Origin of the sequence: Thermalbibacter longus (assembly GCF_023806485.1) — a bacterium.
In the GTDB taxonomy this organism is placed as follows: Bacteria; Chloroflexota; Chloroflexia; order Thermomicrobiales; family Thermomicrobiaceae; genus Thermalbibacter; species Thermalbibacter longus.
In genome coordinates, this window is sequence record NZ_JAMSLR010000001.1 from 114,947 (window position 1) to 171,705 (window position 56,759).

55 protein-coding genes and 1 pseudogene (2 of these 56 running past the window's edge) are annotated in these 56,759 nt (G+C 67.8%); 24 read left to right on the forward strand and 32 right to left on the reverse strand.

Annotated elements, in window-relative coordinates; genetic code table 11:
* The 3 genes from NET02_RS00505 to queF form a co-directional block, all read right to left on the reverse strand.
* Positions 1–327: the 5' portion of a hypothetical protein gene (locus NET02_RS00505; RefSeq protein WP_284055404.1), read on the reverse strand. It extends 57 nt beyond the left edge of the window; 327 of the gene's 384 nt are visible here — the first part of the coding sequence; it begins with the start codon at positions 325–327; its stop codon lies beyond the left edge, outside the window.
* A gap of 37 nt (positions 328–364) precedes the next feature.
* Entirely contained in the window at positions 365–1,462 is a 1,098-nt protein-coding gene (locus tag NET02_RS00510; RefSeq protein WP_284055405.1) for a DSD1 family PLP-dependent enzyme, read from the reverse strand.
* Positions 1,463–1,554: 92 nt separating this feature from the next.
* Entirely contained in the window at positions 1,555–1,974 is a 420-nt protein-coding gene (queF, locus tag NET02_RS00515) for a preQ(1) synthase (protein ID WP_284055406.1), read from the reverse strand.
* Positions 1,975–2,132: 158 nt separating this feature from the next.
* Between queF and NET02_RS00520 the strand changes: the two genes are divergently transcribed.
* A complete protein-coding gene (locus tag NET02_RS00520) occupies positions 2,133–2,309 on the forward strand; it encodes a hypothetical protein (protein WP_284055407.1) in 177 nt (58 codons plus the stop codon).
* A 326-nt stretch (positions 2,310–2,635) separates the two neighbouring features.
* Complete coding sequence (locus NET02_RS00525) at positions 2,636–3,376, forward strand: hypothetical protein (RefSeq protein ID WP_284055408.1); 741 nt, start codon at positions 2,636–2,638, stop codon at positions 3,374–3,376.
* A 48-nt stretch (positions 3,377–3,424) separates the two neighbouring features.
* Here the strand turns inward: NET02_RS00525 and NET02_RS00530 are convergent, their stop codons facing one another.
* The 3 genes from NET02_RS00530 to NET02_RS00540 all read right to left on the reverse strand — a co-directional run bounded on the left by NET02_RS00530 (position 3,425) and on the right by NET02_RS00540 (position 6,853).
* The gene (locus tag NET02_RS00530; protein ID WP_284055409.1) at positions 3,425–4,312 is read right to left on the reverse strand and encodes a hypothetical protein; all 888 of its coding nucleotides are present in this window, start codon (positions 4,310–4,312) and stop codon (positions 3,425–3,427) included.
* Entirely contained in the window at positions 4,305–4,892 is a 588-nt protein-coding gene (locus NET02_RS00535; protein WP_284055410.1) for an RNA polymerase sigma factor, read from the reverse strand. Before NET02_RS00535 ends, NET02_RS00530 begins: the two co-directional genes overlap by 8 nt.
* A 299-nt stretch (positions 4,893–5,191) precedes the next feature.
* Positions 5,192–6,853 carry a TolB-like translocation protein gene (locus NET02_RS00540; protein WP_284055411.1) on the reverse strand — a complete coding sequence of 554 codons (1,662 nt, stop codon included), beginning with the start codon at positions 6,851–6,853 and terminating at the stop codon, positions 5,192–5,194.
* A 477-nt stretch (positions 6,854–7,330) separates the two neighbouring features.
* Between NET02_RS00540 and NET02_RS00545 the strand changes: the two genes are divergently transcribed.
* The 8 genes from NET02_RS00545 to hpaD all read left to right on the forward strand — a co-directional run bounded on the left by NET02_RS00545 (position 7,331) and on the right by hpaD (position 15,557).
* A complete protein-coding gene (locus tag NET02_RS00545) occupies positions 7,331–8,038 on the forward strand; it encodes a GntR family transcriptional regulator (RefSeq protein WP_284055412.1) in 708 nt (235 codons plus the stop codon).
* A gap of 34 nt (positions 8,039–8,072) precedes the next feature.
* Positions 8,073–9,053: an amidohydrolase family protein gene (locus tag NET02_RS00550; RefSeq protein WP_284055413.1), complete on the forward strand. Its 981-nt coding sequence runs from the start codon at positions 8,073–8,075 to the stop codon at positions 9,051–9,053.
* Positions 9,054–9,069: 16 nt separating this feature from the next.
* Positions 9,070–9,993, forward strand: coding sequence for a 2,4-dihydroxyhept-2-ene-1,7-dioic acid aldolase (gene hpaI, locus NET02_RS00555; protein WP_284055414.1), 924 nt, complete (start codon positions 9,070–9,072; stop codon positions 9,991–9,993).
* Entirely contained in the window at positions 9,993–10,754 is a 762-nt protein-coding gene (locus NET02_RS00560) for a fumarylacetoacetate hydrolase family protein (RefSeq protein ID WP_284055415.1), read from the forward strand. Before hpaI ends, NET02_RS00560 begins: the two co-directional genes overlap by 1 nt.
* Positions 10,754–12,292 carry a 5-carboxymethyl-2-hydroxymuconate semialdehyde dehydrogenase gene (gene hpaE / locus NET02_RS00565; RefSeq protein WP_284055416.1) on the forward strand — a complete coding sequence of 513 codons (1,539 nt, stop codon included), beginning with the start codon at positions 10,754–10,756 and terminating at the stop codon, positions 12,290–12,292. Before NET02_RS00560 ends, hpaE begins: the two co-directional genes overlap by 1 nt.
* A gap of 66 nt (positions 12,293–12,358) precedes the next feature.
* Entirely contained in the window at positions 12,359–13,852 is a 1,494-nt protein-coding gene (gene hpaB, locus NET02_RS00570; RefSeq protein ID WP_284055417.1) for a 4-hydroxyphenylacetate 3-monooxygenase, oxygenase component, read from the forward strand.
* A 14-nt stretch (positions 13,853–13,866) separates the two neighbouring features.
* Entirely contained in the window at positions 13,867–14,466 is a 600-nt protein-coding gene (locus NET02_RS00575; protein ID WP_284055418.1) for a flavin reductase family protein, read from the forward strand.
* An 86-nt stretch (positions 14,467–14,552) separates the two neighbouring features.
* A complete protein-coding gene (hpaD, locus tag NET02_RS00580) occupies positions 14,553–15,557 on the forward strand; it encodes a 3,4-dihydroxyphenylacetate 2,3-dioxygenase (protein ID WP_284055419.1) in 1,005 nt (334 codons plus the stop codon).
* 9 nt (positions 15,558–15,566) lie between these two features.
* On the opposite strand, the gene NET02_RS00585 is transcribed toward hpaD, so the two are convergent.
* The 3 genes from NET02_RS00585 to NET02_RS00595 form a co-directional block, all read right to left on the reverse strand.
* Complete coding sequence (locus tag NET02_RS00585) at positions 15,567–16,175, reverse strand: DedA family protein (RefSeq protein WP_284055420.1); 609 nt, start codon at positions 16,173–16,175, stop codon at positions 15,567–15,569.
* Positions 16,176–16,505: 330 nt separating this feature from the next.
* The gene (locus NET02_RS00590) at positions 16,506–17,561 is read right to left on the reverse strand and encodes a tartrate dehydrogenase (protein WP_347710989.1); all 1,056 of its coding nucleotides are present in this window, start codon (positions 17,559–17,561) and stop codon (positions 16,506–16,508) included.
* Positions 17,562–17,600: 39 nt separating this feature from the next.
* Positions 17,601–18,449 carry a M55 family metallopeptidase gene (locus NET02_RS00595; protein WP_284055422.1) on the reverse strand — a complete coding sequence of 283 codons (849 nt, stop codon included), beginning with the start codon at positions 18,447–18,449 and terminating at the stop codon, positions 17,601–17,603.
* Between the two features lie 161 nt (positions 18,450–18,610).
* On the opposite strand from NET02_RS00595, the pseudogene NET02_RS16540 reads away from it, so the two are divergent.
* Positions 18,611–18,844 (forward strand): annotated as a pseudogene (locus tag NET02_RS16540) (muconolactone Delta-isomerase family protein); the annotation flags it as partial.
* Between the two features lie 214 nt (positions 18,845–19,058).
* On the opposite strand, the gene smpB reads toward NET02_RS16540, so the two are convergent.
* Positions 19,059–19,544: an SsrA-binding protein SmpB gene (gene smpB, locus NET02_RS00600; RefSeq protein WP_284055423.1), complete on the reverse strand. Its 486-nt coding sequence runs from the start codon at positions 19,542–19,544 to the stop codon at positions 19,059–19,061.
* Positions 19,545–19,626: 82 nt separating this feature from the next.
* Here smpB and NET02_RS00605 point away from each other — a divergent pair, with 82 nt between their 5' ends.
* The 3 genes from NET02_RS00605 to aroA all read left to right on the forward strand — a co-directional run bounded on the left by NET02_RS00605 (position 19,627) and on the right by aroA (position 22,255).
* Positions 19,627–20,400: a class I SAM-dependent methyltransferase gene (locus NET02_RS00605; protein ID WP_284055424.1), complete on the forward strand. Its 774-nt coding sequence runs from the start codon at positions 19,627–19,629 to the stop codon at positions 20,398–20,400.
* Positions 20,401–20,486: 86 nt separating this feature from the next.
* On the forward strand, positions 20,487–20,942 hold the full coding sequence (locus NET02_RS00610; protein ID WP_284055425.1) for a dTDP-4-dehydrorhamnose 3,5-epimerase family protein: 456 nt from the start codon (positions 20,487–20,489) through the stop codon (positions 20,940–20,942).
* An 8-nt stretch (positions 20,943–20,950) separates the two neighbouring features.
* The gene (aroA, locus tag NET02_RS00615; RefSeq protein WP_284055426.1) at positions 20,951–22,255 is read left to right on the forward strand and encodes a 3-phosphoshikimate 1-carboxyvinyltransferase; all 1,305 of its coding nucleotides are present in this window, start codon (positions 20,951–20,953) and stop codon (positions 22,253–22,255) included.
* A 47-nt stretch (positions 22,256–22,302) separates the two neighbouring features.
* Here the strand turns inward: aroA and aroC are convergent, their stop codons facing one another.
* The 3 genes from aroC to NET02_RS00630 form a co-directional block, all read right to left on the reverse strand.
* On the reverse strand, positions 22,303–23,370 hold the full coding sequence (aroC, locus tag NET02_RS00620; protein ID WP_284055427.1) for a chorismate synthase: 1,068 nt from the start codon (positions 23,368–23,370) through the stop codon (positions 22,303–22,305).
* Positions 23,371–23,511: 141 nt separating this feature from the next.
* A complete protein-coding gene (locus tag NET02_RS00625) occupies positions 23,512–24,363 on the reverse strand; it encodes a GNAT family N-acetyltransferase (protein WP_284055428.1) in 852 nt (283 codons plus the stop codon).
* A 135-nt stretch (positions 24,364–24,498) separates the two neighbouring features.
* A complete protein-coding gene (locus NET02_RS00630) occupies positions 24,499–26,229 on the reverse strand; it encodes a peptide ABC transporter substrate-binding protein (protein ID WP_284055429.1) in 1,731 nt (576 codons plus the stop codon).
* Between the two features lie 214 nt (positions 26,230–26,443).
* Between NET02_RS00630 and ggt (NET02_RS00635) the strand changes: the two genes are divergently transcribed.
* Complete coding sequence (ggt, locus tag NET02_RS00635; protein ID WP_284055430.1) at positions 26,444–28,045, forward strand: gamma-glutamyltransferase; 1,602 nt, start codon at positions 26,444–26,446, stop codon at positions 28,043–28,045.
* Positions 28,046–28,283: 238 nt separating this feature from the next.
* The gene (locus NET02_RS00640; RefSeq protein ID WP_284055431.1) at positions 28,284–29,459 is read left to right on the forward strand and encodes a molybdopterin-binding protein; all 1,176 of its coding nucleotides are present in this window, start codon (positions 28,284–28,286) and stop codon (positions 29,457–29,459) included.
* On the opposite strand, the gene NET02_RS00645 is transcribed toward NET02_RS00640, so the two are convergent.
* From NET02_RS00645 to NET02_RS00660, 4 genes are all read right to left on the reverse strand, one after another.
* Positions 29,460–29,813: an AAA family ATPase gene (locus tag NET02_RS00645; RefSeq protein WP_284055432.1), complete on the reverse strand. Its 354-nt coding sequence runs from the start codon at positions 29,811–29,813 to the stop codon at positions 29,460–29,462.
* A gap of 84 nt (positions 29,814–29,897) precedes the next feature.
* Entirely contained in the window at positions 29,898–30,839 is a 942-nt protein-coding gene (locus NET02_RS00650) for a hypothetical protein (RefSeq protein WP_284055433.1), read from the reverse strand.
* A 48-nt stretch (positions 30,840–30,887) separates the two neighbouring features.
* A complete protein-coding gene (locus NET02_RS00655; protein ID WP_284055434.1) occupies positions 30,888–31,715 on the reverse strand; it encodes a hypothetical protein in 828 nt (275 codons plus the stop codon).
* Positions 31,716–31,936: 221 nt separating this feature from the next.
* A complete protein-coding gene (locus tag NET02_RS00660; RefSeq protein WP_284055435.1) occupies positions 31,937–32,740 on the reverse strand; it encodes a class I SAM-dependent methyltransferase in 804 nt (267 codons plus the stop codon).
* A gap of 190 nt (positions 32,741–32,930) precedes the next feature.
* Here NET02_RS00660 and NET02_RS00665 point away from each other — a divergent pair, with 190 nt between their 5' ends.
* From NET02_RS00665 to NET02_RS00680, 4 genes are all read left to right on the forward strand, one after another.
* Positions 32,931–35,138, forward strand: coding sequence for an MMPL family transporter (locus NET02_RS00665; protein WP_284055436.1), 2,208 nt, complete (start codon positions 32,931–32,933; stop codon positions 35,136–35,138).
* Between the two features lies 1 nt (position 35,139).
* Positions 35,140–36,234, forward strand: a complete 1,095-nt coding sequence (locus NET02_RS00670; RefSeq protein WP_284055437.1) for a lipocalin-like domain-containing protein — start codon at positions 35,140–35,142, stop codon at positions 36,232–36,234.
* Positions 36,235–36,567: 333 nt separating this feature from the next.
* On the forward strand, positions 36,568–36,972 hold the full coding sequence (locus NET02_RS00675) for a RidA family protein (RefSeq protein ID WP_347710990.1): 405 nt from the start codon (positions 36,568–36,570) through the stop codon (positions 36,970–36,972).
* The gene (locus NET02_RS00680; RefSeq protein WP_284055439.1) at positions 36,969–37,946 is read left to right on the forward strand and encodes an LLM class flavin-dependent oxidoreductase; all 978 of its coding nucleotides are present in this window, start codon (positions 36,969–36,971) and stop codon (positions 37,944–37,946) included. The genes NET02_RS00675 and NET02_RS00680 overlap by 4 nt, the downstream gene beginning before the upstream one ends.
* On the opposite strand, the gene ggt (NET02_RS00685) is transcribed toward NET02_RS00680, so the two are convergent.
* The 7 genes from ggt (NET02_RS00685) to NET02_RS00715 form a co-directional block, all read right to left on the reverse strand.
* A complete protein-coding gene (ggt, locus tag NET02_RS00685) occupies positions 37,943–39,640 on the reverse strand; it encodes a gamma-glutamyltransferase (protein WP_284055440.1) in 1,698 nt (565 codons plus the stop codon). The genes NET02_RS00680 and ggt (NET02_RS00685) overlap by 4 nt on opposite strands.
* A gap of 24 nt (positions 39,641–39,664) precedes the next feature.
* Positions 39,665–40,657 carry an amidohydrolase family protein gene (locus tag NET02_RS00690; RefSeq protein WP_284055441.1) on the reverse strand — a complete coding sequence of 331 codons (993 nt, stop codon included), beginning with the start codon at positions 40,655–40,657 and terminating at the stop codon, positions 39,665–39,667.
* Between the two features lie 105 nt (positions 40,658–40,762).
* A complete protein-coding gene (locus tag NET02_RS00695) occupies positions 40,763–41,368 on the reverse strand; it encodes a GNAT family N-acetyltransferase (protein WP_284055442.1) in 606 nt (201 codons plus the stop codon).
* Positions 41,365–42,147, reverse strand: a complete 783-nt coding sequence (locus NET02_RS00700; RefSeq protein WP_284055443.1) for a lysophospholipid acyltransferase family protein — start codon at positions 42,145–42,147, stop codon at positions 41,365–41,367. The genes NET02_RS00695 and NET02_RS00700 overlap by 4 nt, the downstream gene beginning before the upstream one ends.
* On the reverse strand, positions 42,131–42,850 hold the full coding sequence (gene cmk / locus NET02_RS00705) for a (d)CMP kinase (protein WP_284055444.1): 720 nt from the start codon (positions 42,848–42,850) through the stop codon (positions 42,131–42,133). Before cmk ends, NET02_RS00700 begins: the two co-directional genes overlap by 17 nt.
* Entirely contained in the window at positions 42,765–43,682 is a 918-nt protein-coding gene (locus tag NET02_RS00710) for a pseudouridine synthase (RefSeq protein ID WP_284055445.1), read from the reverse strand. Before NET02_RS00710 ends, cmk begins: the two co-directional genes overlap by 86 nt.
* A gap of 33 nt (positions 43,683–43,715) precedes the next feature.
* A complete protein-coding gene (locus NET02_RS00715; RefSeq protein ID WP_284055446.1) occupies positions 43,716–44,792 on the reverse strand; it encodes a D-alanyl-D-alanine carboxypeptidase family protein in 1,077 nt (358 codons plus the stop codon).
* 355 nt (positions 44,793–45,147) lie between these two features.
* Here NET02_RS00715 and hisC point away from each other — a divergent pair, with 355 nt between their 5' ends.
* On the forward strand, positions 45,148–46,254 hold the full coding sequence (gene hisC / locus NET02_RS00720) for a histidinol-phosphate transaminase (protein ID WP_284055447.1): 1,107 nt from the start codon (positions 45,148–45,150) through the stop codon (positions 46,252–46,254).
* Positions 46,254–46,859 (forward strand): imidazoleglycerol-phosphate dehydratase HisB, encoded by a 606-nt coding sequence (gene hisB / locus NET02_RS00725; protein ID WP_284055448.1) that lies wholly within the window; start codon positions 46,254–46,256, stop codon positions 46,857–46,859. Before hisC ends, hisB begins: the two co-directional genes overlap by 1 nt.
* Before the next feature lie 85 nt (positions 46,860–46,944).
* On the opposite strand, the gene rph is transcribed toward hisB, so the two are convergent.
* Genes rph through NET02_RS00745 form a run of 4 tightly spaced genes read right to left on the reverse strand, consistent with a single transcriptional unit; the run spans position 46,945 to position 50,042 of the window.
* The gene (rph, locus tag NET02_RS00730; RefSeq protein ID WP_284055449.1) at positions 46,945–47,679 is read right to left on the reverse strand and encodes a ribonuclease PH; all 735 of its coding nucleotides are present in this window, start codon (positions 47,677–47,679) and stop codon (positions 46,945–46,947) included.
* A complete protein-coding gene (locus NET02_RS00735) occupies positions 47,630–49,006 on the reverse strand; it encodes a replication-associated recombination protein A (RefSeq protein WP_284055450.1) in 1,377 nt (458 codons plus the stop codon). Before NET02_RS00735 ends, rph begins: the two co-directional genes overlap by 50 nt.
* Entirely contained in the window at positions 48,993–49,178 is a 186-nt protein-coding gene (locus NET02_RS00740; RefSeq protein WP_284055451.1) for a hypothetical protein, read from the reverse strand. Before NET02_RS00740 ends, NET02_RS00735 begins: the two co-directional genes overlap by 14 nt.
* A gap of 12 nt (positions 49,179–49,190) precedes the next feature.
* Positions 49,191–50,042 carry a DUF5656 family protein gene (locus NET02_RS00745; protein WP_284055452.1) on the reverse strand — a complete coding sequence of 284 codons (852 nt, stop codon included), beginning with the start codon at positions 50,040–50,042 and terminating at the stop codon, positions 49,191–49,193.
* A gap of 330 nt (positions 50,043–50,372) precedes the next feature.
* Here NET02_RS00745 and NET02_RS00750 point away from each other — a divergent pair, with 330 nt between their 5' ends.
* A complete protein-coding gene (locus NET02_RS00750; RefSeq protein ID WP_284055453.1) occupies positions 50,373–51,368 on the forward strand; it encodes a DUF6789 family protein in 996 nt (331 codons plus the stop codon).
* A 93-nt stretch (positions 51,369–51,461) separates the two neighbouring features.
* On the opposite strand, the gene NET02_RS00755 is transcribed toward NET02_RS00750, so the two are convergent.
* From NET02_RS00755 to NET02_RS00770, 4 genes are all read right to left on the reverse strand, one after another.
* Complete coding sequence (locus NET02_RS00755) at positions 51,462–52,754, reverse strand: MGDG synthase family glycosyltransferase (protein ID WP_284055454.1); 1,293 nt, start codon at positions 52,752–52,754, stop codon at positions 51,462–51,464.
* A gap of 266 nt (positions 52,755–53,020) precedes the next feature.
* A complete protein-coding gene (locus NET02_RS00760; RefSeq protein ID WP_284055455.1) occupies positions 53,021–53,665 on the reverse strand; it encodes an L-threonylcarbamoyladenylate synthase in 645 nt (214 codons plus the stop codon).
* Positions 53,662–55,497, reverse strand: coding sequence for an excinuclease ABC subunit UvrC (gene uvrC / locus NET02_RS00765; RefSeq protein WP_284055456.1), 1,836 nt, complete (start codon positions 55,495–55,497; stop codon positions 53,662–53,664). Before uvrC ends, NET02_RS00760 begins: the two co-directional genes overlap by 4 nt.
* A gap of 51 nt (positions 55,498–55,548) precedes the next feature.
* Positions 55,549–55,812 carry a TFIIB-type zinc ribbon-containing protein gene (locus tag NET02_RS00770; protein ID WP_284055457.1) on the reverse strand — a complete coding sequence of 88 codons (264 nt, stop codon included), beginning with the start codon at positions 55,810–55,812 and terminating at the stop codon, positions 55,549–55,551.
* Between the two features lie 471 nt (positions 55,813–56,283).
* On the opposite strand from NET02_RS00770, the gene ligM reads away from it, so the two are divergent.
* Positions 56,284–56,759: the 5' end (the start) of a vanillate/3-O-methylgallate O-demethylase gene (ligM, locus tag NET02_RS00775; RefSeq protein ID WP_284055458.1), read on the forward strand. It continues 928 nt past the right edge of the window; 476 of the gene's 1,404 nt are visible here — the first part of the coding sequence; it begins with the start codon at positions 56,284–56,286; its stop codon lies off the right edge, out of view.

Sequence of the window (56,759 nt, forward strand, 5' to 3'; positions counted from 1 at the left end):
GGAGAGCTCGGCAGGCAGGCCGACCTGCTGCAACCAGGCCCTCAGATCGTCCAGGCTCGTAAACTCCTCCTCGCCCCAGCGCATGCGCTGCCGCTCGGCCGGATCGTGCACGACCCAGATGCGGTGTCGAACCCGGACTATGCGGCGCGGGCCGGTCTCGAGATGCAGTCTCGCCTCGATCGGCTCACCGATACCGGCCTGACGGCGATTCCGTCGCGCGCAGGCGACTTCGAGGGCGGGGCGCGCGGGGTCGGGGATCCACGTGCACGACCACCCTGCTAGTTCCTCGGGTGTCATCGGTTGCTCGCCCGCCTCTAGGCTAGCCATCCTTCCTCCTCCCATAGGTGCCAGTGGGGCGGCGCGCTCACTGCGAGCGGCCGCGCGCGGCTACCGGCCAGATCGCTTCCACCATCCCGTCGCGCACGACGATGTAGCGGTCGTGCAGGTTGACCGTGGTGCACACGTGCCCTGGCAAGAAGCGCAATCTGTCGCCGGGGCGCAGGCTGCGCGCCTCTCCCTCCAGCCGAAGCTTCGCGTGCTCTTCCGAGAGCCCCAGCACGGTGACACCAGCGATGCCGTCGGCCACAGGCAGGCCGAGCTCCGGAGTGGCGGTCTTCAGCCCGATGTCGGCCACTGCCCGGTCGGGTGCCGGGCGGCTGACGATCGTCGACCAGAGGAAGATCGCCGGCTCGAAAACGTTGCCCGGCCCCTCGACTGCGCGGTAGGTCGCATCCATGAAGACGTAGCTACCGGCTTGGATCTCGTCGAACCCCTCGATCTGGCTGGTAATATCGTATGTGCCGGTGCCCCCACCGCTCACGAGCTCCACCGGGATGCCAGCGCTCTCGATCAGCCGCCGCGTCTCGATCAGTGGCGCCAGCGCCTCGCGCACGCGCCGCTCGCGCTCAGCGCGCTCCTTCACCGTCACCAGGTGACCCTCGTACCCCTGGAGTCCCCGGAACACCAGGCCAGGCAGCTCGACGACGCGCCGAGCGAGCGCCAGCGCCGGCTCGCCCGGCTCGACGCCGCAACGTCGCATGCCGATGTCTACCTCGACCAGAATCCCGAGACTCGTACCGGCTGCCTGCGCCGCCGCCGAGATCTGCTCGGTGTTGGTTGCGTCGTCTACGCACACGGTGACCCGCGCGTAGCGAGCCAGCCGCACCAGCCGGGCAATCTTCTGCTCTCCTACCACCTGGTTGGCGACCAGCAGGTCGCGGATCCCCGCCTGGGCCAGGATCTCCGCTTCGCCGAGCTTGGCGCAGGTGATGCCGACCGCCCCGGCTTCGAGCTGCATGTGAGCGATCTGGGGAGACTTGTGCGTTTTGGCATGAGGACGGAGCACCGCTCGGCTGCCGCGGAAGTAGGAGGCCATGCGGGCGATGTTGCGCTCCAAGGCGCCGGCATCGATGACCAGCGCCGGAGTGTCCACTGCCTCCAGCGGCTTACCGATCAGCGACATCGCACCGCCCTCCTCCACAGCCACGAGCCTTCCCGCTCGATCCTAACCGCAGACCGGGACAACCGCCAGAACGGGCCCATCGAGACCGATCTTTAAGGCTGAACGTGCCTCGCGCCTGCCCCTCTGTCCGCTGCCGCTACCTGCTCGCGCGCTTCCGGCGCACCCTCATAGCTGGCGGTCACCACCGTGTGCAGCCCGCCCCGGATGTTGAAGTCGGCGATCACGGTCATCCGGCGCGGCTGGAGGGCCGCCACAAGGTCGTCGAGAATCTGGTTGGTGACCGCCTCGTGGAAGTGCCCCTCGTTTCGGTACGACCAGAGATAGAGCTTGAGCGACTTCAGCTCGACACAGAGCTGGTCAGGCACGTAGCGAATCGTGATCGTGGCGAAGTCGGGTTGTCCGGTCTTCGGGCACACGCAGGTAAACTCGTCGGTCGAGATCTCGATCTCGTAGTCTCGCTCGGGCTTGGGGTTGGGGATCGTCTCTAGCGTCTTGCTCGGCTGTGTCGGCATCGTGACCTCCGGATTCGTTCTCGGTCTTCGCTGCGTCGTTATGCCGATAAGTATACCGGGCGGCCAGCCCGCTCCTGCTCGGCGCGCTCGTCGCGCTGCAGACCGGTCCTGCGGCGTGTCCCTGCGGTACAATGCCGCCGGAAGCGAAGGAGGTTGGCGTGGGCTTCATCGGTCTGGAACCGGAACCGCTGACACCGCGAGGACGACGAATCGTCCTGACGACGCTGGTGCTGGCGCTCCTCGGGCTGGCGATCTGGGTGGCCGCCATCGTCTGGATGCTCCACAACCCTGGGCAGGGCTCGCTGCCAGTGGAGGTGAGCCCCTGGTTCCGTTAAGGCGGATGGAGGTACCGCAGCGCAGGCCATGGCGCTTCGCCGGGCGTCCTGGATCTGTCCCTAGCGCGCTCCTCCGCATGGTGCCCGCTCGATGCCTAGGGCCAGTACGCCGCGGAGGACGTGGTCGATGCTGTCGCTCCAGCGGGCCCGGGTGTCGATCGGTGCAGCCCCGATCCGGTGCTAGCGTGGCGATCCGATAGGGGCTAGGTGGCGACCCGTCCCCACTTAGCGGCTTCCCAGCCCACGGGAGGGGGATGGTCGAGAGCTGGGGGGATCTGGGGGAATACACTTGATGCGCCGATCACAGGGCCGAAGGACAGCCGGCGATGCTCTACCGGTTCCTCAGTAGCGACTACCCGATCACGCTCGTGCTACTGCTCGTCCTCGCCGCGTGGGGGCACTGGCAGCGTGCCGTGGTGCTGGACCTGGTCCGGCTGCCTTCGCGCCGCTGGTCGCTGGTCGGCCGCGCCGCCGTCGCGGCCACCCTGCTGCTCCTGCTCTGGGTGGCAGCGTTCGATAACTGGCGGCAACTGCTCGGTCTTTTCCTGCCGGCGGACGAGCGCTGGATGAGCGACCCCTACGAGAGCGCGCCGACGCCGTGGCCCTTCCGCCTCATCACGCTGGTGCTGCTCGCGATCTCGGCCGGCGGGTCGGCGCTCGTCTACGCGTACAACCGCGGCGGCCTGCTCCTCCCTCTGGCGCTGCTGCTCCCCGCGCGGGCCTACCTGTACTTCCTCGATCCCATCCGCCAGCGCATCGATGTGCTCCTGCGGATGGCCGAGGGGAGACTGGAAGGCGCGCGGCTCATCGATATCGCCGGAACGCTCTACTGGGCCGTGGGGCTGTACGCGCTGATCGGCTCGCTCGTCCTCGCGGCGTGGCTGTTCGTCTGGGCGCTCGCCGTGCCGGTAGCGAGGATCGTTGTCTGGCTGATCATGCGCCGGCAAGATACGAGCCCCTCGGAACGGTTCTCCCTCTACCGCCAGCGGGCCGAGGCCATGCGCCAGGCGGCGGTGCCGCCCCCTACCGCGTCGCCGGAGACTGTGCCACCGAAGAACGCCGAGTGAGCCCGAGGCTGGGTGCATCGGAAAAGCGTGCATCAGCGCCCACTCGCCTCACTCCATCGATTCGGCGATCAGGAGCGCGGTCTCCTTCGAGATATCTCCCTCCAGGCGCAATGTCAGGTCGCGATGCACCCAGAGCAAGGTGTTGCCGGCTAGCCTGGGCTGATCCTGCCACTCGCCACCCGGCGTTCGCACGATCAGCATGTGCGGCCCGCCAGTGATCCAGTAGCCCGGCCCATTGCGCACGGTGACCGGCTCGATGACGCTCTCCGGTCCCATCCCTTTCGCGAAGACCGGCTCGTTCGGCGAGCCCTGGAACTGCATGATCAGTAGCCCGACGCCGGTCACCTCGCTGGCCGGGATTTCGGGTGGGCGCGGCCGGTAGACTAGCGTCACTACCGGAGCTGGACGGCCCTCGTCGAGGTAGACCGCGTCCGGCGTGCCGAGCGCGGCAGGAAGCAGGATGCGGAAGGGGACGCGCTGTTGCGCCTCATCGAGTGACATCTCGGTGCCGAGCGAGAGGGACGACCTGGGCTCGGCTGTCACCGCCGTGGCCGGAACCGTGGCGGTCGCGACCAGAGCTGGCGGCGTCCCCTGCCCTTGGGCCGGGCTCGTAGCGGTAGCGGGCGTCGGCGAGGCAACGAAGCGGATCTCGATCCCCGGCAGGCCGAACCACTCAGCGACAGCCGAGCGTGCTGCCGGCCAGAGACCGATTACCAGCGCAGCGAGCAGCGCGCAGGCCAGAAGCGCAGCAGCAAGCCGGCTTCTCGGGGTCAGCAGGGTGCTCCACCGGGAGCGGGACGGCTGCTGGCCTGTGAGCAGGCGCTGCCGCACCGGCCCGCTGAGGTCAGGTGCCGGTGGGAGGTCGAGTTCCTCTCGCAGGCGGGCGAGCGCGGCTTCCAGGTCCTCGTCGCGCACGGGCCATCGTCCCTCAGTCATCGTCGCTGCTCCTCAGCTCGCCGCGCGGTTCGGGCCGCGCCTCGGGTGCAAGCCGGTCCCGTAGCCGGCCAAGCGCTCGCGACAGGCGGGACTTCACCGTGCCACGGGCACAGCCGAGCGCTTCGGCGATCTCAGCCTCCGACAACTCCAGGAAATACCGGTAGATGATCACCAGGCGGTCTTCCTCGCGCAGGGTCTCGAGCGCTTCGAGGAGAGCCTGTCGTTGATCGCGTCCCAGTGCCACGGCCTCCGGCGAGGGGAGAATCGTGCCAGCTTCCTGGTTGCTGGCCGCGACCCGTAGCTGTAGGGAGACTTGCCGGCTCATCCGCATGCGCCGGTTGCGTGCCTCGTTGGCGACGATCCGGAGCAGCCAGGGCCGGAATGGCGCGCCAGTTCGAAAGCGGTCGAGAGCGTAGTACGCCTTCACGAAGGCCTCCTGCGCCGCGTCCTCTGCCTCGGGAGCATCGCGCGTGATCAGATAGGCGGTGCGGAAGGCGATCTCCGAATAGCGCCGTACCAGTTCAGCATACGCATCAACATCACCCTGCCTCGCCTTGAGGACGAGGTCGCGATCGTCCACGGGCCGGCCCTCTTGCAGGGACAAACGGCGATTCGCCGCTGCCGTCTGTACTACAACGTCCAGAGCCGCGCGGTTCCCGTGGCCTGTCCCACGAGACATGGCGGCTCGCCTGCACCGCTGATTGTCCATCACACGCGGGGAGCGATCCAAACGGTGGGGGCATGTCGCAACGTGCGCGTATCGATGGACTATGGACCCAGCTCGGCACTGAGGCAGTGATCGAGAGAGGCTGGAGATCCATGCGCTGAACTGCGATCGCGGGAGCAGCAGCGCTTTTGTGTCAGCTCGAGTGCCGGCGCCTAGGGTGCTGGCTGAGCCTGGCCTCGCCAGCCGTGCTCCGCGAGCAGCGTCACGCCGATGCGGCCGAGCAGCACCCGGTATTGGTCTTTATCGTCCGGGTGCCACTCGAAGCGCGCGCGCTCGAAGTACTGCACCGTGAGCCCGGAGGCTGGATCGGTGAACACCTCGCTGATCGGGTAACCGAAGAGGGCGAGCGACTCGCGCTTCGAGACGCCCGGATCGCCGAGATCCAGCCCGTGGTTTTGCCAAAACGCCAGGAAGATCCCGCACACATGGTGGCCAGTCTCCGGGAAGAACACGCACGATGGGTCATCCCGCGAGTCGGCCAGGAACGCTTGGAATGCCCTGCTTTCGAGGAAGCCCCAGGTGGCTGCCTCTTCGACGCCGATTCGCCCGAGCTGCACCTCCAGCGTGGTACCGGCGTGCTCGGGGTAGTAAGCCAGCCGGGCTCGCTCGAAGTACTGCACGGTGCGGAGCTTCCCGCTGTCGGGATCCCACTCGCTGAACTCTTCGGTCAGCGGGTATCCGAAGAGTTCCAGCCCGCCGTGTCGCTTCCAAAACGCGAAGAACCCGTTTGCTAGGTAGTGGCCGGTCTGGGGGAAGTACACCCACTCCTCGCTACTGGTTCCTGGATCGGGGCGCGGAGCCGAGGGCAACACGTCGGCGATCCTGGCGACGTGGATCTCGACGACCTCCCCGACCGCGCGCTGCCAGGCCAGCGTGCCTTCTTTGGCGATCGGAACGCGATTCGTCCCGGTGTTGATCGTGACGTTGAACAGGCTGATCGCGGCGAGGTCGAATCCCAAGATATCGACCTGGTCGGGCTGATCGGGCGAGACTCGTCCCCAGAAGACGTACTGGCCATCGGTGGTCGGTGGGAATTCGTCGGTTACCGAGCTGGCGAGCGCCCGGGCCTGGCCCGTCTTGATATCGACGGCGTGTAACTCCTGGCCTGCGGTGTAGACGACCGTCTCGCCGCCCACAGCGTATTCCGGAAGATACGGAGTCGATTCGCCCTCGGCGACCACCATCGGCTCTTCGTCGGCTGCCACGCGGCGCGCGAGCAGACGCCAGTCCCACGCCTCTTCGCCGCTCGCCGACTCTGAAGTCGCCTCCAACCACACAACCAGCCCGCTCTGGACGCGCGGCGGTCCGATCACCTGGTTCCCGGCAGCGTCGGCTTGAGCCAGCGTCTCCGGCGCCAGATTGGTGTTCAGGTCTCGCAGCATTAGCCGCTGGCGCTGCCCATCGTCGCTCAACCAGGCGACCCAGCGGCCCCAGATGGCCGGCGCCGTCTCGTCAGCTCCAGTGGTGGCGATGGCGAGGTGCTCGCCGGTCTCGATCCGGATGCCGACAATGTCGGAGGGGCAGGACTCGCAGAGCTCGCCCTCGCTCCAGACGGCAACGCCGTCGCTGAGGTCCAGTCCGGCCCGCTTGGCCGGCCCGGTCGAAAGGGGCCGGGGCTGGCGGTCGGCGAGGGACGCCGCGTACACGTCGCGGTGGAGCGGGTCGTTCTCTCCCGCGACGAGCCAGGCGACGAAGCGCCCGTCGGTCACCGGCGCGGCGTCCTGACCAGGAACGGTCAGGAAGAGCGTTGGCTCCTGCCCGGCCGTGGCGTGGTCGATCGCGCTGGTAGCCAGGCTGAGAGCAAGCACGAGCACCAGGCCGATCGAGCTGAGGTGGCCTCGCAGGGTGAACCAGCCGAGCCAGAGTGGACGCTGGCTACGTGGTCTGTCATTTGCAACGGGTGTGCCGACGGCCAGTTGCGCCGGCGCAGGCGAGGGCCGGGTGGCCCCGGTCCGGTATTGCGAGCGATGGCGCTTCCGAGGATCGCCGGAGGCAGGCAGGCGCGATCTCGGTGACGACGCGGGACGGAGCTGCTTGAGCGGCGGGTAGGAAGCCATCCTCGTCCCCTCCCCCGAATGCCTCTCCAAGCCTAGTCCATCTTCCCGGAGAGTGGTAGGGACGAAAGTCCTCAAGCGCGGTTCCCGGTAGGCCTGCCGCCTGGTAGGAACGCTGGTATCTGGCGGGTATATCTGGGCGCTGGCTCAGCTCGGTGGTGCTGCAAAGCTTGTAATCATATGCGATTTCCTATATGCTGTGCCTGTATCCGTCGTGACCTGAGCTAGGCGGAGTAGATGAGCAAGCAGGAGCTGGCCTACCAGACGATCCGCCAGCGGATCCTCGAAGGGGTATACGGCCCTGGCTACCGGATCGTCATCGACGAGCTGGCTCGCGAGCTCGGCTGCAGTGCCATCCCCGTCCGGGAGGCTATCCGGCGACTCGAAGCCGAGGGCCTGATCGCGTACACCAGGAACGCTGGGGCACGGGTCGTCACGATCGATGAGCGGCAGTACGTCGATGTCCTGTCCACGCTAGCTGTGCTGGAAGGGCATGCCACCGCGCTGGCTGCGCCGCGCATGAGCCCGCGCGATCTCGCTCCCCTGCGAGCATTCGAGGAGGAGATGCAGCGCGCGGTCGAGGCTGGCGACATGCTGCGGTACAGCGCGCTGAACCGGGCCTATCACGAGGCGATCTACGCCCACTGTCCCAACCGGTACCTGGTCGCTCAGATCGAGAACGCCTGGGCGCGGCTCGACTCGATGCGCCACTCCATCTTCGTGCTCCTCCCTGGTCGCGCCCGGACCTCCCTCGAAGATCACCGGCGGATCACCGACTTGATCGAGCGGCGCGCCCCAGCTGAGGAGATCGAGCGGGTCGTCCGAGAGCACAAGCTGGCGACGGCCCGAGCCTTCCAAGCCTGGGTGAGCCATAGGGAGGAGCTGGTGAAGATGAGTGCAGGAGGGGGAGCCCCTGCTTCCCTGGAGATCGAGTTGACCGGGTGAGCCGGAGATCGTGACAGGGGAAAGGACTCGTTGGATGCGCATCGACGTGCACACGCACGTGCAGCCGCCGGAGTTCCTGGAAGCGCTCGTCGCCTCCGGCCGGTACGAGTGTTACCAGGACGATGCCGGGCACATCGTCGTCCGTGAAAAGGGCGCTCGCTTCCTGACGACCACGCCGCAGATGCACGATCCGGCCCAGCGCGTCGAGGAGATGGACGCCTCGGGGATCGATGTGCAGATCGTCTCGGTGACGACGCCGCAGGTCTACTTCCTCCAGGGACAGCCCTGCATCGATCTGGCTCGGCGGTGCAACGACTACCTGGCGGGGGTCGTCCAGCAATATCCAGACCGCTTCCGAGCGCTGGCGAGCGTTCCGTTGACGGCTGGAGCCGATGCGGCTGCTCGGGAACTCGAGCGCTGCCTGGACGAGCTGGGCATGATCGGCGTGCTGGTGGGCGCCAATATCGACGGCCGGCCGATCGACGCGCCGGAGTTCGCACCCTTCTACGAGGAGGTGAATCGACGGGGCACCGTCATGTTCATCCATCCGATGGTGCCGGCCGGCGTCGAGGTCATGGCCGACTACGCGCTGGCGCCGCTGGTCGGCTTCATGATGGACACCACGCTGGCGGTGGCGCGCCTGATCTTCTCCGGCTTCTTCGAGCGCTTCCCGAGGGTTCGGGTGCTCGTGGGGCACCTGGGGGCGACGATCCCCTACCTCGCCGGCCGGCTGGACATCGGCTACCGCAGTTACCCGGACTGCCAGGGCATTCCCCGTCCGCCGAGCGAGTACATCCGGCGGCTCTACCTCGACACGGTCTCGTTCCACGAGCCGGCCCTCCGCTGCGCGCTGGAGACGGTAGGGCCGGATCGCATCGTCTTCGGCTCCGATTACCCGCACGTCATCGGCGACGTGGGGAGCGCCGTTCGGAGCGTCGAGGCGACCGTGCCGGCCCAGTCGCGCGAGCGGATTCTCGGCGGGACGGCCGCCGAGCTGTTCGGTCTGACAGCATAGGGTAAGGAGAGGTGGTATGGCGAGGAGAGAACTGCGCGGGTCGCTGGTTCCGCTGGTGACGCCGTTCAAAGACGGCCAGTTCGACGAGCCGGCGTTCCGCGACCTGATCGAGTGGCAGATCGAGAGCGGCAGCCACGGGATCTCGGTGACCGGCTCTACCGGTGAACCCTCGGCGCTCTCTCTGGAGGAGCGAGAGTACATCATCGAGACGGCGGTCAGGGCCGCGCGCGGGCGCGTGCCAGTGATCGCCGGCACCGGCACCAACAACTTCGACGAGACGCTGCGTCTCACCCGCTTCGCTGAGCGCGCCGGCGCTGATGCGGCGCTGGTGATCGTGCCCTACTACAACCGGCCCACGCAGGAGGGGCTCTACCGGTACTTCACCGCGCTGGCCGACCAGGTCTCGATCCCGATCATCATCTACAACATCCCCGGGCGCACCGCCGTCAACATGGAGCCGGAGACGGTGGCCCTCGTGGCGCGCGAGCGGCGCAACGTGATCGGCGTCAAGGAGGCGAACAAGGACTTCGAGCAGGTCAGCCGGCTGTTCGACCGCTGCGGGCGCGACTTCCTGGTCTACTCCGGCATCGAGGCGCTCTGCTTCCCGCTGCTGGCGCTCGGCGGCGCCGGCTATATCAGCGCGACCGGCAACGTGCTGCCGCGCCAGTCTGCCGAGCTCTACAACCTCGTCGTCGCCGGCAAGTGGCTGGAGGCCCGTGATCTCCACTACGAGATGCTGGCGATGAACGAGGCCCTGTTCCTGGAGACGAATCCCGGACCGGTCAAGTACGTGTTGAGCCTGATGGGGAAGATCCAGCCCGAGCTGCGCCTGCCGCTGGTGCTACCCTCGGAGGAAAACCAGCGGAAGCTGCGGGCCGTCGCCGAGCGCTACGGCCTGATCCCGGCCGCGGCGCCGGCCGCCGGGAACGGAGCCGGCTGATGCGCACGGCACGCTTCATCGCCGACGGGCGACTGCACACCGGCCAGGTCGTCGAAGACCGGCTGGTCGACGAGAGCGGGCGGGTCCACCGCTTCGACGCGGTGATTTGGCTCCCACCGGTCGAGCCGACCAAGGTGCTCGGCCTGGTGCTGAACTACGCCGACCATGCCCGGGAGCTCGGGCTGGAGGTTCCGCCAGACCCGGTACTGTTCTTCAAGCCGCTGACCTCGTTGATCGGCCACCGCGCGCCCATCGTATACCCGACTGGGGTCGAGCGGCTGCACTACGAGGTCGAGCTGGCTGTCGTGATCGGCCGGCGCTGCCGCAAGGTGCGCGCGGCCGACGCCTTCAGCGTCGTCCGTGGCTATACGGTCGCCAACGACGTAACCGCGCGCGACTTCATCACCAACTACTTCCGCCCGCCGGTCAAGGCCAAGGGGTTCGACACCTTCGGCCCGCTCGGGCCCTGGCTGGTCGAGAGGGAAGACCTCGATCCGGACAACCTGGAGCTGCGCGCCTACGTCAACGGCGAGCTGCGCCAGCGTGGCCACACCTCGCACCTGATCCACAAGGTAGCGGAGATCATCGAGTACGTCAGCTCGTTCATGACCCTGGAGCCGGACGACGTGATCATGACCGGCACCCCGGAGGGGATCTCCTTCGTCCGGCCGGGCGACGTGCTGCGGGTGGAGGTCGAGGGCGTCGGCGCGCTCGAGAACCCCATCGTCGCCGAGAACGAGCTGGAAGGAGGCGGAACCTGATGACGACGGCCAGCTCTGTCCAGTACGCCGAACTGCGCGAGCAATCCCTGGCGGCGGTCCGCACGGTCAGGAACTTCATCGACGGTGCCTTCACCGAGGGGCCGAGCGGCCAGACCTTCGAGTCGCTCGACCCGGCGACCAACGACCCGATCGCAGCGGTGTACAGCGCCGGGCCGGAAGGCGTGGAGCTGGCGGTCGCCGCCGCCCGCCGCGCCTTCGACGAGGGGCCCTGGCCTCGCCTGCCGGCGGCCGAGCGGGCTCGGGCGCTGCGCCGGATCGCCGACCTGATCCGCGCGCGGGCTGACGAGATCGCGGTTCTGGAGAGCACCGACACCGGTATCCCGATCAAGCAGATCCGCGAGGCCCAAGTCCTGCGCGCCGCCGACAACTTCGACTTCTTCGCCGAGATGGCCACCCGGATCACCGGCGAGACGTACCCAGTGGACGACCTGTTCCTCAACTACACCGTGCGCCGGCCGGTCGGCGTGGCCGCGCTGATCACGCCGTGGAACACGCCCTTTATGCTGGAGACCTGGAAGGTGGCACCGTGCCTCGCTGCCGGCAACACCTGCGTGCTCAAGCCGGCGAGCTGGTCGCCGCTCTCGGCCTACAAGCTGGCCGAGATCATCCAGGAGGCCGACCTGCCGCCCGGCGTCTTCAACCTGGTCTACGGCTCCGGCGAGACGGTCGGCGAGGCACTGGCGGCGCACCCGGGCGTCAATCTGGTCTCCTTCACCGGCGAGACCACGACCGGCAAGCGGCTGATGCGCGTCGGCGCCGATACTCTCAAGCGCTTCTCGATGGAGCTGGGCGGGAAGTCGCCGGTGATCGTCTTCGCCGACGCCGACCTCGAGCGGGCGCTCGACGCGACCGTCTTCGGGGTCTTCTCGCTCAACGGCGAGCGCTGCACCGCCGGCTCGCGGTTGCTCCTCGAGCGCTCGATCTACGACGGCTTCGTGGCCCGGCTGATCGAGCGCGTGCACGCGATCCGGGTCGGTGACCCGCTCGACCCGGCGACCGAGGTCGGCCCGCTGATCCACAAGCGGCACCTCGAGCGGGTGATGGGCTATCTGGATGTCGGGCAACGCGAGGGCGCCCGGCTGGCGGCCGGCGGGCGCCGGCCCGATGGCCCGGCGCTGGCCCGCGGCAACTACCTGCTGCCGACGCTCTTCGTCGATGCCCGGCCAGAGATGCGCATCGCCCAGGAGGAGATCTTCGGCCCTGTGCTCACCGTCATCCCGTTCGCCGACGAGGAGGAAGCGCTGCGGATCGCCAACGGCGTGCGTTACGGGCTGGCCGCCTACCTCTGGACGTCCGACGTCACCCGGGCGGCTCGCCTGGCGCCGGCCATCGAATCCGGCATGGTCTGGGTCAACTCCCAGAACGTGCGCGACCTGCGTACCCCCTTCGGCGGGATGAAGGAGAGCGGCATCGGGCGCGAGGGCGGTCACTACTCGTTCGAGTTCTATACGGAGGTGAAGACGATCCACGTCGCGCTCGGCCGGCACCGGATCCCGAAGATGGGCGCCGGCTCGTAGCCGGAGCGTAGCGGCTAGGACATACAATTGGAATCGCGATCCGGCTCGCAGCGATTGGAGGAGGCTATGGGCGCTCGCACCGGAGCGGAGTACCTCCGGGGGCTCAGGGAACGCCCGCGGGAGGTGTGGATCCACGGCGAGCGGGTACTCGGCGACATTACCGAGCATCCGGCCTTCAAGAACATCACGCGCAGCGTCGCCGCACTCTACGACATGCAACATGACCCGTCGCTGCGCGACGCCATGACCTTCGTATCGCCGTCGAGCGGGGAGCGAGTGGGACTCTCGTTTATCCAGCCGCGCTCGCAGGACGACCTCCGGCGGCGGAGCGGCATGATGAAGCGCTGGGCCGACTATTCCGGCGGCTTCATCGGGCGCTCGCCGGACTATCTCAACGCTGGCTTGGCGGCCATGGCCGCCGCCAGCGACTACTTCGCCCGCAACGACCCGCGCTTCGGCGACAACATCAAGCGGTACTACGAGTACGTGCGAGAGCACGACCTCTGCCTAACGCACACCTTGATCACGCCGCAGGTCAACCGCTCGGCTGGCCCGGCGAGGCAGGCCGATCCGTATATCGTCGCGCGCGTGGTGAAGGAGACCGATGCCGGCATCGTCGTCCGCGGCGCGCGGATGCTCGCGACGCTCGGGCCGATCGCTGACGAGATCGAGGTGTTCCCGTCGACCGTGCTCAAGGGCACGGAGGAGGACGCGCCCTACTCGTTTGCGTTCGCGATCCCCTGCGACACCCCAGGGCTGAAGTTCCTCTGTCGGGAGAGCTTCGACTACGGGCGTTCCCACTTCGACCACCCGCTCGGCTCGCGCTTCGAGGAGATGGACGCGGTGGTCGTCTTCGACGACGTGCTGGTTCCCTGGGAGCGGGTCTTCCTCTACCAGGACGTCCAGCTCTGTAACGGCGTCTTCGCCGAGACCAACGCGGTCGTCCACATGGCGCACCAGGTGGTGGTCAAGAACGTGGCCAAGACGGAGTTCATCTTCGGCATCGCCACCTCGATCGCCGATCGGATCGGTATCGACGGGTTCCAGCACGTCCAGGAGAAGCTGGCCGAGCTGATCATGACCCTGGAGACGATGCGCGCCTTCCTGCGGGCTGCCGAGGCTGACGCGGCCGTCGACCGCTGGGGAGTGATGACGCCGGCGTGGGCCCCGCTCAACGCGGCGCGCAACCTCTTCCCGCGGCTCTACCCGCGGATGATCGAGATCATCCAGCAACTCGGGGCCAGCGGGCTGATGGCGTTGCCGACCGAGGCCGACATCCACGGGCCGATCGGCCCGCTCATCGATCGCTACCTGCAGGGGCGGAACGTGGATGCCTACAATCGCGTCAAGCTCTTCCGTTTGGCCTGGGATGCCTCGCTGAGCGCCTTCGGCGCGCGTCAAGTGCTCTACGAGCGCTTCTTCTTCGGAGACCCGGTGCGGATGGCAGGCGCGCTCTACACGAGCTACCCGAAGGAGCCGTACAAGGAGCGTATCCAAGCGTTCCTCGACCAGGTGGAGCAGCAGGAGACGGCGACCTCGCCGGTCGCCGACGGCGAGTGAGGACGGGGTACGGCGTGGGCTTCGCTGAACTGAGCCTGGACGCGACGAGCTTCCGGCGGGTCATGGGCCTCTTCGCCACGGGCGTGGGGCTGGTCACGGCGCAGGCTGGGACCCGCATGCACGGGATGACGGCGAACGCGATCACCTCGGTCTCGCTCGATCCCCTGCTGGTGCTCGTCTGCGTGGGCAAGCAGGCTCGCCTGGTGCCGCTCCTGCGCGAGGCCGGGAGTTTCGCGCTCAACTTCCTGACACGCGAGCAGGAGCGAGTCGCTCGTCACTTCGCCGGGCAGGCGTACGACGGTCCACCGCCGGAGATCCACTTCGAGCCGTGGCAGGGCGGCCCGCGACTGCGCGGGAGCCTGGCGGCGGTCGGCTGCCGGGTGGAGCAGATCGTCGATGCCGGCGACCATTGGGTGGTGATCGGGCGCGTGGTGGCGCTGGCCGAGGGCGCAAGCGAGGCCGAGCCGCTGCTCTACTACCGCGGGCGCTACCGGCGACTGGCCGCGCTCGAGGAGACGCCGCCGCGGGAGGCGCCCGACCTGCTCACCAGCGTCGGCGCGGCGCTCTACTACGACGAGGCTGGCGAGCCGGAGCCGCCGCTCGACTGGGGGTGATGCCCCTCGGGTGGCAGTCGCTCGCGGCAGGCTACTTGAGCAGGTGAGGCATCGCCATGAGCGAGCGGGAGGAGAGGAGATACCCAGTGCCTCGCCAGCAGCTTCCCTTCAACGTGCTGAAGACCGGGCACGTCGAGCTGCGGGTGACGGATCTGGAGCGGGCGCGCGCCTTCTACGTGGACCTGCTCGGCTTCGTCGAGACCGAGCGCGACGGGAGCTGCGTCTACCTGCGCGGGCTGGAAGAGTGGGAGCATCACAGCCTGGTCTTGCGCCAGGCGCCCTCTCCAGGCCTGGGGCACATCGCGTATCGGGTAGCCGGAGAGGAAGACCTGGAGGAGCTGGCGAGGCTGGCGCGCGACCGTGGCCTGCCAGCCCGCTGGCTGGGGCCGGGCGAGGAACGGGGCCAGGGGCGGGCGCTGCGCATACAAGACCCCCTAGGCTTTCCGGTCGAGTTCTATCATCAGGTGGAGCGAGTCGAGCGGTGGCTCCAACGCTTCCATCTTTACCGCGGCGCGCAGGTCATGCGGATCGACCATGTCAACCTCCACACGCCTGACGTCAAGGCCGGGCAGGACTGGTATGTGGGCACGCTCGGGTTCATGGTCTCGGAGTACACCGAGACCGAGGACGAGCCGCCACGGCTCTGGGCCACTTGGCTCCACCGGAAGCAGAACGTGCACGACGTGGCACTCATGACTGGGGTAGGGCCGCGGCTGCACCATGTGGGCTTCTGGCTACCGGAGCCGGGTTGTGTCCTGCGCGCCGCCGATATCCTGTCCGCGGCCGGTTTCGAAGGGACGATCGAGCGCGGGCCGGGTCGGCACGGCATCTCCAACGCGATGTTCCTCTACCTGCGCGATCCTGACGGCAACCGCATCGAGCTGTATACCTGCGACTACCTGATCCCGGATCCCGACTTCGAGCCGATCCGCTGGGCGCTGAACGACCCCAAGCGCCAGACGTACTGGGGGCACGCGGCGCCGAAGAGTTGGTTCGACGAGGCGTCGCTCGTCGAGACCTTCGACGGCGTGGGCCTCATGGAAGTTCGGCAGCCGGAGCTCGCCGACCGGCCGGCTCACGTCGGTCATTGAGGGTGAGCCTCACAGCTCGCACTGGCGCTCCCGGCGACGACGCGCGAGCAGGTAGAGCCCAAAGCCGAGGGCTGCCAGGAGGAGCAGGACGGCCAGGTCGGAGTAGGTCTCGATCCAGCGGCTGACCCGTTCCCAGTTCTCTCCGAGCAGCCATCCTGCTCCGATCAGCATGGTGTTCCACACGCCGCTGCCGGCCGCAGTAAGGACGGTAAAGCGGATAGGTGACATGCGCATTGTGCCGGCCGGGACGGACACGACGCTGCGAGCTATTGGGACTACTCGCGCGCCCAGCACGACCCAATCGCCCCAGCGGGCGAACCACCCCTCGGCGCGGGCCAGCAATGACGCGTCGATGCGCAGGATGTGACCGTAGCGGAGCACCAGCGTGCGGCCGCCCCACCGGCCGAGCGAGTAGAGGATCAAGGCTCCAGCACAGGAGCCAATCGTGGCTGCGATGATCGCTCCCCAGAGGCTCATATAGCCCCGGCTCGCTAGAAAGCCGGCTAGCGGGAGCACTGCTTCAGACGGGATCGGCGGAAAGACGTTCTCGATGACGAGGAGGATGGCGAGACCGAGGTAACCCAGCGCGACCAGAATTTCTAGTACCCAATCGCTCACCGTGCTTCGCCTTCTCCCACGTCCAAACGCTGCCTCCAGCGACGACCGGGCAGTCGGATACCGGAGTGCGCCGCGGCGGCTGAAGCCGCGGCTGCCGTCTCGCCCTCCGGGCAGGCGGATCAGGCCGCGCGAAGGATACCCGTTTCCCTTCGAGGAGGGTCGATCGATCCGAGGGCAGCTCGCTGGAGTCTGAGCAGGTCAGGGTCACCGGGCCCGGAGGAAGCACGCCCGGACGGGGCGGACTCGCGCCTGCAGGCCGAGCCAGGGGGTGCGCGCCCGCGAGGACGCGCTTCCTTTGCCCGCAGCCTCCCAGCCGCCTGGGCGGAGCCGTCAGAGCAGCTCGATGATGCGCCCGGCGACCTGGTCGGTGGTCGCGGTGCCTCCCAGATCTGGGGTGAGCACGTTGCCCTCGGCCGTGAGCGCCTCGATGGCCGTCATGATCCGGTTGGCGGCTTCGGTCTCCCCCAGGTGGTCGAGCATCATCGCGCCGGCCCAGACGGTGGCGATCGGGTTGGCGAGCCCGCGCCCAGCGATGTCCGGTGCTGAGCCGTGTACCGGCTCGAACAGGGAGGGGAGGCGCGGGTTATAGGCCAGGTTGGCGCTGGGCGGCAGACCCAAGCTGCCCATGAGCGCGCCGCCGAGGTCGGTGAGGATGTCGGCGAACAGGTTGCTGCCCACGGCGACGTCGAACCGCTCGGGCGCGCGCACCATCAAGGCGGCCGCAGCATCGACCAGGAGCGAGGTGACCTCCACATCCGGGTAATCCCGGGCCACCTCGGCTACCACGGCGTCCCAGAAGACCATGGCGTGCTGCTGCGCGTTGGACTTCGTGATGCTGGTCAGGCGCTTGCGCCGGGTGCGGGCCAGCTCGAAGGTGTAGCGTACTACCCGCTCCACGTTGAAGCGGGAGAAGACCGCGGTCTCCAGCGCTACCTCGTGCGGCGTGCCGACGTGGACACGCCCGCCGGCTCCGGCGTACTCCCCCTCGGTGTTCTCGCGCACGAACACCATATCGATGTGCTCTGGCCCCTTGTTGCGCAGCGGGCCTTGGAGGCCGGGCAGCAGCTTGATCGGACGGACGTTGACGTAGAGATCGAAGGCTTTGCGGATGGGCAGGAGCAAGCCCCAGAGCGTGACGTGGTCGGGCACGTGCGGCGGATCGCCGACCGCCCCGAGATAGATGGCGTCGAAGCCCCGGAGGATCTCCAGACCATCGGGCGGCATCATGGCGCCCGTCTGCCGGTAGTAATCCGAGCCCCAAGGCAGGACTGTCCACGCAAGCTCGGCGTGGCCGGCGACAGCGGCTTCCAGCACTCTCTGGCCCGCTGGGATGACCTCTTTGCCCACGCCGTCGCCAGGGATCACCGCGATCCGGTATCGCTTCACGGCATCCATCCCTTTCGCTCCCGCGCCGATTCGCCGGCGCTAGCCTAGCCAGCTCGCCGGCTCGTAGAGCGCGGCGCGGATGGCAGCCCACAGCACCCGGTACTGCTGCCACGGGTCGTCGCCAGGGATCGCGATCGTCACCGGGCCGGTGCGCTCGACTCCTGTTATACGGGCGGCGCGGTCGCACTGCTGCATGGTCAGGAAGTCGACCTCCAGCCGCCAGGGACGCTCTGGGCGATAGGGCTGGATGTCCGCGGCGCGGCGGAGTGCCCGCGCGGCGGCCTCGGTGATCTCCGGTCGAGTGGCCGACGGTGGGCGGCAGATGGCCGCGTTACGGCCACAGGCCTCCTTGACCGCAACGGTCTCGATCTGGTCGCCCAGGAAGGCGCGGGCCTCGGCGCAGGTGGCGCTGTCGCCGGTAACCAGCACCACCGGGATGCCGAACGACCCGAGCACGGCGGCGTTGAGGCCGGTCTCGCCGTGGGGACGGCCATTGAGCCGCAGCTCGGCGACCGCCGCGCCAGCGATGGTGTGCGGGTGGATCGCGCCGGGCGTGCGCGCCATGGCGTGGTATCCGATGAAGACCGCGGCGTCGAACGGCCGGCTGTCCGCCCCTTCGAGCTGGCAGTACTCCTTGGCGTCACCGCTGCCGGAGATCAGGTGGGCCGCGGGGTGGAGGTCTTCGATCAGCAGGTTGCGCATCGGGCCGTGCGAGTCGTTGACCAGGACGAAGCTGGCGCCGGCCTTCACCAGTCCTTCGACCGCCGCGTTGGCGTCGCTGGTCATCAGCCGGCGACCGCGGTCGTACTCGCGCTCGCCCGGCATCATCATCTCGCCGTGGACGATGCCGCTGATCCCCTCCATATCGACCGAGACATACACGTTCACGCTGCGCCTCCCTTCATCCCTGCGCGCCACCTCCATTCTCGCGCCTCAGTCGCGGTCGAGCCAGTGGCGCGTGTTCGAGCGTCAACCGAACTCCGGCACGACGAGCCAGTCGCTACGTGCTGGATGAGGCTCGTCGCGAACCAGCGAACCAAGCGGCTGCCATGGCGCTCTTCTTCGCCCGTGCAACTGTGACCCCTCTGGCCGACATGCCGGGCAGGACGCTCTACGAGATCTGGGATCGCGAGGCCCGGGCTTCCCTCGAGGCGATGGAGACCGGCGTCATCAAAGGGCTCTGCAAGGTCGCCGGGCAGCGCGTCGTGGTCGGAATCCTCGACCTGCCCGGCGGCGACGCGATCGACCAGGCCATCGCGAGCCTGCCCATCATGCGGGAGATGGGCCCGTCGGTGTCCTGGGAGGTACTGCAGGTTCGCCCATACGAGCATTTTGCGGCCGGCCAGCGCAAGGCGGTGAGCGGCTCATCGCCTGGTAAGCTGACGGGTCAGCCGATCGACCCGCTCGGCCGCCGGAGAGGTGACGCGAAACGAGGACACCTCAGCCGAGGAAGTAGCCCGCTCCACTTAGGAGCGAGCGTGGACGAAGGCCGGGCGGCTAGGATCGCGTCCGCAGGGCGCGCTCGATCTCGCGCCGCGCGTCGCGCTCGGCGATCGCCTCGCGCTTGTCGTACAGCTTCTTGCCGCGGGCAATCCCGAGATCGACTTTGGCCAGGCCGTGGCGGATGGCTAGGCGGAGCGGGACGAGGGTGTAGCCTTTGGCTTCAGTCTTGCTCCGCAGGTAGTCGAGTTCCTTCTTGTGCACGAGGAGCTTGCGGGGCCGAGTCGGGTCGTGCTGTGCCCGGCCGCTCGCCTGCTGGTACGGCGAGATATGCGCCCCGACCAGCCAGAGCTCGCCGTCCTCGATGCGGGCGTACGCGTCGCGCAGGTTGACGCGGCCCGCCCGGATGGACTTGATCTCCGAGCCGGTGAGCTGGATACCGGCTTCCAGCTCTTCTTCGATATGGTAATCGTGGTACGCCTTGCGGTTGACCGTGATGACCTTCTCATCGCCGGCCCGCGGCGCGTGCTGCGTCCTGCTCATAGCACAAGCGTACCCCGGGACAGATCCCGGCAGCAACGGTCACCGCCTGCATCAGCGCTCGCGGCCAGTTACAATCCTCGGCATGGGGCAGGTGCGCGACCCGTACGACGTGATCGCCGAATACTACGACCTCGAGTTCGACGCCTTCACTGAGGACGTCGACCTGTACCTCGCCTTCGCCCAGCGCGCGGGCACGCCGGTGCTCGAGCTCGGCTGCGGCACCGGACGCCTGCTGCTGCCGCTGGCGCGGGCGGGCTTCGAGGTCGAAGGCGTCGATCGCTCGGCGGCCATGCTGGCTCGGGCGGCCGAGCGGCTGAACCGGCATGGCCTCAGCCATGTCCGGCTGCGCCAGGCTGATGTCACCGATCTCTCTGAGCTCCCGGAGCGCCACTACAGCCTGGTCGTTCTGGCTGTCAACGGGTTCCTGCACCTGCTGGATCGCGCGGCCCAGGTGACGGCGCTCGAGCAGATCCACCGGGTGCTCCGGCCCGGCGGGCTGCTGCTGCTCGACGTGCTCCATCCCACCCCGGCTCAGCTCGAGGGCTGGGAGGGGCACCTGCTCCACGACGCTTCGTGGGCGCTTCCCGACGGTAGCCTGCTCGACCGCTTCTCGGCGCGCCGCGTCTCGCCGGCCGAGCAGACGATCGAGACCTGGCTCTTCTACGACCGCCGCCGTCCCGACGGCACGCTCACCCGCGACGCAGTCACTTACGTGCTGCGCTACGTCCACCGCTTCGAGCTGGAGCTGCTGCTCGAGGGGGCCGGCTTCCGGATCGAGGCGATCTACGGCTCGTACCAGCTCGACCCGCTCGAGGACGAGAGCCCGCTGATGCTCGTGGTGGCTGTGCGAGCTTGAGCGAGCCAGGATGCTATACTGGCACATCGTTGCCGGAACGCGGCTGTCGGGTTCAACGGCGGAAGGGAAGGCTGCGGAGGGCTGCCGTGATCCACGGCGTCGAGATCAAGCGGCTGGTCACCCACGTGGACGAGCGCGGGTCGCTGACCGAGCTGATCCGCTGCGATGACCCGTTCTTCGAGAAGTTCGGACAGTGCTATGTGTCGGTCTCCTACCCCGGCGTGATCCGGGCCTGGCACTGGCATCGCAAGCAGACTGACTATTTCACCTGCGTGCGTGGGATGATCAAGGTGCCGCTGTTCGACATGCGCCCCGAGTCGCCCACCTACCGCGAGCTCAACGAGTTCTTCATCGGCGACGATAACCGGATCGTGCTCAAGATCCCGCCGGGGGTGGCCCACGGGTTCAAGAACATCGGCACCGAGCCCTGCTATCTCCTGAACTTCCCGACCGAGCCGTACAACCCAGACGATCCCGACGAGTACCGCCTGCCCTACGATACGCCGGAAATACCCTACTCCTGGGAGATTCGCTACCGCTAGGAGCCGCGATGTCGATGGCCCCCGACTACCCGCCGGCCATCACGCTGGAGCCGGTCGCCGGCCCGATCGATGCCGAGGTGACCCTGCCTGGCTCCAAGAGCTACACCAACCGGGCGCTGGTGCTGGCCGCGCTCGCCGAGGGTACCTCCACGCTCCACGCTGCCCTCTTCAGCGAGGACACTGCCGTGATGGCCGAGTCGCTGCGGCGGCTGGGTATCCCGGTCGCGGAAGACCCCGTGGGACTCACGTTCACGATCGAAGGCAAGGAAGGCCGTATCCCAGCCGACCGAGCCGAGCTGTTCGTTGGCAACTCCGGCACCACTGCGCGGTTCCTGACCGCGCTGCTGGCGCTCGGCCAGGGGGAGTACCTGCTGGACGGCGTCCCCCGGATGCGCCAGCGGCCGATCCAGCCGCTGCTCGATGCGCTGCGACAGCTCGGCGTCGACGCTGCCTCGGTCAGCGGGAGCGGCTGCCCGCCGGTGCGCGTCCGGGCACAAGGCCTGGCTGGCGGCAAGGTACTGCTGCCCGGTAGCCTCAGCAGCCAATACCTCAGTGCCCTCCTGATGGTTGGGCCCTGCACTCGGCTGGGGTTGGAGATCGAGATCGAAGGCGAGCTGGTCTCTAAACCCTACGTCGAGCTCACCATCCAGGCGATGCAGGCGTTCGGAGCCAGCGTCTGCTGCGAGGGTTACCGGCGATTCGTCGTCCCGGGCGGGCAGCGGTACCGCGCGCGAGACTACACCGTGGAGCCGGACGCCTCGGCCGCGTCGTACTTCTTCGCGCTGGCGGCTGTCACCGGCGGGCGCGTGCGCGTCCACAACCTGGGTTCCCGCTCGGCGCAGGGGGACGTGCGGTTCGTCGACGTCCTCGAGCGCATGGGTTGCCAGGTAATCCGCGAGCCGGACTCCATCACCGTCCAAGGACCAGCCAGCCTGCGCGGGGTGGAAGTCGACATGAACGCCATCTCCGACACCGTCCAGACCCTGGCCGCGATCGCGCCGCTGGCCAGCGGCCCGGTCGTGATCCGCAACGTCGCGCACATCCGCCACAAGGAGACCGACCGCATCCACGCGCTGGCGACCGAGCTGCGGCGCCTCGGCGTGGTCGTCGACGAGTTCCCGGATGGCCTCGCCATCTACCCCTCACCCGTCCGGCCGGGCACGGTGCAGACCTACGACGATCACCGGATGGCCATGAGCTTCGCCGTGCTCGGATGCCGGGTGTCCGGGATCACGATCGACAACCCGGGCTGCGTGGCCAAGACCTTCCCGGACTTCTTCCAGCGACTGGCCGCTGCTCTCGGCCGAGCCTGAGCCCGCGCCTCGCGGCAGCCGGTCGTTGGCCGCGGTGCTCGGCTGGACTAGATCCGGGCCGCGCGGTTGAGGAGGTAGAAGTCGGCCAGCACCAGGAGCAGCATCGCCTCGGCGACCGGCACGACGCGCGGGCAGATCGAGGGGTCGTGTCGCCCTTCGACGGAGATGACCCGCTCGTTGCCGTGGATGTCGACCGTCCGCTGTGGGCGCGCCACCGAGGAGGTCGGTTTCACCGCCAGCCGGACGACGATCTGTTCGCCGTTGGAGATCCCACCCAGCATGCCGCCGGCGTGGTTCGAGACCGTCCGCACCCGGCCGTTTTCGAGGTAGAACTCGTCGTTGTGCTCGTGCCCGCGCATGCGCGTGGAGGCGAACCCCTCGCCGATCTCGACCCCCTTGACCGCCGGGATCCCCAGCATGGCGTAGCCGATCACGGCATCCAGCTTGTCCATGGTCGGCTCGCCGAGCCCTGGCGGCACGTTGTCGGCCCGAACCTCGACGATCCCACCGACACTATCTTGCTGCTCCTTCGCCTCCAGGATGGCTGCGACCATTTTCTCGGCCGCTACGGGATCTGGGCAGCGTACCAGGTTGCGGTCGATCTCCTCGCGGTCGAAGGTCTCCATCTGGATACCGGCGAGCTCGCGCACGAAGGCGTAGACCTCGATGCCGGCAACCGTGCGCAGGAGCTGGCGAGCCACAGCTCCCGCTGCTACCCGGCCCCAGGTCTCGCGCGCGCTCGATCGCCCCCCGCCGCGGTGATCGCGGTGCCCGTACTTGGCCCAGTAGGTGTAGTCCGCGTGGCCGGGGCGAAACACGTCGCGCAGCGGCTCGTACTTGCTCGAGTCGGCGTCGGCGTTGTAGGTGATCAAGGAGATCGGCGCGCCGGTCGTCTTCCCCTCGAAAACGCCGGAGAGGATCGTCACCCGATCCTGCTCCTGGCGTGGCGAGGTGACTTTGCTCTGTCCGACCCGGCGCCGGTCGAGGTCATGCTGGATCAGCTCTTCGGAGATCTCCAGCCCGGCCGGGCACCCGTCGATGACGACGCCGATCGCCGGGCCGTGCGACTCGCCCCAGGTCGTGATCCGAAACAGACGGCCGAATGTGCTCCCCATGCTCGCGCCTCCACCCACGCGGCTCAGCTTCGATCTGCATTATCCACTATGACGGTGCCGATCTACAGCAACAACAGCGCCGGCCAGCAGCCTCGGTCTCGAGAGCCGGCGTGCCGCGCTCCGGCTGGAAGCCAGCCGGGCTCAGTCGAGCAGCACCGGCTCGCCGAGCCAGCGACCGTAGATGTCGTAATCGAACGAGGGAGCCCGGCGAAAGCCGAAGCGCTCGTACATCCGGCGGCTGCGCGCGTTGCGTGCCTGCGTGCTCAACGCCACCCGCCGCGCTCCGCGGCTGCCGAGCACCTGAACTGCCCACTCGAGCGATTCACGCCCGTATCCGAGTCCCTGGTACGCCGGGGCGACGGCCAGTCGATCGAGATGGCCCCATCCCCGCATTCGAGTGATGCCGACGTAGCTGACCGGAACGCCGTGCTGATCGCGGCCGAGGTAGATATCGACACGGGGATCCCGAAGGTACTCCGAGAACTCGTCCTCGCTGTTCCACCAGAGCCAGGAGAACGCCTGGTGATCGAGCTCGAGCAGCTCTCCCATCACGAACGGATCATCGCCGGTCACGCGCTCGAACCGCAGCCGGGCCACCATCTGCGGCAGGCTGAAGATGACCGCCTCGTAGACCAGAATCTCTTCGAGCAGGCGCATCCCCGCATCCGCGTAGAAGAGCGGGCTACGTCGCTCGTGTTGCTCGTGCATGACGATCAACCGTTTCCCCTGCGCGGCCGCCGCCTCCGCGAGGTGGTCGATCAGCCGCACGGTATTCGGGCCGGTCGTCACTTCGAGGATGACCACCACCTCATCGCGGTGACGCCAGCGTCCAGCGATCAGGTACTCGCCAGTGCGAGGCAGCCACTGCGAGAGCCCTGGGGCCTCGTTGACCACCTGCGCGAGCTCCTGCTGGCTGTAGCGGCTCGCCCACTTCAGCCGCACGCGATGGACATCGGTGACTTCGAGCGGCACGATGAGGCTGTGCGCAGCCATATCAGAAGTCTCCCGATGCCTGATCTCCATGGCCCGATGCCGATGGCGCGATCACTTCGGCCGCGCGCCTCCCACCCATGCTGAGCTGGGTGACTTCGTGGCCACCCGAACTGGAGCGCCGCTGGATCATCCCTCTCATCTGGCGATCCACACGCGCTCCAGTCCCAGGATACCTAACGGGGTCAACTCGATCCCCCGCACGTGTGGCTTGACCAGCAGATAGGAGACATCCCAATAGAGGGGGATAACGACGAAGTCGTCGAGGATGCGCTGCTGCGCCTCGGCATAGAGCTGGGCGCGGGCGTGCTCGTCTCGTTCCTGTGCTGCCGAGTCCAACAGCCGATCGACCTCGGGATTTCGGTAGCCGAGGTAGTTGTCCGGGCTGGCTGAGTGGAACAAAGCGGTCAGGAACGACGCTGGATCCGGGTAATCGGCGACCCAACTCAGGACAAAGATCGGCAGTCGCCGGTCGGTGAGATCCTGCAGGTAGTCTGGCCACTCCATCAGGAGCACTTCGACCTGGATCCCGAGGTCACGCTCGTAGACCTCCTTGAGGGTCACCGGAACACCGCTTCCGGCTGTGTAGAGCAGGAGCGGCTGGCCTGACAGGCGCGACTGGAGCGCGGCCCTGGCAGCGGCCGGATCGTACGGCGGCAGCGTGGCCGGCCAGTCGCGCCCCAGCATGCCATCCGGCACCAGACCCTTCGCCGGCTGGACGACTCCGTTGAGGCTCACGAGCGCGATCTTCTCCCGCTCGAACCCCTGGATCAACGCCTGCCGGACTGCCGGATCGTCGAGCGGCGGGAGGTTCGGGTTGAGCAGGATGAAGCTTCCGGCGAAGAGCGGCTGGACACGCAGTTCCTGCCGCAGCGGTGAGTTCGGCGCCTGCACCCGGTCGAGCGCCCACAGCGGCACCGAGACCAGATCGATCTGGCCGCGCTCGTACTGGTTCATCGGCTCGAGGGCGTCAGCTCCCAGCCGGATATCGACCTCTTGCAAGACTGGCGCACCCGGCGCGTAGCTCCGGTAGGCGCGCAGCACCAGCAGCCGCTGCTCCTCCCACCGCTCGAGCACGAAGGGGCCACTACCGTTCGGCGTCCGCCACCAGTCTTCGCCACCGGCGACGTCCCAGCGATCGACGATGAATGCTGGAGGCGAGCTCAGCTTCGCCAGAAAGTCTGGAGCTGGCCTCACCAGTCGGATTCGGACGGTCAGGGTATCGACGGCCTCAACTCCTGGCAGGTCTGGGCGCTGCCCGGCCATCCGCTCCTCGGCTCCCAGGATATCGCGCAAATACGTCCAGGCTGGGAGCCGTCGGCCGTCGCCCCCAACGAGCGCGGGGTCGGTCGCGCGTTCGAGCGAGTACTTGACATCGTCGGCGGTCAGGAGCCGGCCGTCGTGGAAGCTGGCGCGGTCACGCAACTCGAAGGTGTAGACCAGGCCATCGCCCGAGATCCGGATACGCTCGGCGAGATCCGGCACCGCTTGTACGTTTGCGTCCAGACGTACCAGCCCGCGGAAAATCTGGCGAACGAGGAAGGCCGAGTCGGCGTCGCGGACCAGCGCTGGATCGAGCGTGAGCGGGCCATCTTGGCTGCCGGCGAGCGTGAGCCGTTGCTCGCCGCTGGCTGGGGGAGCGGGGGCTGGAGGTGGTGCCTCGATGACCGTCTCGGTGCCAGCCGGCACTGGCGTACCGGCTGGGGATCTCGGCGCGGTCGGGACAGCCGCTGGCGTCGCCGTCGATACCGGAACACCCGGTGTCGTGGCCGATCGTTCCCCGAACTGCACGCGGCAGCCCCCGAGCAGGAGGACGAGCGCCAGGACCAGGCCAGCGAGGGGACGAGCTGAACGCGCTTGCTGCGGCATCGGTATCTGAGACTCCTATCGCATCGCGCGAATTGTACTGGACGCTGGCCGGCCGGCAGGGCACACCAGCTCCGCTCACTACGAGGACATCGACAGGTATCGTGCTCTCCGCTCGTCACAGTCGATTCGTCCACTGGCCCGCGGGTAGTCTCAAGCTGGAACTCCCGTGCTAGGATGCGCCGGGAGGACTCACCACGAGGATGGGAGGCTACGAATGGGCGGGATGGTCGTCGCTCCCCAGGCACCGGCGGTCGAGGCCGGGATCGAGGTGCTGCGGCGCGGGGGCAACGCTTTCGACGCGGCTGTCACGACGGCGTTCGCGCAGACCGTCGTCGACCCGCAGATGTGCGGGATCGCCGGCTTCGGGGTGGCCAATCTCCGGACTGCCGACGGGCGTCACCTGATCATCGACTTCAACGCCACGGCTGGCTCGCGCGTCCGGCCGGACATGTGGCGCGAGCTGCTGGTCGAGCAGGACTGGACCGGCTATGGGTACCACCTCGAAGGGAAGATCAACGACGTCGGCTACCAGTCGATCATGACCCCTGGCACCGTCGCCGGGCTGGCCGAGGTGCTGCAGCGCTTCGGCACTATCTCCTGGGCCGAGGCCATCCAGCCGGCGATCGGACTGGCCGAGCAGGGCTTCCTGGTTTCACCCGAGCTGTGGCGTCTCTGGAACCTGCCAGCCGCGGGCGAGCGGGTCCCGATGCGCGAGCGGATCGCTCACACCCCGGCGAGTCGCCAGCTCTACATCAAGCCGAACGGGGAGACCTGGCGGCCGGGCGAGCGGCTGCGCAACCCCGACTATGCCCGCGTCCTGCGCCGGCTGGCCGAGGCTGGCCCTGAGGACTTCTACACCGGAGAACTGGCGAAGCGGATGGCTGAAGACCTCGAGGCTAACGGAGCCTTCGTCACCGCGGAAGACCTGGCGAGCTACCGCGTGCGCGTCCTGGAGCCGTTGTGGTTCAGCTATCGAGGCTATGAGCTGGCGACGAACCCGCCGGCCGGTGGGGGCATCTGCCTGGCCGAGATCCTGAAGATTCTCGAGCGCGAAGATCTCGCCTCGCTCGGGCTGAACAGCGTGGAGTACATCGACTTCGTCGCCCGAGCCATGCAGGCTGCCTTCGCGGACTGGTACGGGAAGGTCGGAGACCCGGCGTTCGTCGATGTGCCGGTGGATCGGCTGCTCTCGGATGACCATATCCGGGTCCTCTACGACCTGGTGCGCTCCGGCGCGCCGATCGTCGTCCCGTGCCGCGTCGCCGAGCAGGGCACGACCCATGTCACCGTGATCGACCGTGCGGGTAACGTCGCGTCGATCACCCACTCCCTCGGCTCCTCCAGCGGCGTCGTCACGCCGGGCCTGGGTTTCACCTACAACAACTGCATGAATGCCGCCGATCCGATCCCCGGCAGCCCCAACTCGATCGCGCCCGGCAAGGCACGCATCACCGGAATGTGCCCGACGATCGGGCTGAAGCGTGGCGAGGTCGTCTTTGCGCTGGGAGCACCCGGCGGCACCCGGATCATCACCGGCGTGCTCCAGGCTCTCATCAACCTCGTCGATCATGGGCTGACTCCCGTCGAGGCGGTCTCTGCTCCGCGGTTCGACTCGCAGAGCGAGTACCTGGACTGCGAGGCGCGGATCCCCTCGTGGGTGCGGGCCGCGCTCGCCGAGCGGGGCTTCAAAGTTGTCGAGAACCCCTCGCTTTATGGTAACTTTGCACGGGTACAGTTGATCGCGCGCGACCCGCTCACCGGACAGCTACGTGGAGGCGCCGATCCTCGCAGCGGAGGCGTCGTCCTGGAGGTCTGACGGCACAGGGCGGTGAGAACACTCATCGCTCGGCCCATCTGCCCTCGTAGCGGCTCGGGTGCAGGGGGATGACCCCGGCGGCAACCCGGGCCGGCCGTAGTTGCTGGGAGCCGTAGCCAGGCAGCGCCCAGGGTAGGACAGTATCTTCTGTTCTACTGCCAGGCTGAACGTCCGGTAGGGTGGCGCCGTCATCTGAGGCCGACCTGCGCGGAGCGATTACCCTCGCTAGGGAGCCGCAATGACGAAATGGCTCACTGCTCTGGCCGGCGTCGTCCTCGTGCTGCTGCTTCTCCTGACGATGCCGGTGGCAACCAGCCCAGGGATCGTGGAGTTACTGCCACAGCCCGGCAGTACCACTCCTCCCGGGCGGGTCACCATCGGCGCTACGCTGGTTGGGGGCCGCCCACTCCAGCGCGTCGAACTCCAGCTCAACGGCCGTCCGGTGCAGCCCGCTGTGTTCGTGCGCGATGAGCGGACCTGGGTCGTTCGCTATCAGGCTGAGCTGCCGGCTGGCTTGTACACCGTCAGAGTCACCGCTCTCGACGATCGGGGCCACAGCCGGACACATAGCTGGGACTTTGCCGCTTCCGGGTTGCGCCAGCCCCCCACGCTCATGCTCGTGGAGCCGGGGCCAGAGAGCCGCTTTGCGCGCGGTGTGGTGCCGATCGTCGTGCGCGTGGAGGCGCAGGGCGATATCGCGGAGCCGCTCCTGCTGGTCGATGGCCAGCCGGTGCCAGTCGAGCTCACTCTCCTGCCACCGAACGGGAGCGAGAAGCTCGTCCGTGAGATCGAAGCGACGATCTGGCTCGATTCTGGAGAGCACCGTGTCGAGGCTCGCGTGACCGACGAGTACGGCGCAAGCGCGAGCGGCGAGTGGACGTTCGCGGTCGCGGCCAGCGAGGCTGAGTCGAACGCTCGCTACTTCCGTGAGACCGGACTGACGATCCGGGGCCCGTTCAAGCAGTACTGGGAGTCGCGCAACGGCGGCATCGTCTTCGGGCCGCCGGTCAGCCCGGAACTCTCCCAGCCCGATGGCATCACGGTGCAGTACTTCCGATATGCGCGCATGGAGCTTCATCCCGATGGTTCAGTCACCCTCGGGCACCTCGGCCTGGAGACCCTCGGCGCCGTCCAGCCACCGGTGTCCGACCCCGCTCAGCCTGGAGTTCGCTACTTTCCGGAGACGGGGCACACGCTGCGGGGCGACTTCCTCGCCTTCTGGGAGCAGCATGGGGGGCTGGAGATCTTCGGTTTCCCGATCAGCGAGCCCCAGCTCGAGAGCGGTTACCGCGTCCAATACTTCGAGCGCGCGCGCTTCGAGCAACGCCTTACGACCCGCAATGAACCGCAGCCGGTCGAACTGGCACCGCTCGGCGAGCAGCGCTGGCGGCGCGAGCAACAGGTGGCCGGATGATCAGCGCTGCTCGTTCCGAGCGCGGTCTCGTGCCAGCGCCAGGACTCGCTGGACAACCGCCTCGACTGTGTGGCGCCCGGTATCGATGACGAGATCGGCGTTCGCGCGAGCATCGGCCAGCCGCTCCAGCTCGACGCAGTACAACCATTCTGGCCAATCGTCTCCCCGCCGCTCCCGGATCACGCTGAGGCTCGCGTCGAGAAACACGACCAGGTCCGGTTCGGGACGACGCCAGAGATCACGGATGATCGAGTGCTCCTGCCCGACCGCGACGGCATCGACTCCGTGCTCGCGCAGTCGCTCGGCGATCGTCGTCTTCCCGGATCCGCAAGGGCCGACCAGGACTATACGCACGCGTGCCTCGTCAGCGGTCGTGGCAGAGCGACGAACGTGTCCGACCTGGATCGCCCTGTCGACCGTCGCTCCGGTGCTTCCTGTTCAACTCGCTTCAGACGAGCCCTCGACCCGAGCGAGCGGCGGCGAGGTGGAAGCTTCGGTTCCTGACCCTGGCTGGCGGGGGAGACCCCGTCCTGCCCGTCGCCGGTCGAGTCGCTCGAGTAGCCGCTCGGTGTAGGTCGGAGCTGCTGGGTCGAAGTGCTTGCCCGCTCGCTCCAAGTAGGGGCTGCTGATCCGGCGTAGGAACGCGAGCAGGCCCTCTTCAGCGATACTCCGCAGCGCCCTGCGGTAGTAGTCGAACACGTAGGTGTCGCCGATTCGAATCCCAGCGCGGGCCGCGCCGAGCCCGACGAGCGTCGACACCTCCAGCAGCGACCGGCCCTCTCGCCGAGCAGCTTCCTGCAAGCCCGCGAAGATCGAAGCCAGCCCTTCGGGCGACGGGAGATCGGTTGCCTGGCTCTGGAGCGCGCGCCAGGATGCGCGTAGGTCGTCCACGCTCAGGGGTGGCACATCGACCGCGTCGGCGAGCACTCCCGATGTCCCCTCGAGCCGCGAAAGCAGGTCCTCGTACGTCGAGATATCGGTGCCCGGCTCGAGGAGTCCAGCCTGCTCCAGCTCTTGGACGAGCGCCCGCAGATAGACCTTCGACCCGCCGATGACGTCCGCGGCCCCAGCCAGCAGCCACAGCGGGGACCATCCGGCCACGACGACGCTCGCGAACTCTACAACGTTTCCCGCTGCCTTGCGAACCGTCAGTTCTTCGACCGTCATCGGGCTGTCCGGGTAGACGCCTCGTACATCGCCGAGTAGCTCGATCGTGATGCGCAGCACTCGGGCGACTGTCGCCTCGTAGAGCTTCGAGCGGCGAACGAACTCCGGCAAGGCCGTCTCGCTGAACTCGTACGCCGCGCCGCCGAGCAACGCAGCTCCAGCCCGGCCGGCCCGCTCAGGCAATGACGCCAGATAACGTGTCGGAATCTTCACCGGTACCTCATGCTTTCGTCTATTGTGCAAGAGCCTCTGCGCTTCGCGTCAGAGCCCGCTTGCCCGGATCACCTCGAGGCCACGAGCTTCGAGCTCACCGACGTAACGGTTGATGCCGACGAGATCCGCCGCGATATGCCCCGCGACGATCAGGTTCCCGTCGCTCTCCGCGCGCAGGCGCTCGACCTCTTCCGGCGCCACATGGATGTAGACCACTGTCGGGACGCCGTGAGCGAAGTATGCCTTGGCCACCGCAGCGCCGCCATTCGTCCCCGCGCCGTGCACCACTGCCACTTTGCCGGCTGTTCGGTCGACTGCGCCGACCGGCACCATGATCCGCGTCGGCGCCCCAGCGAACTCCGGCAGCGTCAACAGCGCGTCGATCACGTCCTGCACCAGCGGCTCCCGGCCGAGCTGACTCGTATGCCGCTCGATCGCCTCGACCATCAGTCGACGCCCGATCTCGTCGAGCGGCAGGTGGATGTTGAGAAACGGCATCCGGAGCAACCGCGCGAATGACGGCGCATGGTCGTAGTTCGCCGCCTGGGACCGGAGAATCGATCGGGAGACGAGCGGCTTGATCGCCTCGCGGGCAACCTCCCGCGGCACTCCGTGCTCGACCATCAGCTCGACATGACGGGTAAGCACCTCCGGGAAACGCAGCGTCGCGCTGCCGCCAGCCGGGTGGTGGGCGACGACGCCGTCGCACCCGAGCTCGCGGGCAATCAGGAGCTCCGCCGGCCCGATATCGATCCCGAACAGTACCCGGCGGAGCGAGTCCCCAGGCACATAGATCGCGCTGTCGGCCGGAGGTCGGCTCATGCCGGCCATCTCCAGCGCCACCTGCATCAACTCATCAGTACTCAAGCCAGCCACGAGCCCTCCCAACGCGAGGTCATCCGGGTTACCGGATGTCTAACTGGCAGCGGATAGGCGGCTGAGCGCCAGCCGCTCTCGATTGTCGCACAGCGACTGTGCCAGCCTTTCGGGCGAGCGCTACCAAGGGGCGACGCGGTTGCCGGTACTACTCTCGGTGACTTCCGGCGGGTCGTTCCGGGCTGCATCGCGAATGAGTAAAGCGGAGCGCAGGGCTTGCTCTAGCCCTCAGGCTGAGGCACTGCCTGGGGTCGGAGTTTGGGAGAGCTCGCCAAGATCAGCACCTTGTCGTCGCGGAAACTTCGGATCGAGCCACGGTCGAACTCTACGTCGAGGAACCGACATAAGCGATCCTGAGCCAACAGCCACCTCGCCAGCGCATCCCGCGCCGCCTCGCTCATGCCAGAGCGGACAGTCCAGTCCTCCCACTCGTGCCGGCGGTAGATCACTTCGACGCGCTCGACCCGGAGACCGGCCGCGGCCAGAAAGCCGCACCACTCCGCGAGGGTGTACGAGCGGACGTGGCTCGTGTCGCGTCGCCGCTCCAACTCGTTCACCAGCTCGTCCAGCTCGTGGTCGGCCGAGCTGAGGCTGTCGATCAGGAGAAAGCGCCCGCCCGGCGCGAGCACGCGAGCGACCTCCCGGACGAACGCTGCAGGATCGGCGAAGTGGTGGGGAGCGATCCGGCAGGTTAACAGGCTCACGCAGCGGTCGACCAGCGGTAATGCCTCGGCATCGGCGGCGATGAAGCCTGCCGGCGCGATTCCGCGCTCGACGGCATTCCGGCGGGCGGCCTCGAGCATCTCGGGTGTCAGATCGAGCAGGATGACGCGAGCGCCGTGGCGAGCAAGCGCCAGCCCGGTGTGCCCTCCACCGGTGGCCACGTCGAGGGCCAGCTCGCCGGGCCGCACCGAGGCCCATTCGAGCAGGCGCCCGAGGTCATGCCCGAACGCGTGCGATCGGCTCCGCACGTAGGACTCGGCCGTCGCGCCGAACTGCTCGCGCACCCGCTGCTTGATCTCCATCTACGCCCCCGATCCAGCGCCCCTGTGCTCTGCCGGGCGGATTATCCTCTCCAGGCGATAGCACTGCAATGCGGGCGCAGTCGCCACCCCGGACGCGAGCGCATGTCGTCAGTGGGGGAGACTTGGCTGTTGGTGTGGTACACCTGAGCGGGATATAGGGAGTGGCAGCGAGCGTCAGGGAGGCGCAGGCTTGTTCCGCTGGATCGGCAGGCAGTCGTACCGGTATCGCTGGTGGGTAGTCGCATGCTGGTTGTCGCTCTTCCTGGTCACGCTGCCTGCGCTGCCGCGCGTTTCGGGCGCGCTCGAGGTCGGCGGTTTCTCCAGCCCGCATACGGAGGCCGCCCGCGCGCGGGATCTGCTCGCGCGGGAGATCCCCGAGTACAGCCCGACGTCGCTCATCGTCCTCTTTAGCCATCCGACGCTGCGACCTGAAGATCCCGAGTTCATCGCGCAGGCTCACCGCGCGCTCAGCCAGCTTTCGACCATCCCCGAGGTCGACGGGATCTCCTGGTTCGACCAGAACCCCGGTCAGATCGCGCCCGATGGTTCACTCGCCTACGCGCTGGTGCGGATCGACTTGCCTCCGGAAGAGTCCCAGCGGCTGAAGGATGACTTCGAGCGACTGATCGTGCCCACGGAGCTCGAAGTGCGGTTGGCCGGTTCACCGGTCTTTTACGCCGACCTCGAGACGGTCACTGAGCGTGACTTGCGCCGGGCGGAGCTGATCGCCTTCCCCTTCGCGCTAGGTGCGCTCGTCTTCGTCTTCGGGAGCCTGATCGCGGCCGGGGTACCGCTGGCTATCGGTGGCGTCAGCGTCGCCATCGTGCTCGGGCTGGTCTACGCGCTGACCAGGGTGACCGAGCTCTCGATCTTCACGCTCAACGTCGCGACGCTCTTGGGACTGGGCCTCGCGATCGACTACTCGCTCTTTATCGTCAGTCGCTTCCGAGAGGAGCTCCAACACGGGAGCGTCGCGCGAGCTGTCGAGGTGACCACGGCGACGGCCGGTAGGGCTGTCTTCTTCTCCGGGCTGACGGTGCTCATCGGGCTGAGCGGGCTGGGGTTTTTCGAGTTCCTGTTCATGCGTTCGGTCGGCATCGCTGGGGTGCTGGTGGTCGTGGTCGCGGTGATGGCGGCGCTCACGTTCCTGCCGGCGATTCTCGGGCTGCTCGGCCATCGGATCAACGCGCTGACGGTGCTCCGCCGCTCGGCTGAGACGGGGGCCTTCTGGATACGCGTGTCGAACGCTGTGATGGCTCATCCCTGGCGGGTAGCGATCCCGGTGATCGCATTGCTGCTCGTGCTCGGCGCCCCGTTCCTGCACGTCAGGCTGAGCTCGCCTGATGCGACCATCCTCCCCACGACGACTCCGTCTCGCCAGGCGTTCGAGCGCTTCCGCGCAGCCTTCGGCGACGGCGCGATCTCGCCGATCATCGTCGCGGTCGAGAGCGAGCGCCCGGTGAACGATCCGCAGACTATTGCTGCCCTCTACGACCTTGCCCGGCGGATCGCCGCCGATCCACGGGTCACCCGCATCTCGAGCATCGTGACCATCGACCCGCGGATCTCGCTTGGCCAGTACCAGCTCCTCTACGCCGAGCCGTCGCTCATCCGGGACCCGGTGATTGCCAGCGTCTACCGGCAGCTCGCCGGGCAGCACGTCGCAGCCATCTACGTGTACACCGACGCGCTTCCGGCGAGCGACGAGGCCAAGGCTCTGCTCCAGACTATCCGAGCGATGGATCCGGGTTCGGGACTCCGCATGCTAGTGGACGGAGGCACTGCGGAGATCGTCGATGTCGTCGACCTGATGTACAGCGAGTTCCCGTATGCCGCGCTCACCGTCGTGATTGCGACCTACCTCGTGCTCTTCCTGCTTCTTCGCTCCGCGTTGTTGCCACTCAAGGCCGTCATCCTGAACGCGTTGAGCCTCACCGCGAGCTACGGCGCGCTCGTCTTCATCTTCCAGGACGGTCACCTGAGCGGTCTCTTGAACTTCCAGCCGCTGGGCTTCATCGAGGCCTCGCTGCCGATCGTGATGTTCTGCGTGCTCTTCGGCCTGAGCATGGACTATGAGGTCTTCCTGCTCAGTCGTGTGCGCGAAGCCTGGGAGCAGACGGGCGATAACCGTCTGGCGGTCGCGACGGGCCTGGCCCGGAGCGGGCGGATCATCACTGGAGCTGCGCTGATCTTAGTCGTGGTCGCGGCAGCCTTCGTCAGCGCGGATGTCGTGCTGATCAAAGCGCTCGGGCTCGGAATCGGGCTGGCCATCGCGCTCGATGCGAGCATCGTCCGCATCCTGCTCGTGCCGGCGACGATGCGGCTCCTAGGTGACTGGAACTGGTGGGCGCCGCGGATCGTCCTGCGGTTGTTGCCCGAACGAGGCTTGGAACACTGAGATGCGTCGAGGTCTGCTTGTCAGCGTGTGCCTGGCTCTGCTCCTGGCTGCCTGCGGATCGGGCGAGGCCGTGACCGGCCCGGTATCGCAGCCGCCAACCGCAACTGCCGAGCGCCCGGCGGGGCTCTTCCTCACGCCTGCTCCGTCGATCCAGCCGGTCACCTTCCCCCGCGATGCTGGCCCGCACGACGTCCTCACCGAGTGGTGGTACTACACTGGGCATCTCATGACTGAGAGTGGGCGACGCTTCGGCTTCGAGTTCGTGATCTTCCAGGGACAGCGCTTCGGCTATCCCACTGCCTACGCTGCGCACTTCGCCGTGAGCGACATCGACCGCCAGATCTTTCGCTGGGCCGAGCGAACCGCTGTCCTGCCCAGGCCGGAGGGGATGCCGCCGCTTACCCTCCAGGTGGCCGAGTGGCGGCTCGACGTTGGGCTGGGCGAAGACCGCATCCAGGCGACCATGCCTGGCTATGCGCTCGAGCTCACGGTGCGCGATCGCAAACCGCCGGTGCTGCACGATGAAGACGGCTACTTTACCTGGGCACCCGAGACGGGCTCGTACTACTACTCCCGTACCCGGCTGGAGGCAACAGGCACGCTGGTCGTCGAGGGGCAGCCGCTGGAGGTGACCGGCCAGGCCTGGATGGATCACCAGTGGGGCAATTTCCTGCTGAGTGGCCGGGGCGGCTGGAACTGGTTCTCGCTCCAGCTCGACGACGGCCGCGATCTGATGCTCTGGAACACGCATAACGGCGGCGGGCAGGTCACGTTCGGCAGTGGCACGCTCGTGCAGGTGGACGGCACACCGGTCTACCTGAGCAGCGACGATTTCACGGTCACGCCCACGGGCCAGTGGACGAGCCCGCACAGTGGTGCCACTTACCCCTCGGGCTGGGTCGTCGATCTCCCGGCCGAGGGCCTGAAGCTCAGGGTGACCCCGCTCCTGCTCGACCAGGAGCTCCAGTCGCTCCAGTCGACCGGCGTAATCTACTGGGAGGGGGCGGTGGAGGCGGTGGGCACAGCCGCGGGCCAGCGGATCACCGGTCTGGGCTATGTGGAGCTCACCGGCTATGCGCCAGATCCTGGCGATTAGCCAGTCGTCAGGATCAACCTGTGCCTCCCCCGATTCCCTACCTCCCTCTTGACATCGACCGCGCGATTCACTAACCTTCTGTTTGACAACGGATTGCGACGATTCCCACGCTGGGTGTCCCGTCTCTGGTGACGGGAACGAAGGTTGCATACCCCTCCCCTCCTCACAGCCCTGGTCCCGTCGGCCATGCGCCGGCGGGGCCTCTTTCCGCCCGGCATACAGCTCCGGCTTCGGTCGATACCGGTCGGAGGGACCTGCCTCGGCGCGCCAGACAGCCCTGTGCTAAAGTTCCGCGGTGCAGTGGCGAGCGGTGAGGGAGGGAAGCGCGCCGTGGTGGAGCGGATGAAGGTCTCTTCGGGCACGGTCTGGGAGGAGCGCGTCGGCTACTCGCGCGCGGTGCGCGCCGGCGACCTAGTGTTCGTCTCAGGCACGACCGCCACCGACGACCAGGGCAATGTCGTCGGCCGGGGCGATCCGGAGGCGCAGGCCCGCTTCATTATCGAGAAGATCAAGCGAGCGCTCGAAGCCGCCGGAGCCTCGCTGTCCGATGTCGTGCGCACGCGCGTCTACGTCACCAATGCCGACGACTGGGAGGCAGTGGGCCGTGCCCACGCCGCGTACTTCGGCGAGACCCGGCCGGCCAACACCCTAGTCGAAGTCAGCAGGCTGGTGGGGCCAGATTACCTGGTCGAGATCGAAGCCGATGCGGTCATCGGTAGCGGTGGAGCGCGTGCGTGAGGTTCAGCGTCCGGCTGAACAACGACCTGCCGCTCCGCGAGTACGCGCGGCTGGCGCGTGCCGCAGAGGCTGCCGGCTTCGACCAGATCTGGGTCAGCCACGACCTCTTCCTGCGCAGCGCGCCGGTACTGCTGGCAACGATGCTCCAAGCTACGGAGCGGATCGCTGTCGGCAGCGGCGTGCTCAACCCCTACACGCTGCACCCGGCCGAGATCGCCATGCTGGCGGCGACGCTGGACGAGCTGAGCGGCGGCCGCTTCTTGCTCGGCCTGGCCGCGGGTGCCGCCAACTTCCTGGAGTGGATCGGCGTCCGCCAGGAGCGACCGCTTGGGACGACCCGGCAAGCCATCCGCGCGATCCGGGCTGTGCTTGCCGGAGAGCCCGTCCCCGGGTGGGGACCGGAGGCGTACCTGCGCTTCCCGGCCTGCCTGGTGCCGATCTACCTGGGTGCCATGAGCCCGGGCATGCTGCGGCTCGCTGGCGAGCTGGCCGACGGCGTCCTGCCGCTGCTCTTTCCGCCCGAGCACTTCGCAACTGTCGCCCCGCTGATCGCCGAGGGGGCGGCGCGGGCCGGCCGCTCGCTCGACGAGATCGACCTGGCTGCCTGCGTCTGGTGCTCGATCGCGGACGACCGCGATGAGGCCGAAGCCGTGCTGCGCGATAAGATCGCCTACTACGGCAGCGCCTTCAGCCCGTTGATCCTCGAGCGCTTCGGGCTGACACGAGCAGACTTCGAGGCAATCGATCGGGCGTTGCAAGTCGAGCGCGATCCGGCCAGAGCGAGACGCCTGGTCACTGAGTCGATGCTCCAGATCGGCCTAGTCGGCACGCCCGAAGCGATTCTTCCGCGCCTGGAGCGCCTGGTCGAGATGGGCGCCCGGCACCTCAGCTTCGGCCCGCCGCTCGGGCCCGATCCGGTCGCTGCCATCGAGCTGCTCGGCCGCGCGGTGCTGCCGCACTTCGGGCGCCGCTAGATCCCGATGGCCATCGCTGGGTAGTACGGGTTCGCGCCCCCGCGCAGCGTGCCGTCCGCTTCGACCAGGATGCCGACTGGGCTGGCGAAGGGCACGTTGCCGACGTCTTCGACGACCACCTGCAGACGGTGGCCGCGTGCGCGCAGCCCCTGGATGACCTCGGGATCGATCCGGCTGCTCACCTGAGCTGGCTGGACGCTACAGTCGATCCGCGGCGCGGTGATGGCCGCCTGGATCCCCATGCCGTGGTCGACCACGTTGGAGATGATCTGGGCCAGCGCGTTGATGATCTTCCGCCCGCCCATCGCGCCCAACGAGAGGTACACGCGCTCTCCCTCGAAGACGAGCGCGGGCGACATGTTGGCCAGCGGCCGCTTGCCCGGCTCGATCGAGTTGGCGCGGCCCGGCTCGGGGTCGAACCACATCATCCCGTTGTTCATCAGGATGCCGGTGCCGGGCGCTACCACCCGCGAGCCCCAGGCCGAGAGCAGCGTCTGGGTCAGCGAGACGGCGTTGCCCCAGCGGTCGACGACCGAGAGGTGCGTGGTGGAACCAGCGCCGTAGTTCGGCATCGAGCGGGCGTACCGCTGGCGGACACCCAGCCGCTCCGGGTCACCCGGCTCCACGGTCGGGCGTGCCCGCCCGCCGATCCGCGCGGCCTGCTCGCGGGCATAGGCCGGATCGATCAGCGCGCTGACCGGTACCTCGGCGAAGGCGGGATCGGCCAGATAGGCGAAGCGATCGACGAATGCCTGGCGGAATACCTCGATCAAGCGGTGCAACGTCTCGACGGTGTTGTGGCCGCTCGCCCGCAGGTCGAAATGCTCCATCAGGTGGAGGCACTCCAGCAGCGTGGGGCCGCCGGAGGGCGCTGGGGCAGCCGCAACCCGGTGGCCGCGGTAGCGTCCCCAGAGTGGCTCCGAGACGCGCACCTCGTAGGAGCGCAGATCGTCTTCGGTCAGGATCGCGCCCAGCTCGCGCAGTCTCTCGACCAGCGCCCGGCCGAGCTCGCCGCGGTAGAAGACATCCGGGCCGTGCTCGGCGATCGCCTCCAGCGAGCGCGCAAGGTCGGCCTGGACGAGCGTCGTCTGCTCCTGGCCGGTGAGGACGGGCCAGGGCAGGCCATCGCGGGTGAAGATCGCCCGGCTCGAGGGGTAGCGGTTGAGCAGTTCGAGATCCTGAGCGATCTCGAGGCTCGTGTGCCAGCTTACCGGGAACCCGTCGCGCGCGTAGCGGATCGCAGGCTGGATCAGCTCACGCAGCGGCATCGTACCGTAGCGCTCGGCGGCCAGCGCGAGCCCGGCCACCGTGCCCGGCACCGCGATCGAGAGCGGGCCGTGGATGTTGGCGTCGTCACGGACGGCCCGCCAGCCGAACATGCTCGGGCTGGTCGCGTCGAGCAGCTCGTACATGTCCGGTCGAGCGGCTCGAGGTGCCGCCATCGCGAAGTCGATGGCGACCGTCTGGCGGCGATCGGAGAGATAAATCAGCATCAGGCCACCGCCGCCGATCCCGTTCATGAACGGCTCGACGACACCCACCGTGAACGCGGTCACGACCGCGGCGTCGACGGCGTTGCCGCCCGCCTCCAGTACCTGCGCGCCGGCCTCGGCGGCGAGCTCGTGCTTGGCGGCTACCATTCCGCGCTCGCCGATGGCCTCCGTCCGGTCGAGCACCCATTCAGTCCGCCGCATGGCGTCCTTCCTCCCCTGCTCCGTTCAGGCCGCCGCGGTCTCGATCTTGAGCAGCCGCCGCGCGTTGCCGCTGAGGATCTTCTCCTTGACGGTTCGCTCGACCGGGAGCTCTTTGATGACCCGGACCGCCTTGAACAGGTCTCCGACCTGGTGGGGGTGATCGCTGCCCAGCAGCAGCCGGTCTTCACCGGCGAAGGCCAGGCCCAGTTTCAGGCAGTCGGGGTCGAAGAGCACGGTGTCGAGGTACATCTCGCGGAAATACTCTATCGGCGTACGCTGGAGCTTCCCCTTTAGTTCGGGATAGACCGCGTAGCCCCGCTGCACCCGCTCGGCCAGGTACGGCAGCACGCCGCCGAGGTGGGTCTGGATCAGCCTCAGGCCGGGGAAGCGGTCGAGCACGCCGCCGAGCACCATCCGAACCGCCACCATGGTCGTGTCGTAGGCGAAGCCGAGCAGCGCGACCAGCCGGTACTCGCTCAGGTACTCGGCGAAGGCCGGGGCCGTCGGATGGACGACGATCGGCGCGCCCAGCGCCTCGGCTGCCTCGTAGATGGGCCAGAACCTGGGGCGATCGACCGGCTCGCCGTTGACGTTGGAGAAGATCATCGCGCCGGCTAGCCCGAGCTGGCGTACAGCGCGCTCTAGTTCCTTCGCCGCCTCGTCGGGCGCCTGCAGCGGGAGCGTCGCGAAAAACCGGAATCGCTCGGGGTACTGGCGCTGCAACTCGGCGTACTCGTCGTTGACCAGCTTTGCCAGGGTAACACCGCGCTCGGGTCGCTCGACGTGCACCCCCGGCGTGGTGAGCGACATCACCGAGAGGTCGATCCCGGCAGCGTCCATATCGGCCAACCGCGCCTCGACCGAGTGGTGCGCCGGCGCTAGCACGTTGTAGTCGCCGGCGTAGTGGAGCACGAGTTGCCCCGCGTCGTCGACAGTGACCGAAGCGTGGTCGCTGTGGCGCCGGATCTCCGCCAGGTACCCCGAGGGGTAAAAGTGCGTGTGCACGTCGATGCGCACGGCCGTATTCCTCCTCCCTGTCCTCCCACTGGCCTGATACCCGGCGTAGCCTAGCATGAAGGGGCAACACGGGGAAGCGGCTAGTGGCTGGACGGCGCGATCTAGTCAGCGGTCGGCTTCGAGCAGCCGAATGCCGAGGAGCGATGCCCCGGCTCGGGCCCGATCGAGCGGACCGGTCGCGAGCATCCCGAGTGACCCGTCCGGGAGCCGGTAGATCTCCCCGATTCTCGCGAACCCGGCCTTGAGAATGCCTCGGGCGGAAGCGAGGTTCGGCGCGTCATGCCCGATCCAGAACCGGCTGGCTTCTCCCTCATGCTTCAAGATGGCCTGCAAGAGTCGTGGGTAGATGCCTCGACCGCGCCAATCGGGCAGCGTGACGAAGTCCCAGAGGTAACGGTTCCCTCGCGGTATCGAGAAAGAGATGTCCAGCGCGCCGATGGATGCATTCCTGGTGGCCACCCAGCCGTAGGCGACCGCCACGCCGTCCAGTCGTGCCAGGTAGGGCCGGTGCCCCGAGTCGACTCGGGACTGTATCTCGTGTGCCGGGAGATCGCTGAGCTCGGCGAGCAGGTCCAGGTCACGAGCGAGCTCGATCGCGAGGCCGGGCAGGGCCGTGAGCGTGGGGAGCGGGTCGCCTCGCCACCAGGTGTAGAGCGGCCCGGCCGGTTCTCCGGGCAGCGTACCCTCTGTCCGGAGGAGCGATTCGCTCATCGGGTGTCCAGCGCGCTGCCGGCGGGGGTTGGCTGGAGCGCATCACGGGGGCGCTCCGGCTCCTGGAGTGCTAGGTGGTCTCGGTAGATGCCCCGGTATTGCGGTGGCAGCAGCCGGGCGATCGCTAGCATGATCTCTTCCGCCACCTCGTCCAGCTCCCGGCGCCGGCCGGATTCATCGCGCGTCGCGATCTGGAACGGCTCGCCGATACGGACGGTCACTCGCGGCCAGCCCCGGCCGCGTACCCGGCCCTTGTAGCCGTTGAACGGTAGCACCTCAGTTCCGAAGATCGCGGTCGGGACGATCGGCACGCCCGCGCGCAGCGCCAGCAGCGCCACTCCGGGGTGCGGCGCCGTGAGGCCACCCGTGACGCTCCGTGTCCCTTCCGGGAAGATGCCGACCAGCATCCCCTCGGAGAGCAGTTTCTCGGCATGGCGCAGGGCTGATCGGTCGGGCTTGCCGCGATCCACCGGGAAAGCGCCCGACTGGCGGACGAACCAGCGGATCACCGGGATGCTGAACAGCTCCTTCTTCGCCATGAAGAGCACTGGTCGGGTATAGGCGGCGATGATCAACACCGGGTCAGCATTGTGCAGGTGGTTGGCGACCACCAGTGCTGGCCCGACAGGCGGTACGTGCTCGAGCCCTTCGATCCGAAAGCGGATCAGCAGCCGAAGGGTCGGCACGACGAAGACGCGCGCGGTCTTGAAGATCAGCGTCTTCAAGCGCCGACGCGGTGAGAGTCGCCATGCCTCTGGAATGTCAGCCGTGCTGCGCACAAGCGCACCGTTCCTCGATCACCTTGATCACCAGCCTGACGACGTCTTCGATGCTTCGCCCGTCAGTGTCGATCACCACCGCGTCCTCGGCCGGTCGCATGGGAGCCACTGCCCGCTCAGCATCGCGCCGATCCCGCTCAGCGAGCTCGGCCTTGACGTCCTCCAACGAGACGACGACGCCGCGCGCGGCCAGGTCTCGCTGCCGCCGGCGCGCGCGCTCCTCGAGGCTCGCGTCGAGCCACACCTTCACCGGCGCGTCAGGCATGACAACCGTGCCGATATCGCGTCCCGCCATCACCACTCGGCCTGATCGCCCGATCTCGCGCTGGAGCCCGAGCAGCGCCGAGCGCACCTCCCGGTGGGCGGCTACCTGCGAGGCCGCCCGGTCGATCTCCGGCGTCCGGATGGCCCAGGTGACGTCGCGACCATCCAGCCAGACATCGTAGAGCCGGCCGTCCTGCTTCGACGGCGGCGCCACCCGGATGCGCAGCTCCCGCGCCAGCTTTCCCAGCGCATCCTCGTCGTCGAGCGCGACGCCGTTCTCCAGCGCGACCAGCGCCAAGGCGCGGTACACAATTCCGGTGTCGAAGTAGAGCCCGCCGATCCGGCGGGCCACCTCAGCCGCGACGGTGCTCTTGCCGGCCCCGCCCGGCCCGTCGATCGCGACGACGATCTGGGAGTCGCGACAGTGATCGAGCTCCACGTCCTGCTCCGTCGAAGTTGCGGCGGGGCCTTCCGCTCGGTGGCCGGCCGCCGCCTCGGCTTACTGGCCGGTCTCGCCCCTCGCGGCCCGGCCTCGGGGATCCTGCTGCTGGCGGCGTCAAACCCACGGCGCGGAAAAGGTCCTCCAGTTCGCGCCTCGTCAGGTCGCGCCAGGCTCCCGGCTTCAGTCCGTCCAGCCGAAGCGGCCCGACCCGCGTGCGCACCAGCCGGAGCACAGGATACCCCACCCGCTCGAACATCCGACGCACGATGCGGTTTCGACCTTCGTGGATCACCACCCGGAAGACGGTGCCGGCCTCCTCGGTGCGGATCGGCTCGATCGAACGCACCGCGACCGGACGCCCGCCGACGGTCACGCCCCGCCGGAGTTGCTCGATCACGCTCGGCGGTGGGAAGCCGTCGACGAGCACCTCGTACTCCTTCTCGAGCTCGTAGCGCGGGTGGGTGATGCGGTAGATCAGGTCTCCGTCGTTGCTGAGCAAGAGGAGGCCGGAGCTGTCGCGATCGAGCCGGCCAGCCGGGACGACTCGCTCCGGTACCTCGACCAGGTCGAGCACCGTCCGCCGGCCTCGCTCGTCGCTAGCGGTCGTGATGTAGCCGACCGGTTTGTGGAGGATGAGGTAGCGCCGCCGCTCCGGTCGCAGAGGCCGGCCGTCGACCCTGATGTCCTGTCGCTCCGGATCGACGCGCACGCCCATCTCGCGGACCACTGTCCCGTCCACCGAGACCCGGCCCGCTCGAATCAGCTCTTCCGCTTTGCGGCGCGATGCCACGCCGTGCTCGGCGAGGACGCGCTGCAGCCGGCGCTCCATCGCGTGCGCTCCTACCATCAGGACCTGCAGCCCCTACGATACCGGCGCGAACCGATCGGCCGCGTACAGCGGCAGACTCAGCACTTCCTGGCCTCTCACCAGCAATACTACTGTACCCTGCTGCCACTGCGCACGGCCGGTGCTTGAGGGTAGGGCTTCGAGACGCACCTCAAGCGTCGCCGCGTCCTCGCGGGTGAGCAGCAAGGTGCGACTCGTCGCGAGCGTGAGGCCCCGCTCCCGCAGGGCGGCGTCCAGCGGCGCGAAGCCGCCGTCTGGTGCCACCCGGACCCAAGCCAGGTGCCGGTCGAGCCAGTCGAGCAGCGCCTGCGTATCGGCGTACCGGTCCTGGCTCCCGAGCACGACGGTGACGACGCGCGCGTCCCCGCGCCAGACGGCGGCGACGAGGCACTGGCCGGCCGCCGGCGTCGTCCCGGTCTTCACCCCGTGCACGCCCGGCAGCCCGAGCCACTGGTTCGTGCTGTACAGCGTGACCTCGCGAGGATTCGGCCCCTCGACCCGCACGGTGGCCGTCGGGAACGAGACGATCCGCTCGAGAACCGGCTCCTGGAACAGCGCTTCGGTCGCGATCGCCAGGTCGCGCGCCGTCACGACCTGCCCCGGCATGTCGCGCCCATCGGGGGCGACGAACCAGGAGCGGCGCATGCCCAGCTTGCGTGCCAGGCGGTTCATCTCGGCCACGAACCGCTGGTGGGCAGCCGCGTCCGTCGGGGCTCCCAGTCGCTGGCCGGCCGCCCGCGCCAGCGCGTTCGCCGCGTCGCCGGCCGAGGCGACCAGCAGCCCGGTCAACAAACCCTCGACCGTGAGCCGGTCGCCGGCAGCGAGCCCCATGTTGGCATAGACGGCTGGGTCGACCAGGTCTCCCGGCTGAATTTCGACGACCTCGTCGAGGTCGAGCGTGCCCGCGACGACTAGCGCGGTAACGATCTTGGCCGTGCTCGCCGGGGGAAGCGGTGCGTCCGGGTTATCCGCATAGAGCAGTGCCTGGTTCGTCAGGTCGACCGCGATGGCGGCCCTCGCCGTGAGCTGCGGTGGATCGAGGGCCGTGACGACGTGTCGCCATGAGCCTCCCGCCTCCGAGGAAGACCACACCTCGATCCGGCTAGGAGCGGGTACTCCTGGGATGGCCGGCTGCGGACGCGCACGCTGTAGCTGGAGCACGCGCGGCCCCGACGCGGTGAGGCTTAGGGCGGTGCGGCCGGCCAGACTGAACGAAGATGCTGCGCGGCCTGCCGGTAATGGGCCGAGGGCGAGGATGACCGACAGCAGTACGAGCGGCACGAGCGCGAGCCAGCGCCTGCCTCTCTGGTGTCGTTGAGCTCTTTCGCGCTGCTGGCCGGAGTCCCCCACCATGGTGTACCCTGCACCTGCTGGCCACCTGGAAGCGATTGTACCGGCCGGGTGGGGCACGGTCTGAGGGGCAGCGCACGGAGAGGGTGGGCGCGCGGTGGGAAGCGTCGACGCTGAGCGCGGGCTGATTCGCCAGGTTGTGCGTGATCTTCCGGGTTACCAGCCGGTCGACAGCCTGGAGGCGGTGGCGCGGGAGACCGGCCACACCGTGCACGCGCTGATCAAGCTCGACGCCAACGAGAACCTGTACGGCCCCTCGCCACGCGTGCTCGAGGCTCTGACCCGCCCCGACGACTATCACCTCTACCCCGATGCTTCCCAACAGGCCGCCCGCCAGGCGCTGGCGGGCTACACCGGGGCCGATCCGGATCGCATCATCGTCGGCAACGGCTCGGACGAGTTGATCGATCTGCTGTTGCTCGCCACCGTCGAGCCCGGCGACGAGGTGATCGTCCCGGTACCGACATTCGGCGTCTACCTCGATCGTCCGCCCCTCTTCGGCGCCACAGTCCGGGTAGTCCCGCGACGAGACGATTTCGACCTCGATCTCGATCAGATCGAGGCAGCGATCGGTGAGCGGACGAAGCTAGTCTTCGTCGCCTCGCCGAATAACCCCACCGGGAACCTGGTGAGCGCCCAGCAGCTCGTGCGCTTGCTCCGTACCGGCGTGCTCGTCGTGCTGGACGAGGCGTACTTCGAGTTCGCGGGTCGCACCCTGCTGCCGCTGTCCCGGGAGTTCGAGAACCTGGTCGTGCTCCGGACGTTCAGCAAGTGGGCTGGGCTAGCCGGCCTCCGTATCGGCTACGGCATCTTTCCGCCAGCGCTCGCGGAGGCCATCTGGCGTGTCAAGCAGCCCTTCAACGTGAACACTCTCGCACTGCGCGCCGTCGAGGCGGCACTCGCCGACCTCTCGGTGCAGATGCAGAAGGTGATCCGGATCCGCCTGGAGCGGGGCCGGCTGTTTCGGGGGCTGCGCCGGCTCGACCTGCTGCAGCCGTACCCATCGCGCGGCAACTTCATCCTGTGTCGAGTCGCTCGCGGCGATGCCCACGACCTGCACCGGCGCTTGCTCGCGCGCGGGATCCTGGTCCGCAAGTACGACGATCCGCTGCTGCGCCAGCACCTGCGCATCACGGTCGGGCTGCCCGAGCACACCGATCGCGTGCTCCAGGCCCTGCGCGAGATCGCGGACGAGGTGGCGTGATGAGCGCGCCGCGCCAGGCTCACATCCAGCGGGAGACCGGCGAGACCTCGGTGACGGTGTCGCTCGTGCTCGACGGCTCAGGCCAGGCGGAGATCGACACCGGTATCGGCGCGCTCGACCATGTTCTGGCGCTGTTCGCCCGCCACGGGCTCTTCGACCTGGTCGTGCGGGCACGGGGCGACCTGCACATCGACCCGCATCACACCACCGAGGACGTCGCGATTTGCCTCGGTCAGGCGCTGCGCGAGGCGCTCGGCGAGCGCCGGGGCATCCGGCGGATGGCCGACGTGGCCGTGGCCATGGACGAGTCGCTGGCTCACGTGGCGGTCGACCTCGGGGGGCGCGGGTACTACGTCCAGCGCGAGCCGTTCGTGCCGCAGCCGTTCGGCCAACTCGACACCGACCTGGTGCGTCACTTCCTCGAGACCCTCGCGCACGAGGCGCGGATGAACCTCCACCTGGTGACGCTCTACGGCAGCAACGCTCACCACCAGGTCGAGGCGGTCTTCAAGGCGCTGGGCCGCGCGCTCGACGCCGCGACACAGATCGACCCGCGCCTGGGCCAACAGTTGCCGACCACTAAGGGCTACATCGAGACCGGCTAGGGCTGCGCGGCCACGTCGCGGACGCACCTGCCCGGAAATGGAGCGGCTTTCCCGTCGCTCCACGGGCCGGCGCGCTGATCTGCAGCTATTCGATCCCGAGGGCGCTCCGCTGGATGGCCATCAACTCGCCGATTCCTCGCTCGGCCAGGTCGAGCAGCTCATCCAGCCGGCTTCGCCCGAACGGCGTGGTCTCGGCGGTTCCCTGGATCTCGACCAGTTCCCCGCGGTCGGTCATGACCACGTTCATGTCGACCTCCGCCGCGCTGTCCTCCTCGTACTGGAGGTCGAGCCTGGCCTCGCTGGCCACCACCCCGACGCTCACCGCCGCCACCTGGCGGACGATGGGCAGACGCGGCAGTATCCCCTCAGCCACTAGCCCCTGCAGGGCTTGATACAGGGCCACCCAGCCGCCGGTAATCGCCGCCGTGCGGGTGCCGCCGTCAGCGCGGAGCACGTCGCAGTCGATGATGATCATGCGCTCCCCGAGCGCCTCGAGGTCCACTGCGGCCCGCAACGAGCGGCCGATCAGGCGCTGGATCTCGGCCGTCCGGCCGCCGGGCCCGGATCGCTCCCGAGGTATGCGCTCCCGGCTACTGCGCGGCAGCATCCCGTACTCCGCTGTCACCCATCCCCGACCGCTGCCGAGCAGGAAGTTCGGCACACGCTGCTCCAGAGTGGCCGCGCAGATGACATGGGTATCCCCGAGCGCGATGAACGCTGATCCCTCGGCGTAAGGCAAATAGCCTGGGATGATCTGGATTGGCCTGAGCTCATCGTTGCGGCGGTCGTTCGGACGACTCCGCTGCTGGGTCTGTGTCATGCCGCTCCCCTCGTGCCTGCGCACGACGCCGCGCGATCGCCTCGATCCGCTGTGCCAGCTCGCGCTCGAATCCGCGCCCAGTCGGGCGGTAATATCGCCGGCCGGCCAGTCGCTCTGGGAGATACTGCTGCGTGCCGATGGCGCCCGGCTCGTCGTGCGCGTAGCGGTAGCCGCGCCCGTAGCCGAGCTCGCGCATCAGCCTGGTCGGCGCGTTGCGCAGGTGGAGGGGAACCGGGTCGTTGCGCGTCTCGGCCACGTCGCGCTGCGCGGCGCCATAGGCCTGGTAGAGCGCATTGCTCTTCGGTGCCAGCGCCAGGTAGACGGCGGCCTCCGCCAGCGCCAGCGCGCCTTCCGGCATGCCGATGAAGTGGACTGCCTGCTGGGCCGCCATCGCCACCACCAGCGCCTGCGGGTCGGCCAGGCCGATATCCTCCGAGGCGGCCCGCACCAGTCGGCGTGCGACGTAGAGCGGGTCGTCGCCCCGCTCCAGCATCCGCGCAAGCCAGTAGAGCGCGGCGTCCGGATCCGAGCCGCGAATCGACTTGTGAAGCGCCGAGATCGTGTCGTAATGCGCGTCGCCGACGCGGTCGTAGACGGCCATGCGCTGCATGGCAGCCTCGCGGACGAGCTGCTCGGTGATGATGCCGTCGCGCGCGCCGACTGCCGCCAGCTCCAGCGTGTTCAGGGCAAAACGCGCGTCGCCGTTGGCGAGGTTGACCAGGAGATCGAGAGCGGCTGGTTCGATCGTTAGTCCCTGACCGCCGAGCCCGCGCTCGGCGTCGTCCAGTGCCCGCTCGACGATGGCGTGGATCGCCTCGTCGTCGAGTGCCTCCAGGACGACTACGCGCGAGCGCGAGAGCAGCGGCGAGTTGACCTCGAACGATGGGTTCTCGGTGGTGGCGCCGATCAGGATGATCGTCCCGTCTTCCACGTACGGCAAGATGGCGTCCTGCTGGGCCTTGTTGAAGCGGTGGATCTCGTCGATGAAGAGGATGGTGCGCTGCCCGTGCATGCCCAGCCGCTCGGCTGCCTGCTGCACCTCGCGCCGCAGGTCGGCGACACCGGCGGTGACGGCCGAGAGCTGGACGAAGTGAGCCCGCGTCACGCTGGCGATGAGGCGCGCTAGCGTCGTCTTGCCGCTGCCCGGTGGGCCCCAGAGAATGAGCGAGCTGAGCTGATCCTGCTCGATGGCACGGCGGAGCAGGGTACCGGGACCGACGACCCGCTCCTGCCCGACCAGCTCGTCGAGCGTCCGGGGGCGCATCCGGTCGGCCAGCGGTGCCCGGCGCTTGAGCTGCTCACGGCGGTGGGCCTCAAACAGGTCCATTCCCGATGTCCTGTTCACCACTCATCTGGTCGACGAGCCTGTGCAGATCCGCGATCCGAGCGTCCAGCTCTTCGATGGAGCGGATGCCGAGTTCGAGCAGGTCCTCCCGGAGCTCTTCCAGTCGATCCAGCTCCAGCAGCAGCTCGTGCAGCGAGCGCTCGTCATCGCGCATACGTCACCTGCGCTATCGCAACGTTTCCCAGACCAGCACGCCGAACGCGAGCGCGGCCACCGCTCCGTACTCCGCCACATCCCGGATCGTGGCGCCGCGCTGCATCTGGATCAGGATCACCCCGGCAAGCAGGTAGAAGAAGACGAGCAACACCGCGCCGCCCAGCCAGCCGGTGGCGCGCCAGTAGTTGAGTGCCCAGGTAACTTCCCCGAGTACCAGCCCGCCGACGACCGCGTACAGCACCCGCCGGTCGAGCGGGATATCTTCAGCCTCCGAGAGCTGGAGAAGGAGGAGCCCTGCCAGGAGCAGCACTGCTGTCCCGGAGTAAAGACTGCGCAGCTTGTTGATGTAGATCATGGACAGCGTGACGAGCGCCACCCCATGCACGACCAGCGTGTGGACGATTCGAGCGTAGCTGCGGGCTTGCTCATCGGCATCGTACAGGTGGTGCCGTGCTCCCATCCCGGCCACGAGCGCGAGGAACGAGCCGAGCGCGATCGCGACGATGGCAGTAAACGTGTGGTAGACGCTCAGCAACAGGACAGCTCCGGTGAAGGTCGTGAACGGGAGGATCCAGGCCAGCGGTACATCGGGCACGGGGTCGTAGCGCACGCCCCGAGCCGCGGCGGTAACCCTGGCGTAGAGCATCGTGCGGTCGGCGAGCTGGTACGTCACGCCACAGACTACGGCCAGCGCCAGCCCGACGAGCCAGTAGCTCCGGCCTCCTGGATCGATGATCGGGACGCTGCCGAGCGGTGGATCGGCTCGCTGGGCTAGGAGGCCGAGGGTGGCGAGCATGACGCCGCTGGCCAACCCGAGCAGGGTAAGCCGCAGCAGGACCGCTCGATGCACGTTCGGGAGCACGACTGTCTCCTCCGCTTGCCTCCACTCTCACCAGCAATCGTAACCGGTCGCTCGACCCGCGGCCAGAGAGACCCAGTCTCCACTGGCCTGTGCCCGGCCTTGACGCCTGGGTTACACTATGCACACGCAGTGCTTCTCGACGATTCGACGGGTACCGCGAGGGTCTCGAGCGGCTACCGGCGGCCACAAGGTCTCTCACGATAGCGAGGTCGCGAACGCTGATCCAGAGCCACGCGACCGATCGAGGCCACGAGCATGCCCGCTGGTGCGGACCCAAGGACTGCGCACAAGGGTTCGGTTTTGTGCTCTATGCGGAGAGAGGAGAGCGACATGGCGAACCGACGCTGGTCGACCTGGGACCTGATCTACTTGGCGCTCTTGATCGTCGCAATTCCAGCAGGGATCTTTCACCTGGTTCAAGGGCGCTATGCGCAGGCCCTCATGGCTGCGGCTGCAGTTATCGTCGGTATCGTGGTGCTGGTGACCGGATGGCTGCGGCCGGTCGAAGCAGCGGTCACGGCTGCGGTCGAGCGCGCTGCAGCACCGGTGTCGCGTCGCCCTGCCCGAGAGCCGGAGCGACTTCCTTCAGGCCGGCTCCGTGATTGGCTGCCGCTGGGTCTTCTGGCCGGCTTCGCAGCCACCGGTGCGGCGACCACAGTTCTGATCGGGGCCTGGGGCCTGGTGGTCCGTCCTCTCGCCGGGATATTGCCCGCTGGCTCCACACTCCAGCGCTGGTTCGACGGATTGGCCAACAACACACTTACCGAAACCGCGGCTGTCAACTTGCCGCTGGCACTGCTGGTGCACTTCGCCGCGGGTATCGCCTGGGCGATACTCTACGCTCTGTTCGTCGAGCCCAGGCTGAGCGGTCCGGGATGGCGTCGTGGTCTGATCTTCTCCTTCGTGCCCTGGCTGGCCTCGCTCATCGTCTTCTTCCCACTGGTCGATGCCGGATTCTTCGGGCTGAACCTGGGCGCCGGACCGCTCCCGATCATCGGCAACCTGATCCTCCACCTGGTCTACGGAGCGGTGCTGGGCGAGACGTACGTTGTCCAGCAGACGCTGACCGAGACCGGCATCGGCCCTGGCCGGGAGGAGTGGATCCTCTCGCACGCCGAGCGGCTGATGGCCTGGGCAATCATTCCCGGGTTCGTCCTCGGGGCCTTGCTGGCGCTGGTCGGGCGCCCGTTGATCGCGGAGACCGCAAGCACTGTGCTGGTCGCAATACTCGGCGGATTGCTCGGGAGTGCCGTCGGCTTGCTCATCGGGTCGTACGCCGGTCTCAGCCCGGCGCAGGAGAGCAAGCCGTCCGAGCGCACTCCGTGACCTGCCAGCGTCGTCCAGCCTCGTAGCCCTGTGCCGCCCCACGGGGAAGCGGTGTGGCAGTTGTTCGCGGTCCCACCGGGCCGTCCTGGAGGACTACCCCGCCGAGCCGGTCGAAACGAGTCTCTCTACCTCTACCTTTTCGTTAGACTGCTCCTGGGCCCCCGCGTTACCGGCAATGGGCGAGCGGGGTGCTCCGGCCGGGAGCAAGGAGAGCAGGGCAACGCTCGCGGGCACTCCCGTTTGGACCTCTGGCGGCTGAAGCCTGACCGTCCCTTCGGCTGCGGCGCGCAGCAGAGCCCGCAGCTCCTCCGCCGAGCGTGCCCAGTGGGCCGCGCCGGCACGCGCCATCGTCTCCGCGTTGAGCCGCCCGTGGCCGGCGATCGGGCGATAGAGCACGATCGGCAATCGCGCGGTCACGGCCTCGAGACAGGTCAGGCCGCCCGCGCTCTGCACTAGGCAGTCCGCTGCCGCCATATACCAGGGTAGCTCGTCGGTCCACCCGAGGACACGGACGGTATCGATCCCGGCGAACCGGAGCGCCAGCCGGGAGGCGAGCGCTGCGTTCCGGCCACAGACGATCACGGTATAGACGCCGCTGGCGGCCACGTCTACCGCGATCTCCTCCAAATCGCCGATACCCCAGGCGCCACCCACGACAAGCGCGATGAAGTCGCGACGGGGCAGGTCCAGGCGCGCGCGGGCAGCTTCGCGGTCTCGCAGCACGCGGTAGGCCGGGTTCACCGGAGGCTGCATGATCTCGACCCGGCCATCGGCGTCGACGACCTGCCGCGCTGACTCTCCCGAGACGACGAGATGCAAGTCCACGCCAGGGGCCGTCCACAGCCGGTGCACCCCATAATCGGTCACCACCGCGGCGCATGGACACTGCACTCGGCCCTGCGCGCGGAGCCGACCGAGGACGGCCGTCATGAGCGGGTAGGTAGAGACAATCAGGTCTGGCCTGACGATCCCGATCAGGTCGAGCAGCCGCTCGCTCCACAGGGCGGCACACAGCCAGCGCACGGCGTGGGCGACCCGGCGCCCGTTCGAGAGCCGGATTTGCCAGTCGTAGAGCCAGGGGATCCGCTGGAGCTGCCAGGGGTACGCCCACTGGAAATACCGATTCACTCGGGGACTCGCCAGCGCCAGACCGTCGACGATGCACGCGCGGTGACCGGCCTGGAGCAGGTCGTTCTGGATCACGGCAGCCGCGGCGTTATGCCCACCGCCGACCGATGCCGAGAGGATCAGCACGCGCCAGCTCTCGCTCGGAAGCGGCCTGTGCGAGTGCGGGTGTTCCGGGATTCTCAATCGTCGCCGTCTCCGGCGGCGAACCAGGCTGATCGAGAGGAGCCCGATCATCCCCACGGTGGTCCAGCGTGGCACTCATCCCCCTTCCCCACCAGACCCTGGCGGCGCGCTCTAGGTGATCACCCAGGTCGCCGCGAGCAATTTCACCGAATCCTAGCGACGGCGACAACGGTGTCAACGGGAAGGAGGTACTCATCCCCGCGTCGTCGATGATGCCGGTGTAGCGAGTCTGCCCCGGTCTGCGCCGGCAGGTGGCTCACGGGGAGGCATGGGGAGATTGCAGCGAACTGGCTGGGCCAGTGGGGCTGGAAGAACAAGCTTCAGCGAGCGTGCTGGTGGTCTCAGGTCTCGCCGCGAAAGACGCGCTCCACGAAGTCCGGCTCGAGCGCCCCGACACGCAAGATCCGCAGCGAGTCTCCTTCCACCGCGACCACGGTCGATGGCACACCACCCGGCGAGCGTCCACCGTCGATGATCAGCTCCACGCGATCGCCGAGCGCTTCCACTGCCTCGTCAGCCGTGCAGGCCTCGCGCTCCCCCGAGCGGTTGGCGCTCGTAGTGGCGAGTGCACCGCCCGAGGCTTCGATCACGGCCAGCGCCACCGGGTGGTCAGGCATGCGGAGTCCGACCGCTCGGGTGTCCCGGACGATCTCCTCGGGAAGCCAATCCTGCGCGGGCAGAACGATGGTCAGCGCACCCGGCCAGAACGCCTCCGCCAGGCGCCGCACCCGCTCGTCGACCCTGGTAACCAGCCGTTCGAGCTGATCGAGAGAGGAGATCAGCACCGGAATCGGCCGCTCGAGCGGTCTCCCCTTAACTACGTAGATGCGGGCTACAGCCTCCGGCCGGTCAACCGCCGCACCGACACCGTACACGGTATCGGTCGGGAACACGACCAGCCCGCCTTCGCGCAAGACCGAGGTCGCCAGGGGAATTGCCTGCGGGTCATCGGCCCTGACCACTCGTGCTCGTCCGGCTTCGCTCATCTGCCCAACTCCGTCTTGATCTGTTCCGCCAGTGTTCTTCCGATGCCCTTGATGGCCGCAAGCTCCTCCACGCTCGCCTGCCGGATCCCTTCGACCGAGCCGAAGCGGCGCAGCAGCTCGCGTCGCCGGCGCGGGCCTACTCCAGGGATCTCGTCGAGCACTGAGCGAATGCTCGTCCTGGTGCGTCGCTTGCGGTGGAATGCGACCGCGAAGCGATGCGCCTCGTCTCGAATGCGCTGCACCAGGAACAGCGCCTGCGAGTCCCGCGGCAGCAGCACGGCATCAGGCCGGTCTGGCAAGAAGAGTTCCTCGTGCTCCTTTGCCAGCGCCGCGATCGGCAGATCCAACCCGAGCTCTCGGAGGGCACCCAGCGCGGCGCTGAGCTGGCCCTTACCGCCATCCACGATGATCAGATCCGGCATTGTCTGCCAGGTCTCGGTCTGCTCGGCGTCGAGTGCCCGCCGGTAACGACGCCGGATCACCTCCTGCATCATCGCGAAGTCGTTCGGGCCGTCCACCTGCTTGATCTGGAAGCGCCGGTAGTCGCTCTTCTTCGGTTTACCGTTCTCGAAGACGACCATACTAGCCACCGCATCGGTGCCGTGTAGATTCGAGACGTCGAAGCATTCGATTCGCCGCGGGATACGGTCGAGCGCGAGCGCATCCGCCAGCTCGCTCAGCGCCGCCGTCGTGCGCTGCTCGTCGTTGAGCCAGCGTACTCGGCTCTGCTCGAGGTTCTGGCGCGCGCTCTTGGCGATCATCTCGACCAGCTCGCGCCGCAGGCCACGCTTCGGCACGGTGAGCTTGACTCTGGTGCCGCGCCGCTCGGCGAGCCAGTCCCCGACAACTTCCTGATCCTCTAGCGGGTGCTCCAGCACCAGCTCGCCGGGGATCTGCGCAGCTTGCTGATAGAACTGGGCTACGAACGAGCTTAGGATGGCGCTCGGCGTGTCGTCGACGCGCGCGCCGCTCATCAAGTAATACTCGGAGCCGAGCAGCTTGCCGTTGCGCACGAAGCCGACCTGGACACAGGCATCGCCGCCCGCGCCCTGCGCCACCGCCAGCACGTCGAAGGTCTCGTTCCGACCGGTGATAATCTTCTGGTGCTGGAGGACATGCTCGATCGCTTTGATCTCGTCGCGCAGCCGAGCCGCGCGCTCGAAGTCGAGCTGCTCGGCGGCCTCCTCCATCTGGCGGCGCAGGTTCGGGAGCAGATCCTCTCCACGACCCTGGAGAAACAGCACCACGTTCTCGATGACCCGCTGGTACTCGTCCTGAGAGACCGCGCCGATACACGGGCCCACACACCGCCCGATGTGGTAGTAGAGGCAGGGGCGCGGGGAATTGCCGGTGATCTCGATGTCGCATGCCCGGTACGGGAACAGCCGCTTCAGCAGCTCGAGCGTGCGGTGGACTGCTCCAGCGCTGGGATAGGGGCCGAAGTAACGACTACCGTCCTGCACGATCCGCCGGGTCGCGATGACGCGGGGGTAGGGCTCGTTAGTCACCCGGATGAACGGATACGTCTTGTCGTCGCGGAGCATGATGTTGTAGCGCGGCCGGTAGCGCTTGATCAGCTCGTTCTCGAGAATGAGCGCCTCGCTCGGCGTATCGGTCCGGATGACCTCGAAATCGGCGATGTGCTCGACCAGTTCGCGCGTCTTGCCGTCCATGCCGGTGCGCGAGCCGAAGTACGAGCGCACGCGAGCGCGCAGGGAGGTCGCCTTCCCGACGTAGATCACCCGGCCCTGCGCGTCCTTCATGAGGTAGACGCCCGGCGCCGGTTCCAGGGCTGCCAGTCGCTCTGCCAGTGTTTGCTTCGTGACGCTCATCGTCATTCTCGGTGACAGGTCGCCGTACTGTCAGCCGCGTCGTGAAGGCGTTCAGAAGTCGAGGAGCTCTTCAAGGAAGTGCCGCGCCTTCCTTCGCTTGCCGTGCTTGCGGCGCTCGTGCCAGTCGTCATCATCGTCATCATCGTGCCAGTCGGTGCGGCGGCGATAATACGTCGTCTCGGCCCGGGCGAGCTGCTCGAGTTCGCCGCGGTCGAGGAAGACCCCGCCACATTCGACGCAGCGCTCGAACACCACGTCGTTGCGCTCAACCGTGCGCATCCTTCCGAGGCACTTCGGGCAAACCATCTCTGCCATCGTGCTGCGCTCCCTCACCTCCCGGCTGCTCAGACTGCGACTGAATCTTTGCCTCTCCGGGGCAGTGGTTGGGTTCGATCCTCGCTTATTGAGCATAACATCTCGTTCAAGGGCTGCCGATCGCTCTGCTGCACGTACGTTACACACCACCCGGTCGCTCGGTTCTCCAGCGTGGAGAAGGCCGGTCAGCGCCTGCGGCCGGCCAGGGCTCTTGCGCGGCGGAGCGGGGCCCGCCGTCTGGCTAGGCGATTTCTGTCGTCATTCCGAATAGACGAACCAACCGCTTGACCGTGCTCATGCCATGCATAAAGCTCGTACTGGAGCGCCCAGGCTCGTGAGGACGTGGGGGCGATCCCGGGCAGGGCAGTGTGCCCGGAGGGAGACTGGATCGTACACGCCTCGTCGTTGCCTGGCACGCGCGGGCGAACCCGGCAATGGAGTCGTATCGGCGCGAGGGATGGAGGGACAGAGATGAGCGCACCTGCAGCGAAGCGGAACTTGCAGTCGATTGTCGACTCGGTGTCGAGCATCAGCGAGTATCTCTACAATAATGTGACTGGGGCACGGGTTTACCCGGTGGTGCCGCCGGAGTTCTCGAACTGGCGCGACGAACAGCATGCCTGGCGAGAGACCGTCTGCCTCTTCGACCTCTCGTATCACATGACCGACCTGTACGTGTACGGTCCAGATGCCTTCAAACTCCTTTCGCAGCTCGCCATCAACAGCTTCAAGGGATTCGAGCCGGGACGGGCCAAGCAGCTCGTCGTCTGCACCCCGGCTGGCTACGTGATCGGCGACGCGATCCTCTTCTACCTCGACAAGGAGGCGTTCCAGCTCGTCGGCCGTCCCTCGGCCCATAACTGGGTGCAGTACCATGCCGAGACCGGCGGCTACAACGTGACGCTGGAGCGGGACGAGTGGTCGGTTGCCGATCCGCACCGGCCGCG

What these genes read in the sequence shown, in the direction of transcription:
- NET02_RS00510 (WP_284055405.1), bottom strand. Translation starts at nt 1,462, where the DNA reads ATGTCGCTGATCGGTAAGCCGCTGGAGGCAGTGGACACTCCGGCGCTG.
- queF (WP_284055406.1), bottom strand. Translation starts at nt 1,974, where the DNA reads ATGCCGACACAGCCGAGCAAGACGCTAGAGACGATCCCCAACCCCAAG.
- NET02_RS00525 (WP_284055408.1), top strand. Translation starts at nt 2,636, where the DNA reads ATGCTCTACCGGTTCCTCAGTAGCGACTACCCGATCACGCTCGTGCTA.
- NET02_RS00530 (WP_284055409.1), bottom strand. Translation starts at nt 4,312, where the DNA reads ATGACTGAGGGACGATGGCCCGTGCGCGACGAGGACCTGGAAGCCGCG.
- NET02_RS00545 (WP_284055412.1), top strand. Translation starts at nt 7,331, where the DNA reads ATGAGCAAGCAGGAGCTGGCCTACCAGACGATCCGCCAGCGGATCCTC.
- NET02_RS00550 (WP_284055413.1), top strand. Translation starts at nt 8,073, where the DNA reads ATGCGCATCGACGTGCACACGCACGTGCAGCCGCCGGAGTTCCTGGAA.
- hpaI (WP_284055414.1), top strand. Translation starts at nt 9,070, where the DNA reads ATGGCGAGGAGAGAACTGCGCGGGTCGCTGGTTCCGCTGGTGACGCCG.
- NET02_RS00560 (WP_284055415.1), top strand. Translation starts at nt 9,993, where the DNA reads ATGCGCACGGCACGCTTCATCGCCGACGGGCGACTGCACACCGGCCAG.
- hpaE (WP_284055416.1), top strand. Translation starts at nt 10,754, where the DNA reads ATGACGACGGCCAGCTCTGTCCAGTACGCCGAACTGCGCGAGCAATCC.
- hpaB (WP_284055417.1), top strand. Translation starts at nt 12,359, where the DNA reads ATGGGCGCTCGCACCGGAGCGGAGTACCTCCGGGGGCTCAGGGAACGC.
- smpB (WP_284055423.1), bottom strand. Translation starts at nt 19,544, where the DNA reads ATGAGCAGGACGCAGCACGCGCCGCGGGCCGGCGATGAGAAGGTCATC.
- NET02_RS00605 (WP_284055424.1), top strand. Translation starts at nt 19,627, where the DNA reads ATGGGGCAGGTGCGCGACCCGTACGACGTGATCGCCGAATACTACGAC.
- aroA (WP_284055426.1), top strand. Translation starts at nt 20,951, where the DNA reads ATGTCGATGGCCCCCGACTACCCGCCGGCCATCACGCTGGAGCCGGTC.
- aroC (WP_284055427.1), bottom strand. Translation starts at nt 23,370, where the DNA reads ATGGGGAGCACATTCGGCCGTCTGTTTCGGATCACGACCTGGGGCGAG.
- NET02_RS00625 (WP_284055428.1), bottom strand. Translation starts at nt 24,363, where the DNA reads ATGGCTGCGCACAGCCTCATCGTGCCGCTCGAAGTCACCGATGTCCAT.
- NET02_RS00630 (WP_284055429.1), bottom strand. Translation starts at nt 26,229, where the DNA reads ATGCCGCAGCAAGCGCGTTCAGCTCGTCCCCTCGCTGGCCTGGTCCTG.
- ggt (WP_284055430.1), top strand. Translation starts at nt 26,444, where the DNA reads ATGGGCGGGATGGTCGTCGCTCCCCAGGCACCGGCGGTCGAGGCCGGG.
- NET02_RS00640 (WP_284055431.1), top strand. Translation starts at nt 28,284, where the DNA reads ATGACGAAATGGCTCACTGCTCTGGCCGGCGTCGTCCTCGTGCTGCTG.
- NET02_RS00660 (WP_284055435.1), bottom strand. Translation starts at nt 32,740, where the DNA reads ATGGAGATCAAGCAGCGGGTGCGCGAGCAGTTCGGCGCGACGGCCGAG.
- NET02_RS00670 (WP_284055437.1), top strand. Translation starts at nt 35,140, where the DNA reads ATGCGTCGAGGTCTGCTTGTCAGCGTGTGCCTGGCTCTGCTCCTGGCT.
- ggt (WP_284055440.1), bottom strand. Translation starts at nt 39,640, where the DNA reads ATGCGGCGGACTGAATGGGTGCTCGACCGGACGGAGGCCATCGGCGAG.
- NET02_RS00695 (WP_284055442.1), bottom strand. Translation starts at nt 41,368, where the DNA reads ATGAGCGAATCGCTCCTCCGGACAGAGGGTACGCTGCCCGGAGAACCG.
- NET02_RS00710 (WP_284055445.1), bottom strand. Translation starts at nt 43,682, where the DNA reads ATGGAGCGCCGGCTGCAGCGCGTCCTCGCCGAGCACGGCGTGGCATCG.
- hisB (WP_284055448.1), top strand. Translation starts at nt 46,254, where the DNA reads ATGAGCGCGCCGCGCCAGGCTCACATCCAGCGGGAGACCGGCGAGACC.
- rph (WP_284055449.1), bottom strand. Translation starts at nt 47,679, where the DNA reads ATGACACAGACCCAGCAGCGGAGTCGTCCGAACGACCGCCGCAACGAT.
- NET02_RS00735 (WP_284055450.1), bottom strand. Translation starts at nt 49,006, where the DNA reads ATGGACCTGTTTGAGGCCCACCGCCGTGAGCAGCTCAAGCGCCGGGCA.
- NET02_RS00740 (WP_284055451.1), bottom strand. Translation starts at nt 49,178, where the DNA reads ATGCGCGATGACGAGCGCTCGCTGCACGAGCTGCTGCTGGAGCTGGAT.
- NET02_RS00750 (WP_284055453.1), top strand. Translation starts at nt 50,373, where the DNA reads ATGGCGAACCGACGCTGGTCGACCTGGGACCTGATCTACTTGGCGCTC.
- NET02_RS00760 (WP_284055455.1), bottom strand. Translation starts at nt 53,665, where the DNA reads ATGAGCGAAGCCGGACGAGCACGAGTGGTCAGGGCCGATGACCCGCAG.
- uvrC (WP_284055456.1), bottom strand. Translation starts at nt 55,497, where the DNA reads ATGAGCGTCACGAAGCAAACACTGGCAGAGCGACTGGCAGCCCTGGAA.
- NET02_RS00770 (WP_284055457.1), bottom strand. Translation starts at nt 55,812, where the DNA reads ATGGCAGAGATGGTTTGCCCGAAGTGCCTCGGAAGGATGCGCACGGTT.